29 protein-coding genes and 1 tRNA gene are annotated in these 45,139 nt (G+C 62.6%); 15 read left to right on the top strand and 15 right to left on the bottom strand.

The genetic code is table 11. From position 1 onward, the window contains the following. The first annotated feature begins 88 nt into the window (after window positions 1–88). Together VLE48_14300 and VLE48_14295 are read left to right on the top strand one after the other, a co-directional pair. Entirely contained in the window at window positions 89–817 is a 729-nt protein-coding gene (locus VLE48_14300; protein ID HSA94180.1) for a cytochrome c3 family protein, read from the top strand. A 30-nt stretch (window positions 818–847) separates the two neighbouring features. Next, window positions 848–2,956: a hypothetical protein gene (locus VLE48_14295; GenBank protein HSA94179.1), complete on the top strand. Its 2,109-nt coding sequence runs from the start codon at window positions 848–850 to the stop codon at window positions 2,954–2,956. A 173-nt stretch (window positions 2,957–3,129) separates the two neighbouring features. Here VLE48_14295 and nrfD read toward each other — a convergent pair whose 3' ends face one another. The 9 genes from nrfD to VLE48_14250 all read right to left on the bottom strand — a co-directional run bounded on the left by nrfD (window position 3,130) and on the right by VLE48_14250 (window position 13,991). Then, window positions 3,130–4,482, bottom strand: a complete 1,353-nt coding sequence (gene nrfD, locus VLE48_14290) for an NrfD/PsrC family molybdoenzyme membrane anchor subunit (GenBank protein HSA94178.1) — start codon at window positions 4,480–4,482, stop codon at window positions 3,130–3,132. Beyond that, window positions 4,475–5,170 carry a 4Fe-4S dicluster domain-containing protein gene (locus tag VLE48_14285; protein HSA94177.1) on the bottom strand — a complete coding sequence of 232 codons (696 nt, stop codon included), beginning with the start codon at window positions 5,168–5,170 and terminating at the stop codon, window positions 4,475–4,477. The genes nrfD and VLE48_14285 overlap by 8 nt, the downstream gene beginning before the upstream one ends. Before the next feature lie 11 nt (window positions 5,171–5,181). Then, the gene (locus VLE48_14280; GenBank protein ID HSA94176.1) at window positions 5,182–7,599 is read right to left on the bottom strand and encodes a molybdopterin-dependent oxidoreductase; all 2,418 of its coding nucleotides are present in this window, start codon (window positions 7,597–7,599) and stop codon (window positions 5,182–5,184) included. After that, window positions 7,596–8,675, bottom strand: coding sequence for a c-type cytochrome (locus tag VLE48_14275; protein ID HSA94175.1), 1,080 nt, complete (start codon window positions 8,673–8,675; stop codon window positions 7,596–7,598). The genes VLE48_14280 and VLE48_14275 overlap by 4 nt, the downstream gene beginning before the upstream one ends. Before the next feature lie 127 nt (window positions 8,676–8,802). Beyond that, complete coding sequence (locus tag VLE48_14270) at window positions 8,803–9,336, bottom strand: cytochrome c3 family protein (GenBank protein HSA94174.1); 534 nt, start codon at window positions 9,334–9,336, stop codon at window positions 8,803–8,805. Then, window positions 9,336–10,559 (bottom strand): c-type cytochrome, encoded by a 1,224-nt coding sequence (locus tag VLE48_14265; protein ID HSA94173.1) that lies wholly within the window; start codon window positions 10,557–10,559, stop codon window positions 9,336–9,338. The genes VLE48_14270 and VLE48_14265 overlap by 1 nt, the downstream gene beginning before the upstream one ends. Continuing rightward, window positions 10,556–11,113 carry a cytochrome c family protein gene (locus VLE48_14260; GenBank protein HSA94172.1) on the bottom strand — a complete coding sequence of 186 codons (558 nt, stop codon included), beginning with the start codon at window positions 11,111–11,113 and terminating at the stop codon, window positions 10,556–10,558. The genes VLE48_14265 and VLE48_14260 overlap by 4 nt, the downstream gene beginning before the upstream one ends. 236 nt (window positions 11,114–11,349) lie before the next feature. Then, window positions 11,350–12,726, bottom strand: a complete 1,377-nt coding sequence (locus tag VLE48_14255; GenBank protein ID HSA94171.1) for a sigma-54 dependent transcriptional regulator — start codon at window positions 12,724–12,726, stop codon at window positions 11,350–11,352. After that, window positions 12,723–13,991, bottom strand: coding sequence for an ATP-binding protein (locus VLE48_14250; GenBank protein ID HSA94170.1), 1,269 nt, complete (start codon window positions 13,989–13,991; stop codon window positions 12,723–12,725). Before VLE48_14250 ends, VLE48_14255 begins: the two co-directional genes overlap by 4 nt. A 253-nt stretch (window positions 13,992–14,244) precedes the next feature. Here VLE48_14250 and treZ point away from each other — a divergent pair, with 253 nt between their 5' ends. From treZ to treS, 5 genes are all read left to right on the top strand, one after another. Then, on the top strand, window positions 14,245–16,104 hold the full coding sequence (gene treZ / locus VLE48_14245) for a malto-oligosyltrehalose trehalohydrolase (protein HSA94169.1): 1,860 nt from the start codon (window positions 14,245–14,247) through the stop codon (window positions 16,102–16,104). A gap of 18 nt (window positions 16,105–16,122) precedes the next feature. After that, on the top strand, window positions 16,123–18,546 hold the full coding sequence (locus tag VLE48_14240; protein ID HSA94168.1) for a DUF3536 domain-containing protein: 2,424 nt from the start codon (window positions 16,123–16,125) through the stop codon (window positions 18,544–18,546). Beyond that, window positions 18,547–21,426 (top strand): malto-oligosyltrehalose synthase, encoded by a 2,880-nt coding sequence (gene treY / locus VLE48_14235; GenBank protein ID HSA94167.1) that lies wholly within the window; start codon window positions 18,547–18,549, stop codon window positions 21,424–21,426. Between the two features lie 120 nt (window positions 21,427–21,546). After that, window positions 21,547–23,577, top strand: coding sequence for an alpha-1,4-glucan--maltose-1-phosphate maltosyltransferase (locus tag VLE48_14230; GenBank protein ID HSA94166.1), 2,031 nt, complete (start codon window positions 21,547–21,549; stop codon window positions 23,575–23,577). A 13-nt stretch (window positions 23,578–23,590) separates the two neighbouring features. Beyond that, entirely contained in the window at window positions 23,591–26,953 is a 3,363-nt protein-coding gene (treS, locus tag VLE48_14225; protein HSA94165.1) for a maltose alpha-D-glucosyltransferase, read from the top strand. Between the two features lie 123 nt (window positions 26,954–27,076). On the opposite strand, the gene glgB is transcribed toward treS, so the two are convergent. After that, entirely contained in the window at window positions 27,077–29,005 is a 1,929-nt protein-coding gene (gene glgB / locus VLE48_14220; protein HSA94164.1) for a 1,4-alpha-glucan branching protein GlgB, read from the bottom strand. A gap of 465 nt (window positions 29,006–29,470) precedes the next feature. Here glgB and VLE48_14215 point away from each other — a divergent pair, with 465 nt between their 5' ends. Genes VLE48_14215 through VLE48_14200 form a run of 4 tightly spaced genes read left to right on the top strand, consistent with a single transcriptional unit; the run spans window position 29,471 to window position 36,447 of the window. Next, window positions 29,471–30,010, top strand: coding sequence for a cyclic nucleotide-binding domain-containing protein (locus VLE48_14215; protein HSA94163.1), 540 nt, complete (start codon window positions 29,471–29,473; stop codon window positions 30,008–30,010). Between the two features lie 35 nt (window positions 30,011–30,045). Continuing rightward, the gene (locus VLE48_14210) at window positions 30,046–31,362 is read left to right on the top strand and encodes an NHLP bacteriocin system secretion protein (protein HSA94162.1); all 1,317 of its coding nucleotides are present in this window, start codon (window positions 30,046–30,048) and stop codon (window positions 31,360–31,362) included. Beyond that, window positions 31,349–33,559 (top strand): NHLP family bacteriocin export ABC transporter peptidase/permease/ATPase subunit, encoded by a 2,211-nt coding sequence (locus VLE48_14205; GenBank protein ID HSA94161.1) that lies wholly within the window; start codon window positions 31,349–31,351, stop codon window positions 33,557–33,559. Before VLE48_14210 ends, VLE48_14205 begins: the two co-directional genes overlap by 14 nt. Next, window positions 33,556–36,447, top strand: a complete 2,892-nt coding sequence (locus VLE48_14200) for an NHLP bacteriocin export ABC transporter permease/ATPase subunit (GenBank protein HSA94160.1) — start codon at window positions 33,556–33,558, stop codon at window positions 36,445–36,447. Before VLE48_14205 ends, VLE48_14200 begins: the two co-directional genes overlap by 4 nt. Before the next feature lie 9 nt (window positions 36,448–36,456). Here VLE48_14200 and VLE48_14195 read toward each other — a convergent pair whose 3' ends face one another. Next, entirely contained in the window at window positions 36,457–39,030 is a 2,574-nt protein-coding gene (locus VLE48_14195) for a protein kinase (protein HSA94159.1), read from the bottom strand. Window positions 39,031–39,225: 195 nt separating this feature from the next. Here VLE48_14195 and VLE48_14190 point away from each other — a divergent pair, with 195 nt between their 5' ends. From VLE48_14190 to VLE48_14175, 4 genes are all read left to right on the top strand, one after another. Next, window positions 39,226–39,384 (top strand): hypothetical protein, encoded by a 159-nt coding sequence (locus VLE48_14190; protein ID HSA94158.1) that lies wholly within the window; start codon window positions 39,226–39,228, stop codon window positions 39,382–39,384. 335 nt (window positions 39,385–39,719) lie between these two features. Further along, window positions 39,720–39,808 (top strand) — tRNA-Leu (locus VLE48_14185). A 269-nt stretch (window positions 39,809–40,077) separates the two neighbouring features. Continuing rightward, entirely contained in the window at window positions 40,078–41,886 is a 1,809-nt protein-coding gene (locus VLE48_14180) for a DUF885 domain-containing protein (GenBank protein ID HSA94157.1), read from the top strand. Between the two features lie 68 nt (window positions 41,887–41,954). Then, window positions 41,955–42,902: an MBL fold metallo-hydrolase gene (locus VLE48_14175; protein HSA94156.1), complete on the top strand. Its 948-nt coding sequence runs from the start codon at window positions 41,955–41,957 to the stop codon at window positions 42,900–42,902. Between the two features lie 71 nt (window positions 42,903–42,973). Here the strand turns inward: VLE48_14175 and VLE48_14170 are convergent, their stop codons facing one another. The 4 genes from VLE48_14170 to VLE48_14155 all read right to left on the bottom strand — a co-directional run. Further along, a complete protein-coding gene (locus VLE48_14170; protein HSA94155.1) occupies window positions 42,974–43,174 on the bottom strand; it encodes a cold-shock protein in 201 nt (66 codons plus the stop codon). A 165-nt stretch (window positions 43,175–43,339) separates the two neighbouring features. Continuing rightward, window positions 43,340–43,651 carry a hypothetical protein gene (locus VLE48_14165; GenBank protein HSA94154.1) on the bottom strand — a complete coding sequence of 104 codons (312 nt, stop codon included), beginning with the start codon at window positions 43,649–43,651 and terminating at the stop codon, window positions 43,340–43,342. 170 nt (window positions 43,652–43,821) lie between these two features. Beyond that, a complete protein-coding gene (locus tag VLE48_14160) occupies window positions 43,822–44,310 on the bottom strand; it encodes a DinB family protein (protein HSA94153.1) in 489 nt (162 codons plus the stop codon). A 6-nt stretch (window positions 44,311–44,316) separates the two neighbouring features. Further along, the coding region (locus tag VLE48_14155) for a radical SAM protein (GenBank protein ID HSA94152.1) at window positions 44,317–45,139 on the bottom strand (823 nt) is incomplete at its 5' end.

Genomic DNA, 45,139 nt, shown 5'->3' with positions numbered 1-45,139 from the left:
GGGAGAGGCTCGTTCGCCTGACCGTCCCCAGCCTCAAAGAAACTATGCGGTTCCTCCCGGCGCCCAAACCGTCGGCAGGGAAACATGCTTGACCTGCCACCAGGAAAAGTCGGAACAAGTACAGAAGGTCCACGCGGAGTGTGAATCCTGTCATGGGGCCGGAAGTCTTCACGCCGAAGAACCGAGCCCCGAGAAGATCGCCTATCCCAGCGAAGAAGCCTGCCTGGCCTGCCATCAGTACCGTGACACAGCGCGGCTCACCTGGAAATCGAGTGAACACCGTCAGGGAAACCTGGTTTGCATTGACTGTCACTCGCTCCACGAGGAGCCGTTCCGCAAGTCGGATGTCCGCTTCCGTTACCTCGCTCCGAAATCGGCCCTGTGCCTGAAGTGCCACACCAACAAGGTGGGGCAATTCCGTATGACCTCGCACCACCCCGTGCTGGAAGGAGCGCTGGACTGCGTCGCTTGCCACAATCCCCATGAAGACCGGAAGCTCGAGGCCACGACCGGCCGCAACGAGCTATGCTATCGCTGCCATCAGGAAAAGCGCGGCCCCTGGGTTTACGAACATGAGCCGGTTGCGGAAGATTGCCTGATCTGCCACAACCCCCACGGCAGCGTCTCCCGCCGATTACTGCGACGGAACGAGCCCTATGTCTGTCTAAGTTGCCATTCCACCACCATCAACCGCCACGTCAACCAAGCCTCCACCGGCATTCCGGGGACGAATTACACACGGGCTTTCTATTCCCGGTGCACGGATTGCCATGGCGCGCAACACGGAACGCAGCAAGACGAATGGTTGCGGCGATAAAGCCCAGTGATCGCAGCCATGAGGTGGCCAATGAAATTATGCGGCGTGATTACTCTCGCAGTTGTTTGGGTCGCTTCTGTCCTTCCTCCTGCTTTGCTCGCCCAAGCACCGCCGAATTGTCCCCGGCTGCGCGGCCAGGTGACCCTCGGCCTCCAAGTCACCGATCCCGGCGGCGACGTGAACTTCTTACAACAGTATCGCAGTTTTCCCGCAGGGGACGTTTGGGGCAACCTGACCGACGTAGACCTGGTCTCGTGCCCCGATCCCGAGAAAGACCTGAAGATCGAGTTCTGGCGGCGGAACCCGTTTCGCTTGGTCGAAACTAACGTTTTCTCGCTCAGCGCCGAGGACTTTGCCTTCCGCGTGAAGTTATGGCGCTACCGCAACCGCCCCCTAGAAGTGTTCCCGGCGGCCACCGGTGTGGGCACAGCATTCGGCAGTGTCTTCAACAGCGACGTTCCACCCCAGCTCTTCTTTCACACGGACCGGACGCGTTTCGACGTTGAAGGGCGGATCAAGGGCTCTGCCTTCGGGGTTAACGGCAACATCCAAAACATTTGGGTGCGCTACGCCAACGAGCAACGCAGCGGTTGGGACCAGTTCCGTTTCGTGCTGGGCGGCTCCGACCGGGTGGGAGGGTTCGACACTGTTCGTTGGCGGCAAGAAGCTTTGGACATTTCAGCGGATGTGAACGAGCTCGAAGGGGGCGTCGTCTTTGGCAAGGCGCGCAACTACGCTTTGGCTTTTACCTTCATGGCTGACCGGTACGACAATGAGGCGCCTTTGACCACCAACTCCACCATCGCCCCCTTCGGCGGTGTCACCCCGACGGGCGCCACGCAGATCCGGACAGACGGTGACCTGGGCCAGCGCACGATCGATTTCATTCCCGACTCTGCGGTCCTGCGGCCCTCGGTGCAGTTTCTCAAAGGTTGGAAAGAGGACAAGTACTTGCTCTTCGCCGCGTATACCTTCTCGCGCCTCGACCAGAAGCAGCTCACGCCTCTCCAGGAGGCGTTTGTCGCCGGCTACCGCGGCCGAGTCCAGCGACACGTGGTGGCTGTCTCTCCGGTAATCCGCATCTCCGATCACGTTGACCTTCGAGGTGTGTTCCGCGATGAAATCCGCGACAACGACAGCAGCTTCGGTCCCGGACAGTTCTTGGATCCGGCCCGGAACCTGGCAGCACCCCGGCTGGATCGCCTTACCCGGCTCCGCTACGGAGCCGAGCTGAACTACCGCCCGCAATGGAGAAGCGCCGCCTTCACCCTCGAAGTGTCCCAGCGCCACATCGGCCGTGATCTGACTTTTGGCGTTGCTCCTGCTGAGTTCATCGCCCCGGATGTGACGTTGCTGCGAAGGGATACGGACATCACAACATTGCGCCTCCGGGGCAAGGTGAATCCCACCCGCAGTTCGGCCCTTCGCGCCGAGTACCGTTTTCAGACCGCGCAGAACACCGGGCTCCCGGTGGAGCCGGAGACCGGTCACTACTTCGACCTGGACGCCAGCTACGCCTTTTCCCGCCCTTCTGTGGACGGCGGTCTCTCCTTTCACTTTCAGGAAAACCGAGAGTCAAACGATACGCATTTTTTCACCGGCCTGGTTGGGACTACCCCGCAGGCAACGGTCCAGCAGAACTTTGTGAATAACAGCCGCTATTTCGATTTCACGTCGTGGCTCTCACCCAGAGACACCCCGCTGACCTTTACTCTTTCCTTCAACCGCATCGAGGATGACTCGAAGCAGAACTTCATCCACAGCAACCGTCGCCGGTTCGAGACTACGGCTGGGGTCCTTTTCACTCAGGTCGAGCGCACGCCCTACGAAAACATCACGAACACTGGCGCAGTGGGAATCCACTATCAAATCACGCCTCATTGGGGCGTGCAGGGGAACTACGTCGTCAATCAGTCAACTGGGAACTTCATCGGCCCCGGAACTCTTGTCTCCGTCCTGCAACCTTTCAGCCGCTTCGCCAACCGTGTCCAGACTGCCCTGGCAGGTGCGAGCTACACGGCTCCCCGGCAATTCACCGTAGGCTTTGAGTTTACGCACGACAACTACGACAATCGCGTCCAACCCATCTTGTCAGGAACCCGAAACACCTACTATGTGACAGTTCGTAAGGCGTTTTGAGGGTGAGACAGAGTTGAATCGTGCGCACTGCTCCAGGTGGCAGGCATCGGCGGGTCGGTTCCTTGTGACCTAAGAATCCTCCTCGGGCGCTGACCTTGCCACGAGCCAAGGAAAACCGGCAGTTCCTTCGGTGGCCCTTTCTCCGTGCATTCGTGCGCGGAAGCCGGCCGAGACTAGACGGAGGCTACGGTGCTTTCTTCGTCCGGCATGTATGAGCGCACACGCTCCTCGACTTCGGGCAGCGCCTGCTCGCGTCCTTCGCGTACTTCCCAGATGGAAACGATGGGGAAGAAACGCGTGAACACCATGTACAAGAACGTGAAGGTCGAGCAGAAACCAAGCGTGATGGCAAGCTCAATCCAGGTGGGCGAGTACTGACCCTTGGGCCAGGGCAGTCGTGGTTCCGAGAGGGTCGGCACCACGATGGTGAACCGCTCCAGCCACATGCCGATCTGGACCGAGATGGAGGCAATCACGGTACCCGCCACAGTCCGAGTCTGGCGCCGCGAAAGGATGCCCACCGGGATGAGGAAACAGGTCACCACCATCGTCCAGAAGGGCAACGCAAAGCGCCCGCTCAGCTTGGAGTAGAACACCACCAGGTGTACCGGGTCGTTGCCATAGAAGGTGGTGAGGAACTCGGCAAAGGTGAAGTAGAACCACAGGAGCGCCATCACCAGCAGCAGCACACCCAGGTGGTCGAAGTGCACCGGCTTGAGGTAGCCGTCGAGGAAATAGATCCGCCGGACGAGCGCCATGGCGATGATGATGGCCGCGATGCCGGAGAAGATCGCGCCCACGACGAAGTAGGGTCCGAAGATGGCGGAGTGCCACATCGGCTGCACCGTCATGGCAAACACCCAAGACACCACCGTGTGCACCGATATGGCTATGGGGATCACCAGAACGGCCATCACGGCGATGGCGCGGTTGAGGATCTTCTTTTGCCGTTCCGTTCCTTGCCACCCCAGAGCGAGGGCGCGGTAGAAACGGTGAAACTTGCCGGCGTGATCGCGCAGGATGGCGATATCCGGAATCAGGGGCAGGTAGAGGTAGATGGTGCTGGCCGTCAGGTACACGCTGATGCTGCACACGTCCCACAGCAACGGAGATCGGAAGTTCGGGTGTAGCAGGATGTTGAGCATGCGATCCGGCCGTCCGAGATCCATGATGACGCTGCCCACTCCGAAGAACAGCACCAACACGGTGATGACTTCCGCCGCACGGGTGATAGAGCGCCGCCACTCCGCGTGGCACAGCCGCAGGATGGCCGAAATCAATGTGCCCGCGTGGCTGATGCCGATGAAAAAAACGAAGTTCGTGATGTAGACGCCCCAATAGACGGGAATGTTCATACCCGTGGTGCCCAGGCCAAGGCTGAGCTGCCGCAGCCAGGCGAAGAAGGCGACCGTAGTGACACCCAACAGGGCCAGCGCCAGGTGATAGAAAGAACTCCGCGTGGCTACAATCGGCTGCAGCAGGACCGCATCCTGCATCTGGCCAAGTTCCTGTTTCTCGTTAGCCACCGCTCCACTCTCCTTCAGCGAGATAGAACACTTTAGGCTCCGTCCCCAGTTCCTCCAGCAACCGGAAGGTGCGGGAACTGCGCTCCAGCTTGGACACGACGCTGTTCGGGTCGGCAAGGTCACCGAAATACATGGCGCCCGCAGGGCACGATTCGACACAGGCGGGCACGTATTCGCCCTCGGCCAGCGGGCGGTCGGCGGCGCGCGCTTCCTCGCGGGCATGCTGCAGACGGTGATGACACAGGGTGCATTTTTCCACTACGCCCTTGGGGCGCACCGAGACATCGGGGTTGAGGGCCTGGATCAGGTCGCCGGGAAATTCCGGCTTGTACCAGTTGAAGCTGCGGCGTGTGTACGGGCAAGCGTTGGTGCAATACCGGCAGCCGATGCAGCGGGCGAAGATCTGCCGCACCGTGCCCTCGGAGTTGATGTCGGTCGCCCCCACCGGGCACACCAGGATGCAGGGCGGGTGGTCGCAGTGCAGGCAGGGCACAGGCAGCAGGCGCATGCTGAGCTGCGGGTACTCGCCGGCCAGTTCCGGCAGCATGTGAATCCAGGCGATGCTCCGGCCACGCTCTGCCTCTTCCGGCTCGACGCAGGGCACATTGTTTTCGCTCTGGCAGGCCACCACGCACGCCTGGCAGCCTGTGCACTTGGCGAGATCGATCGCCATTCCCCAACGCGGCATCCTTGTTCACCTCAAGCGCGATAAACCTTTACGAACGTGTTCCCGGTCTGCGGAAGTCCAGCAACGGGCTCGGGACCGGCTTCCATGATCGTCAGCGGGTTCACCCCACGACACTGCCATTCCGGCCCAGCGGTGTGTCCATACCCCATGGGCAGATGAACCGTCTCTGGGCGCACCCCTGCATAGAGGCGGGCCCGCGCCTGAACGCGCCCGCGGCTCGATTCCACCCAGACCAGGTCACGGTCGTTGATGCCCAGATTTCGCGCAGTATGCGGGTTGATCTCCAGCCAGCTATCCCAATGCGCGAACACATGTTCGCCTGCGATCTGCTGCAGATACGGCATGTGCGTACCCTCACCCCCTGCCAAAGGCAGCACTTCGATGGGCATCAATAGCAGTGGATATCCATCAGGCGGTTGCGGCAGCGCGGGCTGATGCGGTAGGGAAAGACGGTCGTCGCCCGGTGGCAAACCCGCCGCTTGCGCGAATTCCTTGCGCCGTGACGACCAGGCAGCAAGACGCTGGGAATAGAACTCGAAACGCCCGGAGGGGGTCCGGCAAACCCGGTTCCATTCGCCATAGTAGTAGGTGGGTTCCCACCATCCGCCACGTTCTTTCATCTGCTCCCACAGTTCATCCGCGGACGAGTACGACGGCGCCCACCACCCCGAGGCTTCCAGCAGGCGATCCCACGCCTGCTCGACCGCGGGAGCGAACACCGAGCCCGTCTGCGCCGCAAAAATCTTCTCCGCCTGCTTGTGGAGGTACTCCTCGAAGGTCGGGTAGGGCAACGCTGCGGCTGGCGGACCGCCGAGAGCCGCGGCTAGGCCCAAAACCACATCCACCGGATCGCGGCTGCCGTGTCTTGCCGCTACCGCCGGGGGCGAAACGGCGTGCAGGACGTAGGGGAACGTGGCGGGTGAAGTCGCCTCCTGCCAGCGTTCGAGCCCGGTCGCCGCCGGCAGAACCAGATCTGCCAGCGACGCGCTGTCGTTCATGAACGTAGTGAAGCTTGCGATGAAGGGAACGGATTGGAATGCTTCGCGGAACGCGTTCCCATTCGCTTCGGCAAACACCGGATCGACTTCGTGCAGCAGCAAGGCGCGGAGCGGGTAAGGCTTGCCCGAAAGGATGGCCTCCGGCAGTCGTGATACGTGGTGACCGGGACTCAGATACTCCGGCCGTGCGTCGATCCGATCGCCTGCAGAGCGAGCGGCGGAGTCTTGCTCGCCATCGCGGGTGGGACCTTCCGGCTGGATCAACACGCCGCCCAGTGCATCGATGCTGCCAACCAGGGCGTTGAGGCTATGCACGGCCATGGCTGCGTAAGGGTTTCCCGTCAGAGTTGAAGTTTGACGGTCCCCGATGGCGATGGCGGGGCGGTTCTGCCCGAATTCCCGCGCGAGGCGCACGATGATCTCCGGGGGGACGCCGGTGATTTCGGAGACTTGGTTCAACCGGTACTCGCTGGTGATCAACGAACGAAAGCCCGTATGCGTTTGGCCGCTCTTGTCCGTCCAATCTTCAAAGCCGAAGGTGCGCTCGCGCACGAAGGTGGCGTCGTACAGTCCTTCCGAGATCAGCACGTGCGCAATGCCCAGGGCCAGCGCCGCTTCGGTTCCTGGTCGGAGGGCTACCCATTGGTCGGCCTTGGCCGCGGTGGGAGAGAACCGCGACTCGATCTGGACGAACTTGCTGCGGCGCCCCGCGGAGGCATCGCGCCAGCGGCCGAAAGCACGCATGATGCTGACTGGAGCCCCCCAGCCCTCCAGCAGGTTGACCCCAAAGCTCATCACGTAGCGCGTGTTCTCGAGGTCATAAGCCACGGGCTGGGTCACACCCTGCTGGAGAAAGACGGCTGCCTGAAGTGCGTCCAGCCCGGAGGAAAGCGTCAGGTAGTTGGGCGAGCCGTAGGAAGCCAGAAACTCGCGCAGCAGCCGTCCGCGTAAACTGTCCTGCGCGCGGTCTATCAGCGCCAGGCCGCGGGGTTCCCCGGAATCGCGCAATTGGCGCAATTGCGAAGCCAGAATCGTGGTCGCTTCCTCCCACGTGATCTCTTGCCAGCGCGGGCGTTCGCGCTTGCCGACATTTTTGAGCGGCGAGGTGATCCGGTCGGGATGGTACAAAGCCTGGAGTCCTGCGACCCCCTTGGGACACAGCCCGCCGTGATTCATCGGGTTCAGGGGGTTGCCCTGGATCTTCACGGCACGCTCACCCACCATGCGCACACGCAGGCCGCACCCCGCCGGGCAGAGCCAGCAGATGCCGGGCTTCCATTGCTCGGGTCCGCTCGGCACCCGCACTTCTTCCGAACTCAAGGCCGCATTGAGTTCGCTGATGCCACGCAGCGTCACGCCGGAGGTCGCGACTCCCACTGCGCCCCCGGCGGTGAACCGCAGAAAGTTCCGGCGGTCGACGGTGAAGCTCATCGCTGACCTCCACTCGGCGCTTGCGCCGGGCCGCGGCTGAGGAACTCGATCAGGTCCACCATCTCTCCGGGGCGAAACACGGGCCACTCCTTCCGCTGCTCCTGCATGGTTTGGAACATCAACGGTCCGTGATTCCAGAGGTCGGTGGCCAGCGCGCTGGGTGACGCGGCGGCCCACCCGGTCAGATCCGGCGCAGTCCCGCCGGTGTGACACCCGGCGCAGCCTTTTTCCTGGAACAGGCGCTGCCCTCGCCTTGGTTCGCCGGCCACCTCGAAGTACCGCTCCGCGAACAGGTAGGCGATCAGGTCCGCCATCTCCTTGTTGCTGAACTGGCGCGCCCGCAGCTGTCCGGACCCCATCGAGGACCACATGGTGGGCCCGTGGTTCCACATGTCCGCGGCAAATTGTCCAAGAGTTCGCGGCAGAACGCTCTTGGCCAGATCCGGACCGAGTGTCCCGCCGCGACCGCGCAGCGCATGGCACGATGAGCAGCCCTTATGCTGGAACACCACCCGCCCGGCCTGCGGATCCGCAGAGCGCAGGTACACCTTGCGCCGGGGATTGGGCGCCAACTGGCGTACGTACGCGATCAAATCAGCTACGTCGTCTCCCTGGAACTGCGGCCAGGGCAATCCCTGTGCGCCCATGGCTTCGCGCATGGCAGGTCCGTGGTTCCACATCGTCTGGATCCAACTCACAGGATTGCGATAACTGGCCCAGCGCTCCAGGTCGGGCCCCCTACGCCCTCCCTGGCCACCCACCGCGTGGCAACGAAGGCAGCGCTTCTCCGTCAGCAGTCTGCGGCCGCGCTCTGCATCCCCCGGCACGTCCAGCGAACGCACGGAGTAGAGAAAGGCGAACAGGTTCGCCATTTCCTCCTTGTTGAAGCTCGGCGAGGGAACCTTCTCCTGACGCATCTTCTCCCACATGCTGGGAGCGTGGTTCCACATGGCCGCCAGCACTTCGGCGGCACTCAGTTGACCAACCGGCGCACGGGCCAGATCGGGCGCGCTCTTTCCTCCTTCACCCAGCACCGCATGGCAACGGCTGCAACCTTTATCGAAGAAAACCCGCATTCCCGCCTTAGGATCGCCCGGAACGAAGTAACCACCCCCCTGCGCCTGGGCGCGCCCTGCCCAGGCCAGCAGTACGAGGCACGTGGCTATCCTGCCGAACCGCATACGCCGCGATGGTTGGACCTGCTCAGCGGTGGCAGTCATTGCATTCTGTGCCCGCTCGATTGGTTTGATGGCATCGGATACAGGTCTCCATGGTGAACACACGAAACGGCCGCACCGGTGGCGCGGTGGTTTTCTCGATCGGGCCGTGACACTCACTGCATGCCAGGCGCGCAATCTGCACGTGCCGCCGGTGCGAGAAGTAGATGTCCGATTTCACCCGCGTCAGCTGGGCCCAGCTCAGCGGCTTGCCCGCGTGAACGAGGGTGCGCAGCTTTTCCTCCTCGGAACTCTGGCCCAGCGCCTCTTCGTGGCAGGTCAGGCAGACGTCCGCGTCGGGCAGGCCGGCATGGGCTTGGCCTTCCACGCCCGCATGACAATCGCTGCAGCTCAACCCGTTTTCGATGTGCTTGGCGTGGTTGAAGGCGATGGGCTGTACCCGCGGGCGGAACGTCTCCGCGCGGAAGGTCACCACACCCAGCAGGAAGAAAATGCCGAACCCCAGCACGCTGGCGGGGACCTTTGACAGGAACGTCGATGCTGTCCAATGCTTCCACACTATCGTGGCTCCTCGGGCGGGGCATTCAGGAAGGCGACCAGGTCGCTTACGTCTTTCTCTTCGATGGTGGGCCAACGCAGCCCCATCTCCTGCGTGTGGTGATACATCTTCGGTCCGTGCTGCCAGAGCGCGGTCGCCAGGGTGACGGGAGTAAAGACCTGAGCGCGACGGCGAAGCCTGGGGCCCTGGGACGTGCCCTCGGCTCGTTCTCCATGGCAACGGCTGCAGCCCCGTTCCGTGAAAAGCGTCTTGCCCAGCAGCGCTTGTCCGGCCGGCTCGAAGTAGCGGAGGCGGTACAAGAACGCGATCAGGTCGGCCATCTCCTTTCCCTCGAAGGTGGGTCGCTGGATTTTCTGCTTCTTCATGGCTTCCCACATCTCGGGGGAATGGCTCCACATGGCGCCGGCGAACTGCACGATGGTCGGAGGCAGCTTGCCGCTGGGACCGAGGTTGGGCGCACCCTTTCCTCCTTCACCTTTGACCGAGTGGCACGCGGCACAGCCTTTTTTCTGAAAGACCTCCGAACCGCGGTCCGCGTCCGCCGGCAGCAATTCATACTCGCGCCGGGGTCCGCTGCAGACTTCGCGCACGAAGGCCAGCAGGTCATTCATTTCGCGGCCTTGAAAGCGAGGCCACTCCAGCTTCAGTTCGCGCATGTTGGCTTCCATCTCCGGAGCGTGATTCCACATCGTCTGCGTCCAGGCGATGGGAGTATCCACGCCAGCCGTGACCAAATCGGGTCCGCGCCGTCCCCCTTCGCCGCGGATGGCGTGGCACCGAACGCAGCCCTTGGTCTGAAATAGCTGCCGGCCATGGCTGATGTCGCCGGGCTCATCCACGTAGCGGATTTCATAGAGGTAGGCGAAGAGGTGGGCCATCTCCTCTTCATCAAAGCCGGGGTAAACCAACTTCTCCGCTTGCATGCGCTTCCACATCGCCGGAGCATGGTTCCACATGGCCGTGACCAACTGGTTGAGGTTGGCCTTGGCTTGCTTCGTTGCCCCGAGATCCGGGCCCAGGCGGCCACCGGTTCCGTTCACGGCGTGGCAGTAGGCGCAGCCCTTCTCCTGGAAGACGTGCATGCCAAGGTGCGGATCACCGGCCAGAAAGGTGCTGAAGCGTTCTCGCGTGCGCCGCTTCTCCCAGACGAGAACCGTGATCAGGGTGCTGACTGCGACCAGAGCCAGCAGCAACCAGACAACGAACTGGCGTTTTGCAATCACTCGTGTTTGTACTTCAGCGGCACGTGCGCATGCACGCCCTGGGTCTTGCGGAGCGCAAAATCAAACGGCTGGTAGAAAGGACTCTTCGGGTTGTGGCAAGCCTTGCAGACGTTCTCATCAGGCAAGATCAGCCCGGCTGCGATCAAGGCGGTGCGCTTGTATTCCTTGTTCTGCAGGCTCATCAGACCTGGTTTCAAATAGCCCTGCCCCGCGCCGTGACACGTCTCGCAGGTGACGCCGGCGAGTTTCGGAGTCTTCTCGATATCCACAAACCCACCCGGCTTCCCGTATCCCGTCACATGACAGGGAAGGCACGCTGCGTCTCGCGTGTAGTCCTTGTTGGGATCCAGTTTCTTCTGCTTCTTTTTCTCGGCGGCGACTCCCGGCTTGAGCAGTTCGAAGGCCTTGGCCATCTTGGTTTGCTCCCAGCTCTTGGCTTCGGGCAAGTGGCAGCCGCGGCAACGGGTTGTGCCGACATACTGCGAGAACACCGACGGAGGAGAAGCCAGAAGTCCAAGGACCAACAACCCGACAGGCAATAGCGACCTTCTCATGAGCCATCCTCCCCGGTGGAGTCAAGTCGACCACATGCACTCCCTCACACTGACAGCACCCGAAACACCAAACTGGGCGCCGGGGGCATCGCGTATTTCCTCGCTTCCGATTACCTTCAAGCGAAAGGGGATGTGAGGGTTGCGCATCCTGTGCCCGGTGAACATCCCACTGGCTGCGGAGGAGCTGGCTAGTGGCAGAATCGGACGCAGTCAGAAAATCGGACAACTGAGAAGGACTACGCCCCCGCTTTGAACTCGCGTAGCTTGCGGTGGAGGGTGTCCCGCGAGATGCCCAATAGCGAGGCGGCTCGGGTGCGGTTCCCGCCGCAGACGCGCAGGGCTTGCTCGATAGCTGCCCTCTCCATGTGGTCCAGGGAGAGCACGTTGTCCGCTGCTATTTTCAACTCAGAGGCGGCGCCCTGCTGGAGGAGAGGCCGCAGGTCCTTTTCCCCGATGGTTTGAGGATCTTCGGAAGAGAGCGCAGCGGCGCTCTCCAGCACGTTCTCCAGTTCGCGGACGTTGCCGGGAAAGGAATAGCCGAGCAGGAGATCCATGGCGGCCCGCGCCAGCGTGATCTCCCTGCCGTAGCGTGTGCTCAGGCGCCGGGTGATGTGGTGCGCGAGCGCGATGACGTCTTCCATGCGGGTGCGCAGCGCAGGAATCTCGATGACCACGGTGGCAATGCGGAAATAGAGGTCTTCTCGCAGGCACTCGCTGCGCAGCGCCGCCAGGGACCGGTTGGTTGCCGCGACAACTCGTACGTCCACCTGGAGTGGTTTCGGACTTCCCACCGGGCGTAGTTCGCCCTCTTGCAGGATGCGCAGGAGCTTTACCTGAACATCCTTGGGCATCTCCCCGATCTCGTCCAGGAACACAGTGCCGCCGCTGGCGGCCGCAAACACCCCCGGCGTGTCGGCATAGGCTCCGGTGAATGCGCCCCGACGGAAACCGAACAATTCGCTCTCCACCAGTTCGTGGGGAAGCGCGCCGCAATTGACCGGGATGAACGGCCCGGCTACGCGACGACTTGCACCGTGGATGGCTCGCGCCAGCATTTCCTTGCCGGTCCCGGTCTCTCCCACAATCAACACGGCGGCATTGGTCGCCGCCGCCGCGCGCGCGCGTTCGATCACCTTCTGCATGGGCAGGGAAACGAACACGAACGCTTCGAACGGAGGGCAAGAGGTGCGCAGTCCAGCCTCCAGCCGCGCGACACGCTCCCGCAGCTCGAAAAGTTCCATCAACCGCCCCACCTTGGTACGCACCGCTTGGCGATCGAAGGGCTTGGTGATGTAGTCTTCGGCGCCCCGCTTGATGGCGTCGACGGCGGTCTCGATCGTGCCGTAGCCCGTCATGATGATTACGGCCAGATCGGGATCGCGCTGATGCAGCCGGGTCATCAGCTCCAACCCGTCCGCCAACGGCATCACCAGATCCACCATCGCTGCGCAAATCTGCGGGTTGCGTTCCTGCAGAGCCAGCGCTTCCGCGGCCGAAAAGGCCACTTCCACGCTATACCCCTCTTCACTCAGGAAGTCTCCCAGAGTGCGAGCCAGGTTGGCGTCGTCATCGACTACCAGGATGCTGCACGGCTTTGATTCGGGGCAATTCACAACGGCACCTGCTGCAAAGCGGGCACGCGGAGCGGAAGTTCGATCCTCGCGGTCGTCCCCTGTCCCAGCCTGCTGTCGAGGTGGATGGAGCCCCCATGATCCTCAATGATGTTGCGGGCGATTGCCAGGCCCAGTCCCGTACCCTTGCCGGGAGGCTTGGTGGTGAAAAACGGCTCGAATACGCGCGACAGGTCCGTCGGCGCGATGCCGCTGCCGTCATCGCTAAGTCGGATTTCGATGCCATCTTCGCCAAGCCGTTGGCAACGAATCTCGATCGTGCCCTTCGGTCCCAGCGCGTCCAGGGCGTTGGTCAATAGGATCAGGAAAACTGTTTCCAACTGGTTCGGGTCAGCCAGCACACAGCCACCGTCCACGTTTCCCCTCTCCAGCTTGACTCGGGCGCCCTTGGTCAGGAACGCGGGTCCTAGGAAGTTCACGATGGATTCCAGGGTCTGGCAGACTTCCTGGGGCTGCTTCTCCGCCGGTGCTCGCCGGCTGAAATCCAGCAGCCGGCGCACGAACTGCTGGCAGAACTTCAGGCCTTCCTCCAAACCGCCCAGATCGGCGCCGCATCCGTCCTGGTGCCGGCGCTCCCGCATCATCTGCACTCGCAACAGCATGGCCGCCAGGGGAGAGTTCAGGTGATGGGCGGTACCGGCGGCAATCCGTCCCATGCTGGTCAAGCGCTCGAACTCGATCAGCTTCTCTCGCATACGCACGCGTTCCCGGATGTCTTCCGTTACCTCCAGGAAACAGTCCTGCCTCTCGCCTTCCCGATACGCCAGCAACATGAGTTCCACCGGTATGAGCACTCCGTCCTTTGCACGGCGGATGGTTTCCAGTTCCAGAGGCGACTCCCCACTCTGTACCCGCTGCAACCATCTCTGGTGTTCTTCGCGCTTTTCCGGGCAAATCGTCGGCAGGCTTTCTCCCAACACTTCAGCCTTCGAGTATCCGTACAGGTTCGCCGCCGCGGCATTCCATTCCACCACGCGCAGCTCCGCGTCGTAGAGTGCGACGGCGCCGGGTGAGGCCTCCAACAGCCCGCGGTAATGTTCGCGCGAACGACGCAGTTCGTCCTCGCTTTGCCGCCGCTGGCGCAGCACGAACCAGGCCGCCCAGATTGCCAACAAGAGGGAGGAAACGATCCCGCGAGTAATGTAGAGGTAGTGCAGGGTCAGGTAGTCGACATCGCGGAAAAAGTGGTTATCCAGCAGTTCCCAGCCGGCAAACACCACCGCCACGATGCTGATACTGGACAGCATCAAGGTCGCCCAGAACCACCGATGATCTCCGTGCTGCTTCATGGGCAACGACACCCCAAGGACCGAGCGGATCGAACGTTTAGGCTAAGTGATTGAAATCATGGAAAGTTGCATGCAAACCTCACCCGGTCCTCGCTTAACCTCATTTACGTCCGCTTTACCCTCCCACCGCAGTGACTAGAATCACAGGGACCTGTGATACGCGGGCGTGGAACCGGGAGAGGTCGACGTGGGCACGGATACGTCAAGCAGCATGCGCGAAGCTGGTGGGCCGATGAAGTTGGGAGCCACAACACTGCCAGAAGGAAGATGCCGGTTCGTAGTGTGGGCGCCAGCGGCTCGGCGGGTTGAGCTCCACCTCGTGCCTGACGGTAAGCAGCCGGAGAAACGGCTCGTGCCTATGGAAAGCACTGGCGCGGGCTACTGGCATCTCGAGCTAGGGAGTGGTGTGCTGGGGCCGGGATCCCGGTACATGTACCGCCTGGAGGGAGGCTTGGACCGTCCCGATCCGGCGTCGCGGTTTCAGCCGGAGGGCGTGCATGGGCCGTCCCAAGTGGCGGAAACAGGCTTCGCGTGGAGCGACTTGGACTGGAAGGGTCACGCGCTGGAGGAATACGTGCTGTACGAAGCGCACGTCGGCACGTTCACGTCTGCCGGAACCTTCGATGCCATGGTTCCGCGGCTGGACGCTCTGCGCGATTTGGGCATCACGGCGCTGGAATTGATGCCGGTGGCGCAGTTTCCCGGAGAGCGGAACTGGGGGTACGACGGCGCCTATCCGTTTGCGGCGCAGAATTCCTATGGAGGGCCGGAGGGCCTGCGGCGCCTGGTGGATGCATGCCACACAAGGAAGATGGCCGTGGTGCTGGACGTGGTCTACAACCATCTAGGACCGGAAGGCAATTACCTGGCGGATTTTGGGCCGTACTTCACCGATCGGTACCGCACGCCTTGGGGGCCGGCCATCAACTTTGACGGGCCGGGCAGCGATGAAGTACGACGCTTCTTCATCGAAAACGCGCTGTATTGGATCGAAGAATGTCACGTCGATGCGCTACGGCTGGATGCCGTGCACGCCATCGTGGATCCGTCAGCGCGGCCTTTTCTCGAGGAGCTGGGGAAAAGGGTGCACGAGTGCGGTCGGCAGTTGGGCCGTCAGGTGTATTTGATGGCGGAAAGCGACCGCAACGACCCCCGCCTGGTGGAGGCCCGGGAACGAAACGGCCTGGGCCTGGACGCGCTGTGGAACGACGATTTCCACCATTCGCTGCACGCCCTGCTCACCGGTGAGCGTAAGGGTTATTACTGCGATTTCGGGCGAACGGAACAGATGGCGGCCGCCTTCCGGCAAGGGTTCGTATACACGGGGCAGTATTCGGAATACCGGAGGAGACGACACGGATCTTCGTCGGCGCACGTGCCCGCGCGTCGCATGGTGGTGTTCACGCAAAACCACGATCAGGTCGGGAACCGAATGCTGGGCGAGCGGCTGAGTTCGCTGGTTAGCTTGGACGCTCTCAAGCTGGCGGCCGGACTCGTTCTGCTGTCTCCGTACTTGCCGCTGTTGTTCATGGGCGAAGAATATGGAGAACCCGCGCCATTCCAATATTTCGTGAGCCACAGTGACACTCGGCTCATTGAGGCGGTTCGCAACGGGCGACGGGAGGAATTCGCCGCCTTCGGCTGGCAAGGCGGCGTCCCCGATCCGCAGGACCCGGCTACGTTCGAGCGTTCGCGGCTGCGGTGGGAGCTGCGCGACGCGGGACATCATGCGGCGCTGGCAGAGCTGTATCGCGAGCTGCTGGGATTGCGGCGCTCGCTGCCCGCGCTGGCGTGCGGCAGCAAGGAAGAGATGGAAGTGCACGTTCACGAAGCCGAGCACACGCTGGCCGTGCGCCGCTGGCATGGGAAAAGCGAAGCGCTGGCGGTGTTCCATTTTGCAGACGCAGCAGGTACAGTGAAGGCGGGGTTTCCGGGCGGGGAATGGGTGAGAGTACTGGATTCCTCCGACGCCCGGTGGATGGGACCCGGCAGCCGCATTCCGGAACGGGTTTCCGGAGACGTGGTCCTGCCAATCGGTCCCAAAGCGTTCGTCCTCTTTGCGCGCGTTTGAAGTAAACAGCCCTACATCATGGAACGCTACATCTGCATCCACGGCCATTTCTATCAGCCTCCGCGGGAGAACCCGTGGCTGGAGGCGATCGAGATCCAGGATTCGGCATATCCGTATCACGACTGGAACGAGCGGATCACGGCGGAAGCCTACGCGCCCTGTGCAGTCTCACGCATCCTGGATGGCGAGCAGCGGATCGTCGAGATCGTCAACAACTATTCCCGTATCAGCTTCAACGTTGGGCCTACGCTGCTCTCGTGGATGGAGGAGAAGGCTCCGGAGGTGTACCAGCGCATCCTAACGGCGGATGCCGAGAGCCAGCGACATTTTGGCGGCCACGGCTCGGCAATGGCGCAGCCCTACAACCACATGATCCTGCCGCTGGCCAACCGGCGAGACCGGCAGACGCAGATTCGGTGGGGCCTGGCCGATTTCCGGCGGCGATTTGGCCGGGAGCCCGAGGGCATGTGGCTACCCGAGACGGCCGTGGATCTGGAGACACTGGATTTGCTGGCCGAACAGGGAATCGCCTTCACGGTCCTTTCACCGCATCAAGCACAACGTGTCCGCCCTCTGGGAACCGACATCTGGCAGGAGGTCGGCCAGGGGTCGGTGGACCCTTCTCACGCCTATCGGGTCTTACTCAGTTCCGGCCGCTCCATTGCAGTTTTCTTCTACGACGGCCCGATCTCCCGCGCGGTGGCATTTGAGAAATTGTTGAGCAAGGGAGAGAACCTGGCATGGCGGCTGTTGGCAGCATTTTCCGACGAACGCACGTCGCCGCAGTTGGTACACATCGCCACGGACGGCGAAACCTATGGGCACCACCACCCTCACGGAGACATGGCGCTGGCGTATGCCTTGCACTCGGTCGAGACCAGCGGCCAGGCACGATTGACCAACTACAGCGAGTTCTTGGAACGGCATCCTCCAACCCACGAAGCTCAGATCTTCGAGAACAGCTCGTGGAGTTGCGCGCATGGTGTGGAACGGTGGCGCAGCGACTGCGGCTGCAACTCCGGTCGCACGGGATGGAACCAACAGTGGCGGGCGCCGCTGCGCGCGGCGCTGGACTGGTTGCGGGACGAGCTGGCTGAACCGTTCGAAGAGGCGGCGAGGAACCTGCTTCGCGACCCGTGGGCGGCGCGCGACGGCTACATCGAAGTGCTGCTCGATCGGTCGCGCGAGAACACGGCGCAATTTCTCGCGCGGCATAGTACGCGGGAGCTGACACCGGAGCAGAAGACCCGTGCGCTCAAGCTCCTGGAGCTGCAGCGGCACGCCATGCTGATGTACACGAGCTGCGGCTGGTTCTTCGACGAGCTCTCCGGAATCGAGACGGTCCAGGTGATGCAGTACGCAGGGCGGGCGGTGCAGCTGGCGGAAGAACTATTCGGTGACCACGTGGAAGAGCAGTTTCTGCGGCGTTTGGAATGCGCGAAGTCCAACCTTTCGGAGCACGGAGACGGCCGCCAGGTCTACGAGAAGTGGGTGAAGCCGGCCATCGTTGACCTTCAGAAGGTGGGGGCTCACTACGCGGTGAGCTCACTCTTCGAGAACTACGGAGAGAGCACCCGAACCTACTGCTACGCCGTGGAGCGACAGGACTACCGACTGTTTACGGCGGGCAAGACGCGCTTGGCATTGGGCCGTGCACGTGTCACGTCCGAAATCCATTGGGAGGCGGAGGACCTCACTTTCGGGGTGCTGCACCTGGGCGATCAGAATGTGAGCGGAGGAGTGCGCGGCTACCGGGGCGAGGAGGCCTACCGAGAACTGGTGGACGGGGCGGTGGAGGCGTTCGAGCATGGGGAAGTGCAGGAAGTGAGTCGAATCGTGGACCGGAGTTTCGGGCTGGGGACATACACCCTGAAATTGCTGTTTCGCGACGAGCAACACAAGATCCTGCGCATCATCCTGGGGCATGGGCTGCGCGACGCCGAGGCTGCATACCGCCACGTCTATGAGAACTATGCTTCGCTGATGGCGTTCGTTTCCACCCTCGGTATGGCCCAGCCACGCCGGTTCGCTCTGGCGGGTGAGTTCACGCTGAACGCGGACCTGGAATCGGCGCTGAGCAGGGAGAGGCTAGACCGCGCCCACGTCCAGGCATTGCTGGATGCGGTCCGCCGGACAGGTATCCCGCTGCACTCAGCAGCGCTGGAATTCGCGCTGCGACGAAATCTTGAAGCGATTGCGAGGCGCTTCCGCGAGCAACCCCAGGAGGTCGAACGTCTGGCGGCGCTGGACGACGCGGTTGACCTGGCTCAATCACTGCCCTTTGAGGTCAACCTGTGGCTGGCGCAGAACCTTTACTACGAAGTGATGAGGGAAACATACCCCACGCTTCGAGACAGGGCCGAAGCAGGCGACGAGGACGCGCGTCCCTGGGTGGAACGCTTCCGCGGCTTGGGGGAGCGACTGCGCATTCGCGTGGACTAGATGCCCAGCTTTCACATTCCAGTCGCGACCTACCGCGTGCAGCTCAACTTGGGCTTCCGCTTTGCGGATGCGCGCGCGTTGGTCCCTTACCTGCACGAACTTGGGATCAGCGATTTGTATGCCTCGCCCCGGTTCCAGGCGCGCAAGGGCAGCTCGCACGGCTATGAAGTTGCTGACCCGTGGCGGGTGAACTCGGAGCTGGGGACGGAGCAAGAGTTTGACGATCTTGCGGAAAGACTAAAGTCCTACCGCATGGGAATGTTGCTCGACATTGTGCCCAACCACATGGCGGCCAGTTGGGAAAATCCATGGTGGCGGGACGTCCTGGAGCATGGTCCCGGCTCCCCGTATGCAGCCTATTTCGACATTGACTGGCACCCGGCCACAACCAAAGCTGCCTATTTGCAGGAGAACCGGGTGTTGCTGCCGGTGCTGGGAGACTTGTACGGCAACGCCCTCGTCCGGGGGGAGCTGCAACTGCGACTGGAAGAGAGTGGCCTGCTGGTCACGTACGGGGGGGAGCGGCTGCCCCTGGATGCGAAGTCGTACGGACGGTTGCTGCGGGAGAGCGCTAGCGCGCTGCGCGAATCGGCGGCTTCGGAACTGGCTAGCCGGCTCGAGGACTTGGCGGCCAGGTGCGAGGCCATGCCGCCGCGCACGGCAAGAGAGGCTGAGGCGTTGCGCCAGCGCCGCGCCGCCAGCAAACAGGTGAAGGAAGAGTTGTGGCGGTTGTACACGCGGGAGAACGAGGCGCGCCGGGCGCTGGACAGCATCCTGCTCCGATATAACGGCGTGTGCGGGGATGAGCGCAGCTTCGACGCGTTGGACCGTCTCCTGGGGGAGCAAGCGTACCGGCTGGCGGACTGGCGAATTGCCGCCGAGGAGATCAACTACCGCCGCTTTTTCGACATCAACGGGCTGGTGGGGCTGCGACTGGAGGATTCACGGGTGTTCGAGGCGCGTCACGCCGCCATTCTCGACCTTGTTCGGACCGGGAAGGTGACGGGATTGAGAGTAGACCACGTGGACGGCCTCTACGATCCCCAGATCTATCTGCGCCGTCTGAGCGCCGCCGTTCGGGAAGCGACTCCAGCGGGTGGGGGCCAGCGTCTGTTCACGGTGGTCGAGAAGGTTCTGAGTGGCGGCGAGGTCCTGCCACCCGAATGGCCGGTGAACGGCACCACGGGATACGACTTTCTGAATCGTGTGAACGCGCTCTTTCTCGATGCGGAAGGGGTTTCGCAGCTCGAGACATGTTATGCGAAGTTCGTGAGTTGCTCGACGCCCTTCGCGGAAATCACCTATTCACGCAACAAACTGGTCATGGAGCGCCTATTTGCCGGCGAAGTGCAGGCCCTCGGGCATCAACTTGGCAAACTAGCCGCGCGCGACCGGCGAGCCCGCGACCTGCGCCTGGACGAACTGATGCACGCGCTGGTCGAAGTGACCGCCTGCCTGCCGGTGTACCGCACCTACATTCGAGGTTTCGAAGTGAACGAGCGAGACCGCAGCCTTCTGGAGAGCACGCTGGCGGTGGCTCGCCGCCGTATTCCGGAAGAACTTGTGAGCCCGGCCAGCTTCGAATTTCTGCGACGCGTGCTGAGGTTGGAGCCGCCGTACTACGCTGAGGACCAAAGGAAAGACTGGCTGCGCTTTGTGATGAAGTGGCAGCAATTCACGGGTGCGGTGATGGCGAAAGGATTGGAGGATACGGCCTTCTACGTGCACAACAGCCTGGTATCGCTGAACGACGTGGGCGGTGACCCGTTACGCGAAGCTCTGCCGCTCGGACTGGAGGCGTTCCACCGGTTCAACCAGCAGCGGCTGGTGCAGTGGCCGGAAACTCTCAATGCCACGTCGACGCACGACGCCAAGCGCGGTGAAGACGTTCGGGCACGGATCAACACGCTTTCCGAACTGGCCAATCGCTGGAAGCGCCTGCTGGCGCGGTGGTCCCGGTGGAACCACCAGCACAGGCGCAAAGTGGAGGGTATGCCGGTGCCTCGACCGGCCGAGGAAGTGTTGCTGTACCAAACGATGCTCGGGGCGTGGCCGTTCACGAAAGCAGAAGTGCGGGGATTTGAGGAGCGGCTGCAGGAGTACATGGTCAAGGCTGCGCGTGAGGCCAAGATGCACACCAGCTGGATTCATCCGAACGTCGCGCACGAGGAGGCGTTGCGAGGATTCGTGCGGCGGATCTTGAAAAACAACGGAAGGGACCGCTTCCTGCCCGATTTTCTGCGATTCCAAGAGCGGGTAGCATCGGCTGGCGCCTTGAACGGACTCGGGCAAGCGCTGATGAAGATCGTCTCGCCGGGCGTGCCGGACTTTTACCAAGGGACGGAACTCTGGGACCTGAACCTGGTGGATCCGGACAACCGCCGTCAGGTTGATTTTGAGCGGCGCAGGCGGATGCTGGAAGAGATCAAGCGACGGCACGCTGATGATCCACGGAGGCTGGTGCGGGAACTGCTTCGCAAGTGGACCGACGGAGGTATCAAGCTCTTCCTCCTATGGCGCGCCCTGGGCTTACGCCGGGAGCAACCGCAGCTCTTTCACAATGGCAGGTACATCCCGCTCTTGGCCAGCGCGGCGGCCAGCCGGCACGTCTGTGCGCTCATCCGTCGACACGGCAACCGATGGGTGCTAGCCGCGTCACCTCGTCTGATGGCATCTTTTGGAAAGGGCCTGAACGTCTCGGCAGCGCCGTGGGGAAAGGGTGCGCTTCTACTGCCACGGAATGCACCGCGGCGGTGGCGCAACAGCTTCACGGGCGAAGAGGTTGAAAACGTCGTGCGGCACGGCCAGGCCAGCCTGCCCCTGGCATGCCTGTTCCGCGATTTTCCGGTGGCGCTGCTGGAGAATGTGGCCAAAAGTTGATCGCGCGGGATTCATTTCCTGTCTTAGAGACGCGAGCCATCATTTATCATAAAGAACTGGGCCGCAGTCTCCTGCGTGCACCGTGGGTGGCGGGCCACTCTAGCGCAGGAGGTCAGGCGGATGAAGAAGAGCACCGGGCGAGCCCCTTCCCAACCGGCGGTACTTCCGCCGCCCTCGCGAGTCGTAATCGGGAAGGTGGATCCGGAGATCGACGGTGGCCGTTTTCCCATCAAACGTAGCGTTGGTGAGCGCGTTGACGTAGGCGCACGCATCTTTGCCGATGGCCACGACGTGATCTCCGGCGTGGTCCGCTACCGTCACCTCGAAGACGAAGACTGGTGTGAGGCCGCCCTGGAGGAACTGGCCAACGATCGCTGGCGGTCGAGCTTCCAGGTGACGGAACTGGGCGAGTACGCCTACACCGTGCAGGCATGGGTGGACCGCTTCAAGAGTTGGCGCCGCGACCTCAGGAAGAAGCTCGATGCCGGGCAGGACCTGGGCGTGGAACTGTTGGTCGGCGCGGAACTGGTGGCCAAGGCCGCTGACCGGGCAACGGGTCAGGACGCGGCGCATTTGCAGGGCGTCGCTGCCAGGTTGCGCTCGCAAGCGAAGTCGGATGCTGCAGGCGCAGCGGCCCTGGCATTGGAGGCGAGCCTGGCGGCTCTGATGGAGAAGTACTCGGACCGCGGCCTGGGCGCCACCTACGAACGTGAGCTGAGGGTCGTGGTGGACCGAGAGAAAGCCCGCTTCAGCGCCTGGTACGAGATGTTTCCGCGCTCCTGCTCGCCCACGCCCGGGCACCACGGCACATTGCGCGACTGCATTGGCATGCTTTCGTACGTAGCGGAGATGGGTTTTGACGTTCTTTACCTTCCGCCCATCCACCCTATCGGAAGCACCAACCGCAAGGGCAAGAACAACAATCCCGTTGGCTCACAGGGCGACCTGGGAAGCCCGTGGGCGATTGGCGGAGCGGAGGGAGGACACAAGACGATCCATCCCCAGTTGGGCACGATGGAGGACTTTCACGTCCTGGTGGCTGCGGCTCGTTCCCACGGCCTGGAGATCGCACTGGACATCGCTTTTCAATGCACCCCGGACCATCCTTATGTGAAAGAACACCCGGAGTGGTTCGTTCTGCGTCCCGACGGGACAGTGCAGTACGCCGAGAATCCGCCGAAAAAGTACCAGGACATCTATCCGCTCAACTTCGAGTCTGAGAGGTGGCGGGAACTGTGGGAAGAGCTGCGCAGCGTTTTGGACTTCTGGATCGAACAGGGCGTTCGCATCTTCCGCGTAGACAATCCCCACACCAAGCCATTCTCTTTCTGGGAATGGCTGATCGCGGGGATCAGACAGGAGCACCCGGAAACCATCTTTCTGGCGGAGGCGTTCACGCGGCCGGAGGTGATGTACCGGCTGGCCAAGCTGGGCTTCAACCAATCCTATACGTACTTCGCGTGGCGCAACGGCAAGTGGGAGCTAACCGAGTACCTGACGGAGTTGACGCGCAGCGAGGTCCGGGAGTACTACCGGCCGAGCTTCTGGCCGAATACACCCGACATCCTCACCGAGTACCTGCAGACCGGAGGTCGGCCAGCCTTCATGGCACGTCTGGTGCTGGCGGCCACGTTGGGCGCGAGCTATGGGATCTATGGTCCGGCGTTCGAACTGTGCGAGAACCGACCCCTGCGTTGGGGTAGTGAAGAGTATCTGGACGCGGAAAAGTACGAGATCCGTGAGTGGGATAGGGAGCGGGTCGACAGCCTCCGTTCGCTCATCACGCGCGTGAACCAGGTGCGACGGGAAAACCCGGCGCTGCGCAGCAACGAAGGACTCACGTTTCACCATGTGGACAACGAGCAGATCATCGCTTATACGAAGGCCACCGAGGACCTGAGCAATATCATCCTGGCGGTCGTGAACCTGGATCCGCACCATACGCAATCCGGCTGGCTGGAACTGCCGTTGGAACAACTGGGAATCGACGCGCACCAGCCTTTCCAGGTACACGACCTGCTGGACGACGGACGCTACATCTGGAACGGTCCACGGAATTATGTCGAACTGAATCCGCACAAGCTTCCTGCACACATCTTCCGCGTGCGGCGGCGCGTGCGCACCGAGCGGGACTTCGACTACTTCATGTGAAAAAGGAGCAGGAGTGGCGCGAAGGAAACAGAGCGCAAACGTGGAGCCAGGGGAAGCGACCTGGTACAAGGATGCGGTTGTGTACCAGCTCCACGTCCGTGCCTTTCACGACAGCGACGGAGACGGCATCGGCGACCTCCGCGGACTGACCCAGAAGCTGGATTACTTGCAGGACCTGGGCGTGACCGCGCTCTGGGTGCTGCCGTTCTATCCGTCGCCGCTGCGTGACGATGGATATGACATTGCGGACTACACCAGCGTCCACCCCAGCTATGGAACGTTGCTCGACTTCCGCAACCTCCTCCGGGAAGCTCACCGACGTGGACTGCGGGTGATTACCGAGCTCGTCCTGAATCACACGTCGGATCAGCACGCGTGGTTTCAGCGCGCACGGCGTGAACCCAAGGGAAGCGTATGGCGTAATTTCTACGTCTGGAGCGATACCCCGGACCGCTACCGCGACGCGCGCATTATTTTCAAGGATTTTGAAGCCTCCAACTGGACGTGGGATCCGGTCGCCAAGGCCTATTTCTGGCACCGCTTCTATTGCCACCAACCCGATCTCAACTTCGACAACCCGGCCGTGCATCGCGCTTTGTTCCACGTCGTGGACTTCTGGCTGGAGATGGGCGTGGACGGCATGCGTTTGGATGCCGTGCCGTACCTCTACGAGCGCGAGGGAACAAATTGCGAGAATCTGCCCGAGACGCATGCCTTCTTGAAGGCACTGCGCGCGCACGTGGACAAGGATTTTCCGGGGCGAATGCTCCTCGCGGAGGCCAACCAGTGGCCGGAGGATGCGGTGGCCTACTTCGGTGAAGGTGATGAATGCCATATGGCGTTCCACTTCCCGCTGATGCCGCGCATGTTCATGGCTATCCGCATGGAGGACCGCTATCCGATTCTGGACATTCTTCAGCAGACACCTTCCATTCCACCGCTTTGCCAATGGGCCATCTTCCTTCGCAATCACGACGAATTGACGCTGGAGATGGTGACAGACGAAGAGCGCGACTACATGTACCGGGTGTATGCCAACGATCCGCAGGCGCGAATCAACCTGGGCATCCGGCGGCGACTGGCGCCTCTGCTGGAGCGGAACCGGGCCAAGATCGAACTGATGAACGGTCTGCTGTTTTCGCTGCCCGGAACGCCGGTGGTCTACTACGGTGATGAGATCGGCATGGGAGACAACATCTACTTGGGCGACCGCAACGGGGTGCGCACGCCCATGCAGTGGACGCCGGACCGGAACGCGGGCTTTTCCCGCGCCAACTCGCAGCGCCTGTTCCTCCCGCTGATTATCGACCCCGATTTCCACTATGAATCAACCAACGTCGAGTCGTCGCAGCAGAACGCACATTCCATCCTGTGGTGGACGAAACGCCTTATTGCCTTCCGTAAGCAGCATCATGCGTTCGGCTGGGGAACGCTGGAGTTTCTTTCGCCCGAGAACCGCCGGGTGCTGGCTTTCGTCCGCAGGTTCCAGGAACAGACCATCTTGGTCGTGGCCAACCTTTCGCGGTTCGCCCAATACGTCGAGTTGGATCTTTCCGCCTATAAGGACATGGTGCCCGTAGAGCTCTCCGGGCGCACCGAGTTTCCTCCCATCGGGGAGCTGCCCTACCTGCTGACTCTGGGAGGGTACGCTTTTCACTGGTTCGCGCTGGAGCCGCGGCGCGTGGCTGAGGTTGAGAGCGTGACCGGAGAGATTGCGTCGGCGCCGACGGTGGCCTTCGCGGGAGGGTGGCAGAACCTTTTGCGCAAGGGCGGAAGCCGGTCCCTGGAGCGGGCACTGCCCCGCTTCCTGGTCTCGCGGCGCTGGTTCGGAAGCAAGGCCCGCCGCGTTAAGTCCGCCACCGTCGCCGACGGTGTGCCGCTGCAGCATGACGGAGGTGTGACGTACATTGCCATCGTGAACGTGGAGTATACGGAAGGGGATCCAGAGAACTACTCGGTGCCCCTGAGCTTCGCTGCCGGTGAGCAGGCGGAGCGAATCGAGGAGAGCCACGCGCACTCCATTGTTGCCCGCACCTCAGGACCCGACGGCAAGGGCGTGATCTACGGCGCCATGCGCGATCCAGGGTTTTGTGCGGCCTTGCTGGAAACCATCGCCAGGCGACGCCGGCTGCGCGGTCAGGGGGGTGAGGTGGTAGGCAGGCCGACCCGCGCCTTCCGGAGCCTGCGGGGCGAGACCTCTGATGTCCTGCCTCCTTCGCTGTTGCGAACCGAGCAAAGCAACTCCTCGGTGCTCTTCGGCGATCGGATGATCTTGAAGGTCTTCCGGAAGTTGCAGGACGGCGTGAACCCCGACCTGGAAATCGGCGCTTTTCTTACGGAAAAGACTGGATTTCGACAGATCGCTCCCGTGGCTGGGGCCCTGGAGTACCAGCGCAAAGGGGCGGCTCCGATCACGCTCGGAATCCTGCAAGGATTCGTGGTCAACCAGGGAGATGCATGGCAGTACAGTCTGGATGCGCTCTCGCGCTTCTACGAGCGGGTGACGGCGCTGCCGACCGAGTCGCGGCCAGAAACCATGACCCCGGTTTCGCCGCTCACCCTGGCAAGTCAGGATCTGCCCGAGCAGGCTGGAGCGTTGATCGGAACCTACCTGGAGTCGGCGCGGCTGTTGGGCCAGCGCACCGCCGAAATGCACTTGGCCCTGGCTTCGGATTCGCAGGATTCCGCCTTCGTGCCCGAAGCGTTCACTCCTTTCTACCAGCGTTCGCTCTACCAATCGATGCGCAACCTGGCATCCAACTCGTTCCAGATGTTGCGCCAGCGCATTCCCACACTGCCGGAAGCGGTGCGGTCCGACGCCCAGGCGGTTGTCGGGCAGGAGGCGGCGATTCTGGGGAAGTTCCGCGCTATCACCGAGGGGAAGATTAGCGCGATGCGCACACGCATTCACGGCGACTACCACCTCGGCCAGGTGCTCCACACTGGCGACGATTTTGTGATCATCGATTTCGAGGGTGAGCCTGCGCGTTCCATTGGAGAGCGGCGGATCAAGCGTTCACCGTTGCGGGACGTAGCCGGAATGCTGCGCTCATTTCACTACGCCGCGTACGCGGCCTTGCTGGGCCCGAGCGCGGGCCGCGCCGTTCGCCCTGAGGACCTTCCCGCGCTGGAACCGTGGGCGTTCTATTGGTACGCCTATTGCTCAGCGGTCTTCCTGCGCGCCTATCTGCAAACCGCGGCCGAAGGAGTCTGGATGCCCCGCAATCGAGGGGAACTGCAGCTTCTGCTCGAGGCTTACTTGTTGGAAAAGGCCATCTACGAGCTGGGATATGAGCTGAATAATCGACCCGATTGGCTGCAGATTCCGGTGCACGGCGTCCTCGATTTGCTCAAGGGCAGCTCGGAATCCAGATAGCAAGGCCTTTGCAAGTCGTGACGTCCTCCCGGGGCACGGGACAGGATCAAACCGTGGTGCGGTGCTGCGGAAATTGTCTTTGCCGGCGCCTCTGTTCCTGGGCGAGGTGCCCAGCCGCAGCTTCTACCCTTCGTGCAGAAAGAGTACGGCGGCCAATGGAGGCAGGCTGACCGCAACCGAGAACGGGCGTCCGTGGCAGGGGACGTCCGACGCTGTGACGCCGCCCCAATTTCCCCATCCGCTGCCAGCGTATGCGGTAGCGTCGGTATTCAGCACTTCTTTCCAGAAGCCGCTGAAGGGCACGCCGATGCGATAGCCCACGCGCGGTACGGGCGTGAAATTGAGCGCCACCAGGATGGTACGCTCCCCGGAACGTGCGCACCGCAAGTAAGTGAGGACCGACTGGTCCGAATCGCCGGCATCAACCCATTCGAAGCCGTTCGGAGCGCAGTCCAGTTCGTGCAGCGCAAGCTCGCTGCGATAGAGGCGGTTCAGGTCCTCGACCAGCTTTTGGACGCCGCGATGGCTGCCGTACTCGGTCAGGTGCCAATCCAGGCTGCTGTCATGGTTCCATTCGTGCCACTGGGCAATCTCGCTGCCCATGAATAACAGCTTCTTCCCCGGCTGAGAGTACATGTAGGCGAAGAGCAGGCGCAGGTTGGCGAAGCGCTGCCAATCGTCACCCGCCATCTTGGCGATCAGCGAACCTTTGCCGTGCACCACTTCGTCGTGAGAAAGCGGCAGAACGAAGTTTTCCGTGAAGGCATACAGCATGCGGAAAGTGAGGTGGCTGTGGCGGTACTTGCGATGGATGGGGTCGAAGGCCATGTACTGCAAGGTGTCGTGCATCCAGCCCATGTCCCACTTGAGTCCGAATCCCAGTCCTCCGACGTAAATGGGCCGTGACACCATGGGCCACGACGTGGATTCTTCGGCGATGACCTGAACATCGGGATGCTCGCGATACACGTCCTCGTTGCAGCGGCGCAGGAACTGAATGGCGCCCAGGTTTTCACGCCCGCCGTATTGGTTGGTCACCCACTCGCCTGCCTTGCGCGAGTAGTCCAGGTAGAGCATGGAAGCCACCGCGTCCACGCGCAGGCCGTCGGCGTGATACCGGTCCAGCCAGTAGAAGGCGTTGCTCAGCAGGAAGCTGCGCACTTCGTGGCGGTCGTAATTGAAGATGTAGCTGCCCCAATCAGGGTGGTAGCCCTGTCGCGGGTCGGCGTGCTCGTAAAGATGGGTGCCGTCGAAGTAGGCGAGGCCGTGCTCGTCGGAAGGAAAGTGCGCAGGTACCCAGTCGAGGATCACGGCGATGCCGCGCTGATGCAGATGGTCCACCAGGTACATGAAGTCCTGGGGCGTGCCATAGCGGCTGGTAGGCGCGAAGTAGCCGGTCACCTGGTAGCCCCAGGATCCGTAGAATGGATGCTCCATGACCGGCATGAGTTCAACGTGCGTGAATCCCATGTTCTCGACATAACTCGCCAGCCGCGGAGCTATCTCGCGATAGGAAAGTGAGCGGTTTCCCTCCTCAGGCACGCGCGCCCATGAACCAAGATGCACTTCGTAGATGGAGACGGGACTTTGCAGCGAGTTGCTGCGATGGCGCTGCTTCATCCAATCGCTATCATCCCAGCGGTAGTCGAGATTCCATACCACCGACGCGGTCTTGGGGGGGAGCTCCGACATGACCGCGAAGGGGTCCGCCTTGCTCACCGAGTAGCCAGCGTTACGGGACACAATGCGGAACTTGTACACCTCTCCTTTACCCGCGCCCGCAACGAAGCCTTCCCAGATGCCCGACCGCCCACGCTGATGCAACGGGTGGGCCTGTGCGTTCCAGCCGTTGAAAGTGCCGAGCACGGAGACGCGCTCGGCGTTGGGCGCCCACACGGAAAAACAGGTGCCCGCAGTTCCATCCGCCTGAATGACGTGGGCTCCCAGTTTTTCGTAGAGGCGTGTGTGCGAGCCCTCGTTGAACAAGTGGAGGTCGTCGTCGCCCAGAAGGGAAACGTCATGGCGCAACGCGAACTCGGTTTTCGCAGGCATGGATGGGAAACCCAGATGACAAAAACAGAGCGGCTGTTCTTCAAACGCGATGGAAGCGTGGCCGGCCCAAAACTGGTGTATCGGCTACGAGCTTGGCCCGCCTAGATTCTACGACGTCCTCAGGGTCGGGCTCAAGGTTCACGAGGGAGATGTTGCGGTTGCCGCGTTCGACATCCGCCACATAGTTACGGTCAAGGCCGACGTGCTCGGCGAGTTGGACCTGCGTCCAGCCGCGCTTTTGCAGTAACTGGCGGACGAAAATCTACGGCGAGAGGCTTCGACCGTATCTCGGAAGACTCTGCACCTTTTGCAGAGCTGGACCGGAACATAGTAGGCTTGCCCGCGACACTGGCACGGATAATCGGCGTCCCTTAGAAAGTCAACTCATATCATTTCATTTGGACGGCGCAGGTTTCATTCCCCAAGGGCGGGCAGGAGCCCGGCCTAGAGCTTTCGGAGGGCGGCATGCGCAAGGCGCTTTTTCTCCTTGGGATTCTCAACGACAGCGACATTGACTGGCTCATCGCCCACGGCTCAAAGCGGGAGCTGACGACGAGCGAAGTCCTGATCCAAGAAGGCAAGGCGATCGGAAACATGTTCATCGTGCTGGACGGTTCGTTTGCCGTCTCTGTAGGCGAGGCACAGCGGGAGGTCGCACGGCTCAAGAGCGGTGAAGTGGTCGGCGAGGTGTCGTTCGTGGATTCGCGGCCACCCTCCGCGTCCGTGACTGCGCTCGAGCCCTCCCATGTACTCGCCGTACCGCTGGCCGGAATCACCGGCAAACTGGAAAGCGATCTCCCCTTCGCCGCCCGGTTCTACCGGGCTATTGCGGTGTTCCTGGCTGACCGGTTGCGGCACTCCATCGGGCAGCTGGGCTATGGGAAAGAACCGTCGCCCGGTACCGAGGAAGTGGAAACCGACGAAATGGACCCCGAGGTCCTGGATAGGCTCACCCTGGCGGGAGCGCGTTTTGACTGGCTGCAGCGGCGGCTGCGCGACATCTGACACCCTCACTGAGAGGATGACGCGGAGGACTGGCCATGCTCGGTAGTAAGTCGGACATCTATCGCAAGAGGGCGCTAGAGAACATTTCTTCCCCCGAGAAGATCGACGAACTGATGGTGGTCGTGCGCCCGCAGGACTGGATGCTGCTGTGGTCAGCCGCAGCGCTGCTGGTGGTGGTTCTGATCTGGAGCGTCGTCGGCCGAATCCCCACGACCGTCACCGGCCGCGGTGTTTTCGTCATCCCGCGGCGGGTGCTGGACTGCCCGGCGCCCGCTTCGGGGAGGCTCGAATTACTCGGCATACGCGTGGGCGATGTGGTGCGCCCGGGCCAAGTGATCGGGCACATCGACCAGGGCGAAATCTGGCGCCGCGTGCAGGAGAACCGCTCGCTGCTGGTCGAACTGCAGGCGCAACATCGGGCCAAATCGGTTCTTCAGTCCGAGCAGATGAGATTGCATCGTGAGCAGTACGACCTGGCCAGGAAGACATTGCAGTTGCAGGCCCGTAACTTCCAGACGGAGTTGGGTGAAGCGGAAAGGATGGAGTCCTTTTTGAAGAAGAGACTCGAGAGTCTGCGACATGTGAAGGACCTGGGGCTGATTGCGGAAACCGCCGGGGACCTGGTGGACGCAGAGAAGGACTACGCCAACAACCAGGGGAAGATCAGCCTGATGTATGCGCGCCTGCAACAGGTGCAGGACGAACTGAAACAGACAGAGACCAGCGACAAGGGGTTTGCGCGGGAGATCATGGAAGCCACCACGCAGCGTCAGGTGCAAATGCGCCAACTGGAAGGGCGCATCGCGGAGGACGAGGCCGAACTGCGGAAGAGCAGCGAGGTTCGGTGCGACCACGGAGGCCGCGTGGTCGAAGTAGCAGGTACTCCCGGCCAGTACATGATTGCCGGCACCCCGGTCGCACGCATGGATACAAGCGGGGACAGCGCGTCGCTGGTCGGGTTGCTGTATTTCTCGGTGGGTGACGGAAAGAAGATCCGGCCCGGGATGCCCGTGCAAATCACACCTGACACCGTGGAGCGTCAGCGCTTTGGCGGCATCGTGGGGTCGGTCAACGTAGTCTCGCCGTTTCCGGTCAGCCGTGAGGGTGCGGTCAGCCTGATCGGTAGCGTAGAAGTGGCGCAGAAAATCATGCCTCCCGGCGCCTACATCCAGGTGACCGCCGATCTGGAAGGAGATTCCAGCACCTACAGCGGCTACCGGTGGTCCGCCTCCAAAGGCCCAGAACTGAAGCTCTCCCCAGGGACGACGAACTCGGTACGGGTAGCGGTGGAGGAGCGTGCGCCTATCACCTACCTGCTGCCCTTCCTGAGGTCCGTAAGTGGAACCTACTAGCCAACCGCCGCAATACCGCGAAGGACGGGTCCGCACACCGACCGTGCTTCAGATGGAGGCGGTGGAGTGCGGGGCAGCATCGCTGGCCATCATTCTCGGCTACTTCGGGCGCATCGTGCCCCTGGCTCAGTTGCGGCAGGACTGCGGCGTCTCGCGCGACGGCAGCAAGGCCTCCAACGTCGTCGCGGCCGCACGCCGCTACGGCCTGAACGCCAAGGGGTACAAGAAGGAACTCTCATCCCTGCACGAACTCCGCTATCCCTATGTTGTCTTCTGGAACTTCAACCACTTCCTGGTGGTTGAGGGCTACAAGAACGGTCAGTTTCTTCTGAACGATCCTGAAACCGGACCGCGTTCCGTCAGTGAACAGGAATTCGACGAGTCCTATACCGGGGTGGTTCTGGCCATGGAGCCGGGACCGCAATTCGAGCGCGGTGGCCGCAAGCCCAGCGTCGTGGAAGGCTTGCGAACCCGGCTGGACGGATCGCGCACCAGTTTGCTGTTCTGCATCCTGGCGGGCTTCCTGCTGGTCCTGCCTGGAATCACAGTGCCTGCCTTGACCCAGGTCTTCATCGACGACGTGCTGATCCGCCGGCTGCAAGACTGGCTGCGACCCATTGTCTTGGCGTTGCTGGTGGCCGCAGCGCTCCAGTTTGTTCTTTCTCTGATGCAGCAGAGAGTTCTGCGACGGCTCCGCATGAAGCTCTCCGTGGCCATGTCCAGTCGATTCCTCTGGCACCTGTTGCAGCTTCCGGTCTCCTACTACGCGCAGCGGTTCAGCGGCGAGATCAGCAGCCGCCTGTACCTGAACGATAAGGTGGCCGATGCGCTCTCGGGTCGCTTGGCAACCACCGCGGTCGGTCTGGGCATGACGGTGTTCTACGCCGCGGTGATGCTGCAGTTCGATGCCGTCCTGACGGTCATTGCCCTGGCCCTGGCGGTTGTGAACGTGATGGCGCTGCAGGCCATTGCCCGTCGCCGCAAAGACACGAACCTGAAGCTCGCGCATGACCTCGGCATGACGCATGCGGTAGCCATCTCGGGCTTGCAGGGCATCCGCACGCTGAAGGCCTCCGCGCTAGAGAACGATTTCTTCGCCCGCTGGTCGGGCCACTATGCCAAGACCGTGAACACTTCCCAGCGGATGGCGCTCGCCAATCACTACCTCGGCCTGCTGCCCGGCTTTCTGGCCTTCCTGATGACCACGCTCATCTTGGTAGTGGGTGGGTACCGTGTGCTGGGCGGGACGCTCACCATCGGCATGCTGATCGCCTTCCAGGCCCTGACTGCCAGCTTTTTGCTGCCGGTGAACAACCTGATGGGCTTCGGTGCCGTCATGCAAGAGCTGGAAGGCGACCTGAGCCGGCTCGACGACGTGCTGGAGAACTCCAAGGAGCGTGCCACCCGGTTGTCGGTTCCGTGGGTCGCCAGTCGGCATCCGGTACGATTGGCAGGGTACGTCGACGTCCGTAACCTCACCTTTGGATACAACCGCGCCGCCCCGCCGCTGATCGAAGACCTTTCCTTTCGCCTCCAACCCGGGCAGCGGGTGGCACTGATCGGCTCGACGGGGTCGGGCAAGTCCACCATCAGCAAGCTGGTGGCAGGTCTCTATGAGCCCTGGAGCGGTGAAATCCTCTTCGACGGCGAGGAACGCTCGACTCTGCCGAGGGAGCTACTCACCAATTCCATCGCCATGGTGGAGCAGGATATCGTGCTGTTCGCTGGCACGGTGCGCGAGAATCTGACGCTGTGGGACGCCAGTGTCCCCGAGGAACAGATCGACCAGGCTTGCTGGGATGCGGTCATCGACGAGGCCATCGCCTTCCTGCCCGGTGGCTATAACAGCCAGCTTCTGGAGCGCGCGGCCAACATGAGCGGCGGCCAGGTGCAACGACTGGAGATCGCGCGCGCCCTCGTGAACCGCCCCTCGATCCTGGTGATGGACGAAGCCACCAGTGCGCTCGACGCGGAAACCGAGAAGCTCGTGGATCGAAACATCCGTCGCCGGGGTTGCACGTGCATCATCGTGGCCCACCGGCTCAGCACCATCCGTGATTGCGACGAGATCATCGTGCTCGACCGGGGCAAGGTCACACAGCGCGGCACCCACGAGCAGTTGTGGGCTGAGGAAGGGCACTACCGGACGCTCCTGGCCAGCGAGGGCGAGGCGCTTACGGAGGCGACGCCATCTTGAACTTCGGCGACAGACTGGCCGCGGATTCGATCCCGGTGGAGGGTAACGAGCCCATCCTTCTCGACCATGCCGACACTCTATGGCTGGTCGAGTCTGGCCTCGTAGCTGTGTACGCGGCGAACGAGCATGGCAAAGGCGAGCGTCGCCTCTTGTTCACCGTGGCTGGCGGGCAACTACTGGTACCGGCCGCGACCGGCAACCGCGAGACCGACATGCGTTTGGTCGCGGTTGCCCTTGAGCCGGTTCGCTTGCTGCCTGGCTCGCGCCGCGAACTGGCCCACGCGCTTGCCGGAGGAGACCACCAGGCGCTCTCGCTACTCGAGCGCTGGATCCGCAACCTGGGTAGCGCCATCGAAGCTGAAGGCGATTCGCCTGTCACCGTCAACGTCGACGGCGCTCAATCGGTCGCCCTGCGGCCGGGGGAGCGCATAGGGCCGCAACCGGCCCAGGTCGTCTGGATCAAGGTTGAACGCGGAGCTGTCTGCTTCCTTGGCGTACCAGAACTGCTTCTGACCTCGGCGCATGGGATTTACCCGCTGGGCGGAGGCACATGGCTCCAAGCCACCGAGGAAACCTCCCTTGTGCTTCAGCCGTCGGGTGCCATTCAGGATGAGAATGCGTGCCTTAGCGGCTTGGATCTCCTAGGGACCTACTTCATGCGCTCCCTGGAAATGGGCGATAAGGGGCGCAAGATAGCGGAGGAAGAGAGATTCCTGCGTCGCCAGTGGCTCGATGCGCAGGCGACACGAAGCGCTGTCGCCCGGCTCGCGGCGCTGGTCTCCCCGGTTCGCGAGGAACCGACCGTCTCCGACGGCACGCCCCTGGTAGCTGCGGTGCGCGCCGTGGCCGGTGCCTTGGGGATGGAAGTTCGGGTCCCCGAGGGTTCGGGCAAGGGAGACCGGGACGATCTGCAGCGGGTCTTGCGCGCTTCGGGTATCCGCAGCCGACGGACGACGTTACCCCCAGACTGGTGGACGAAGGACGCGGGTCCGTTGCTGGGATATCTCAGTCCCGAGCAGCGCCCCGTCGCCCTGTTGCGGGATCGGCGCGGGCGAGGGTACGAAATCCGCGACTTCGCCGAGATGCGCCGCATTCCTGTGGATCGCGAGACCGCACAGACGCTCGTGCCGGTCGCCCACACTTTGTATCCCAGCCTTCCCGCCCGCGCCGATTTGCGGGCTGCGGTTCGCTTCGCCCTTCGCGGCCAGGCCCACGAGGCGTGGGTGGTGATGCTTTCGGGCCTTGCCGCCACGCTGGTGGGCATGGCGGTGCCGCTGCTCACAGCGGTCCTCATCGATATGGCCATTCCGGATGCCGACCGTCGGGTGATGCTCCAGGTGGCCTTCGGGCTCGTCGCTGCCACTCTCGGTGCCACGATCTTCCGCGCGGCCCAGACATTGAACAGCTTGCGGCTCGAAGTGGCCGGCGCCTCTACGCTGCAGGCGGCCGTATGGGATCGACTGATGCGCGTCCCGACATCGTTCTTCCGCCAGTTCACCACCGGCGATCTGCACGCGCGCGCCAACGCCGTATCGGAAATCCAGCGGAACCTGAGCGGCAGCACCCTGAACGCGTTGTTCACGGGGTTTGCCTCTCTGTTGAACCTGGGACTGATGTTCTACTTCAACTCCACGCTGGCTGTTCTGGGATTGGCAATCACGCTGGTGGCACTGTTCCTGACCAGCACCTGCGCCTATCGGGCCTCGGCCCTCATTCCGCGGCTGCAGAAGGAGGAGGGCGAGCTGACCGGACTGGTGGTGCAGCTCATCAACGCGGTGCCGAAACTGCGCGTGGCTGGCGCCGAGCAGCGGGCGTTTGCCCGTTGGGCCAGGGAGTACGGCGAAAAACAGAAGCTGGTGGACCGGCTGCGCGGGCTTCAGGACACGGTTGCGATCTCGAATGGCGTGCTTCCGGCGGTATCGCTAGCGGTGGTGTTTCCCCTCGCGGCCGATGCCGTGCGGCGAGCGCAGGAAGGTCTGGCGGACGGCATGGCGTTGGGTTCCTTCCTGGCCTTCAGCGCCGCCTTCGGCATGGTGCTGGCCGGCGTCGTCACCGTGGGCGAAACGAGCCAGTCGCTGGTGACTGTGACCAGCCTGTGGCGCCGCGCCCGCTCCATTCTGGATGCTGAGACTGAACAGAGCTCCTCCGATGCCGACCCCGGCGTGCTCACCGGACGTTTTTCCATCGATCACGTCACGTTTCGTTACCGGGCCGACGGCCCGCTGACGCTCGATGATGTCTCGATCGAAGCCGGGGCTGGCGAGTGCATTGCGCTCGTAGGACCTTCCGGCAGCGGGAAATCCAGCATCTTGAACCTATTGCTCGGTTTTGAGGCGCCACTGATCGGCACTGTATATCTGGACGGGCAAGACTTGAGCGGCCTGAACTGCGAGGCTGTGCGCCGGCAGATGGGCGTGGTGCTGCAAGAGAATCGTCTCATCGCCGGCCCCATCTTTTACAACATCGCCGGCAGCAGTGTCTGCACGATGGAAGAAGCGTGGGAAGCGGCCCGCCATGCTGCCTTTGCCGAGGACATCGAGCAGATGCCCATGGGCATGTTCACCATGGTTTCCGAAGGGGGAAGCAACCTGTCTGGCGGGCAGCGGCAGCGCTTGCTCCTGGCGAGGGCGCTGGTCTCCAAACCGCGCATCCTCATCCTGGATGAAGCCACCAGCGCCCTCGATAACCGCACCCAAGCCATCGTGAGCGAAAATCTGAAGCGCCTGCGAATCACTCGCCTCCTGGTAGCGCACCGGCTGAGTACGGTGCGTCACGCCGACAGCATCTACGTGATCCAGGGGGGACGCGTCTTGCAAAAGGGAACCTTCAACGAACTGGCATCGCAGCCCGGCCTTTTTGCGCAGCTCATGGCGCGGCAGATGGCCTAGGCCCTCGACTTATTTCAGTCCGTCGACGAGATAGAGATCCGAAAGGATCCGCATGTAGCCGTAGACATAGGCGCTTCCGGACCGGCTCGAGCGGAAGCCATAGAGGCCGAGGACGCCGGAAGGATCTCCGGGTTTGAGTTCCTTCCACAATTCTCGTCGGCCGGTCGCAGTGTCCACCAGGAATACCTTCGAGGGAACCTGGTTGGCCTGGAAAACAATCAGCCTTCCGTCTGCGCTCCAACCAGCTTCTTCCTCGTTTTCCAGAATGCCGAGCACCGGTTTTGGTTCGCCGCCATCGACGGGAAATAGCAACACCTTGATGTCGTCACTTCGCTTGCTGCTCGAATAGGCGAGGAGATGCATGCCGTCAGGAGAAAGAATCCTGCCGGAATAGCCCTCAGGGGTGATGGGGCGCGGCTTGCCGCCCTCGACCGCCTGGATGTAGCTCCGCCGCCGCCCCCCGGGTTCAATGCCGGAGAAAACAACCTGCTTGCCGTCAGGAGACCATCCGGCCCGCAGATGGTCGATCTCGTCCGATGTCACGGGCTGCGTCTCGCCGGGACCTCGCGGAATCCGCACAAGCTGGGAGGGTACAGCCAGGGTTCGCGCCAACAGCCACTTTCCGTCGGGCGAGATCCGGTCCGCACGGCCGGGTCCTAGCCGCACCGCCGGGGAGCCATCCATGTCGCGCTTGTACATGACCGGCTCGCCCCGGACCGCTTCGCCGCTCTCGGCAAAAACGAACCAGCTTCCATCCTCGCTGATGTCCTCGACAATGGACCAGTCGAACCAGGAGAGGTCGCGCTCATGCGTTTCGCCGCTCCGGAGGCCGAGGACCCCTAGGCGCGTCAGGTCGTGCGAGAGCAGCACCCGGCCGTCCCGCGCCACGTCGTGCAACGTCAGGTTAGCGGCCTCGCGCAGGATCAGGCGCTCCTGGCCGCCACGCGTGACCGCGTACAGCGCACGCACGCTGCCGCTGCGCGTGCCCGTGAACCACAGCTCTCTGCCATCCGGCGACCACGCCAATCCTTGAATCGTGCTCCAGCCCCCGGACAGAGATGTCTTTTTCCCGGAAAGATCCACGAAATTCACCGCTCCTGCGTCTGATCGCGGTGGATGCTCCAAAAAGGCGACGCCGTCATTCTTGGGAGAGACGCGGGGATGGCTGATGAGTCCGGTTGTCTCGACCAGCACTTTCCCTACGGGATATTCAAGGCGTTCGTGACCGTCTGCGTAGCGCACGATGGTCAACTGCTGCCCATCCGGGGACCAATCCGCCCACTCCACGTCTTGCAGACTCTCACGCGGTGCTCCCCCCGACAGAGGCACGGTCGCCAGAGTACCTACACACCCCAGCAGACCGATCCACCGGCAGCCCAGCGTGACTGCCAGGTCTCCCTTGGAGGAAATCGCCAGAAGGTTCCCCCGAGGCAGCGCCAATGGACTGGATTCCGGACTCTCCGGCCGGGTGGAGTAGACCTGAGCCGATTCCCCGTCCCAGCGGGCGCTATAGACCACAGTCTGCCCATCGGCCGAAAAGCGCGCTTGGTGAATCGTCCCGCGACGGAATGTGAGCTGCTGAAACGCAGGGGGCGCCGCCTTGCCGAGTTGCAGGCCCGCCCAGACTGCAAGCGCGACTGCCGCGAGCGTTGCACTCAAGAGCGCCCAGCGGCGCCAGCGGATTCGCACTTCAGGACGAGGCGCAACCGCTGTGCTGATGTCGGTCAGTCCCGAGAGCTCCCGCAGGTAGAATCCAACGTCCCGTGCCGACTGGAACCGCAGATTGGGATCCTTTTCCAGGCAGTGGCGGACGACCTTCTCCAGAGCCGGCGAGATGCTACGGTTCGTCTCGACGAGTTCGGGCGGGTCCTCTTTCAGGATGGCGCTCATAGTCTCTACGGCGCTGTCGTGACGGAAGGCGCGTTTGCCAGAAAGCATCTCGTACAGGACGGTACCGAAGCTGAAGATGTCCGAGCGGTGGTCGGCTGGCTGGCCGCGGACCTGTTCGGGGGACATGTAGCCGACTGTTCCCATGACACTGCCAGGCCGGGTGCCGCTTTCCAGGGTAGGGGCGCTGGTGTCCGAGCCCGCGCCTTCCCACTCCACCAGCTTGGCCAAGCCGAAATCCAGGATCTTGACCCGATCCTCTTTTGTAATGAATAGGTTATCCGGCTTGAGATCGCGATGGACGATGCCCTTGTTATGAGCCGCTGCCAAGCCGCTCGCCATCTGCATGGCGTAGTCGATCGCCTTGCGTGCGGGCAAGGGACCGGAATTCAGCCTTTCGCGAAGCGTCTGACCTTCGAGAAGTTCCGAAACCACGTAGGGCGAGCCGCTGGGGTCCGTCCCCAACTGGAACACGGTCAGGATATGGGGATGATTGAGAGCGGCGGCCGCGCGGGCCTCCTGCTCGAATCGCCGCAGACGATCGGGATCACGGCTTAGATGGGCGGGAAGCACCTTGACGGCGACCTCGCGGTCCAGGCTGTGGTCGCGCGCCCGATAAACCTCGCCCATGCCGCCCGCCCCCAACGGAGCCAACACCTCGTATACGCCGAACCTGGTACCCGCTGCGACCGGCATGGGAAGTGGTCGAATTTTATGTCGCTGCAAGTTAAGGGTCAACCAAACCTGCAACGCGGAATCTCCTTGTTTCTGGCTCCCGTCAGGCGTAGGCTGTGTGCATCCTCCCACGAGACGCGTTGCTTTATCTTGGCGTTGGCCGTCGCCCCGCTGGTTACAGCTATCCTAAGTGATAGGAATAAGGAGATTGATGCCATGACGACAGAAAAGGACAAGCAGGCCGGCGAACCCGACCCGAAGAAGAATCACGAGAAAGAAGTGGATTCCAAGAAGGGACCTGGAAGCGAGTTGTCCGACTCCGACCTCGACAAGGTGTCCGGCGCGGGCGATCTTCCCGGCGGCGGTCGCGGTTAGCAACCGGTCGGAGAGAGTCTCCACGACGATCTCCTCTCGTCTGGGCGGATCCTATGGTCCGCTCGCCTGCGAGCGGCTAGGCCAGCCCTTGCGTCTTTGACTGTCTTGTGTGTCCACGGCGTGACGGGTGGTAGCTTCGCGCCCCACTTGACGGCTTCGGTTTGGGCTGAGGAAGCCGATCGAACCCTGTCGCAAAGCGATTCTCCCTTCAAGCCTCGTCTACTTGAAAACTCGCCGCTTCAGTTCATGGCCCTCCTCGGCATGCGATGGGCACTGGACAGGCGCCCAACCAGGCGCTTCCTGCCGCTGTGCTAACCTCTTGTAGCCAAAGCTGTGCCGGGATGGCGGAACTGGCAGACGCAGCGGACTCAAAATCCGCCGGGCCGCAAGGCCCTTGCGGGTTCAACTCCCGCTCCCGGCACCAGAAACCCTTGGGAGTGGACCAAGACGCTGGTTCACGCGGGTAGAGTGACCGGCGGTAGGTGAAGCTCCCCGTAATCAAGAGACGCTTACCGAACTGGAGATAGGGCGTCCAAGTAGTTGATTCCCAAGGGAACCTCCGAGAGGAAACTCCCGTACTGCAGCATGCGTCCAAACAAGGAGCGTGGCGGGGTGCTACGCGCAGGGCCGCGATGCCCGGCAAACGGGTCGTCTCACGCTCATCTCCCACCTGATCCCAAGGAGCTCAAACTCATGCGTTCTGTCTTTGTCCTGATCCTGGCGCTTTGCCTGCTGCCGCTCACGGTGGTAGCCGCCCCACACGATGCCAAGGCCGATCTCGAGGCACGGCGCAAGTCGCTCAACAGCATGATTCAGGAGCAGTGGGAGTACACGCTGCGCACCAATCCGGAGTTCGCTTCCATCCTGGGCGACAAGCGCTACAACGACAAGGTTACCGATTTCTCGCTCAAGGCCATCGAAGACGACCTGGCCGAGTCGAAGAAATTTCTCGACCGCTTCGAAACCGTCGACACCACCGGTTTCCCGGTGCAGGAGGCCCTGAACAAGCAACTCATGGTGCGCGACCTTCGCCACCGGCTGGCGGACGCCAAGTGGAAAGAGTGGGAGATGCCGGTCACGCAAATCTCGGGCATCCACCTGGAAGCGGCGCAACTGGTGCAATTGCTGCCGTTCGACACCGTGAAGGATTACGAAGACTATGTCGCCCGCTTGCGGCAGTTTCCCAAGTCCATGGACCAGACGATGGAGCACATGCGCGCCGGCATGCGCGACCACCTGATGCCGCCGAAATTCCTGCTGGAGAAAGTGGTGGCGCAGGCGGAGAACCTGGCCAATCAGAAGCCGGAAGACAGTCCCTTCGCGCAGCCCCTGGCCAGGTTTCCCAAGGACTTCTCCCAGGCCGACCAGACTCGCCTGCGGGCTGAATTTTTGGACGTGATCGGGAACACGGTGCAGCCGGCCTACGTCCGTTTCGCGAAGTTCGTGAAAGAGGAATACGCGCCGCGCGGGCGCACCGATCCCGGCATGTGGTCGCTGCCGGACGGGGCCGCGCGCTACGCCAACCGGGCGAAGCGCAGCACCACCACCGATCTGACGCCGGAGGAGATCCACCAGATCGGCTTGCGCGAGGTGGCCCGCATCGAGCAGGAGCAGCTCGCCATCGCCAAAAAGCTCGGTTACTCGGATCTGAAGAGTTTTCGCGAGCACGTAAAGAATGACCGCGACCTGTATGCCAAGTCGCGCCAGCAGATTCTCGACCTATACCAGAAATACACCGACCAGATGCAGGCCAAGCTGCCGCAGCTCTTCGGACGGCTGCCCAAGGCGGGGTTGAAGATCATGCCGGTGGAAGAGTTTCGCGAAAAGGAAGCGGCAGGCGCGCAGTATCAGCAAGGCACGCCCGATGGCTCGCGTCCTGGGCTGGTGCAGGTGAACACCGGCGAGCCGGAGAAGCGCACTACCATCAGCATCGAATCCACGGCCTACCACGAGGGCCTGCCGGGCCATCACCTGCAGATTGCCATCGGGCAGGAGCTGACGGAACTGCCGGCCTTCCGCCAGCAGGCCTTCTACGGCGCGTTCGCCGAAGGCTGGGCGCTGTACTCGGAGCGTCTGGGCAAGGACGTGGGCTTCTACCAGGATCCCTACAACGACTTCGGCCGCCTGGAAGACGAGATGCTGCGCGCCATCCGCCTGGTGGTGGACACCGGCTTCCACTACAAGAAGTGGACGCGCGACCAGGTGGTGCAGTTCTTCCACGACCACTCCGCCATCGACGAAGTGAACGTGCAGAGCGAGACCGACCGCTACATCGTGTGGCCGGGCCAGGCGCTCAGCTACAAGATAGGGCAACTGACCATCCTGAAGCTGCGCGAAGAGGCCAAGAAAGAACTGGGCCCGAAGTTCGATATCCGCAAGTTCCACGACGCGGTTCTGGGCTCGAGCGCGCTCCCCATGGATGTGCTGGAGTCGGCGATCCACCACTGGATCGCGCAGGAGAAGTCGGCTGCCGGGGTGAAGTCCGCGGGCGCGCCCAAGTAGCCTGGAATGCGAATCAGCCGAGGGGCGGCCGAGCGCCGCCCCTTTTCTGGTTCATAATAGCGGCCGCTATGAGGAAGACGACGGCCCGCCTCGCGGTGATTTTCCTGGCCACGTTGTCGGCGCTTTCCGCCGCCCAAACCGAACCCTTGCGTCCGGAGTGGTGCCGCCAGCTCCCGCGCCCGCAGTACAAGTCCCTGGAGCGCATGAAGGCCGCCGACGGCTGGTTCGAGGTCTATCGCATCCGCCCGGGCGTTTTCGCCATTTACGAGCCCAAGCAGTTCGAGGAAGTCATCTCGTATCTCATCGTGGGTTCCAAGCGCGCCCTGCTGTTCGACACCGGGCTGGGCGTGGGCCGCATCTCCCACGTCGCGCGCAAGCTGACCAAGCTGCCGGTCACGGTGCTCAACTCGCACACCCACTTCGACCACACGGGCGGGAACGCCGAATTCCGCGACATCCTGGGGATGGACACCGCCTACACGCGGCGCAGCGCGGAAGGAGGGCTGGACCCGTTCGCGCGCGACCTGCTTGCGCCGGAGCGCCTGTGTGGCCAGCCGCCCAAGGGTGTGCGAGGCCCGGTGCCGACCCGCGCCTTCCACATTACGCGGTTCATTCATGACGGCGAGCAAATCGACCTGGGTGGCCGGACGCTCGAGGTGGTAGCCACGCCCGGCCATACGCCGGACTCGCTCTGCCTGCTCGACCGCAAGAACCGGCTGCTGCTTACCGGCGACACGTTCTATCTGGGGCCCATCTACCTGTTCACGGAGGAGACGGACTTCGCGGCGTACGCGAAGTCGGTGGAGCGCCTGGCGGCGCTGGTGCCGTCCCTCGATGGGGTGCTGACCGCGCACAATGTCCCCAAGGCGGAGCCCAGGCAGCTTACGAAGCTGGCCGAGGCGGTGCGCATGGTCCGTTCCGGCAAGGCGCCGGCGAAGACGGTGGAGGGAAGACGCGAATACGACTTCGGCGACTTTTCGCTCTTGCTGGGATCCGATCCGGCCCGCAGCAAATAGGGCGCAGAAAATCGGGCGCGGAAAATGCGAAAGGCGGCCCCAAGGCCGCCTTCGCTGTTACGGCTGAGAAATTAGAGAGGTTGGACGTTCTCTGCCTGCCAGCCCTTCGGTCCCTTCACAACGCTGAACTGCACGGCTTGGCCTTCCTGCAGGCTACGGAAACCGTTCGCCTGGATGGCCGAAAAGTGCACGAAGACATCCTCGCCACTCTGCCGGCTGATGAAGCCATAGCCTTTCGCGTCGTTAAACCACTTCACTGTTCCTTGTTCCATTGTGTTCTTACACCACTTCCTTGATTGGATTTACGCTGAGTTCAACCGGAGGATACTGCAGAGGCAGGACCTGCTTAGCAGAGCCGCTTCACAACCGTTTCGAATTCGACGTTAAATGAAGTATACACGGCATCGCCGCTTTTGACCAGCACATTCTCCCTCGGCTCAGGCCTCTACCAGGAGGATGTCCGGGGCAGGCACCGCCGCCAGCAGCGGAGCACCGTAGCGTGGCTGGCGGATGACCTGGACCCCGGGCCGTCGCCGCTTCATCTCCGCCGTCAGTTGCGCCGAGTCGCTTGCGAAGGACCCGCACAGGATCACCAGGGTGATGCGCTCGTCGGCCAGTGCCTCCAGGCCGCGGACGGCGCCGTAGGCCAGCAGCACATTGAGATGGGCCTTCTTCAGCGCAATCTGGCGCGATGCCACTGAAAGCAAGCCGTCGTCGTCGACACAAAGAATCCTGGTGTTCTCGCGCATTGGGGCACCTTCCTCGGAGAGTCTCTCAATCGCGAAGGCGCCAGGGGTGGCTAGACGGGGAACGAAGCGCGGCGTGTCTTCGAAACCAAGGAATCCAGTATACGCCCGGTTCGGTTCCGCCGCCCGATGCGCTTGCCGGCTACCAAGAAACGTGCCGCTCAGACTCGTGCTCAGGCGTTCTCCCACGCTCCCAACAGCCGCCGCAGCAGGACGAGCTGTCCCAGGTGGTAGGCATTGTGATCGGCCACCAGCAGGGCCTCCCGCAGGATGGTCTGGCCATCTCCCCGGGGGATACGCGCGAAAAGGTCGGTCTTGGGATTGCGTACCAGCGCCTGCATGGCTTTGAGGTCCCTGCGAAACGCGGCCACAGAACGGTCCCACGCGGCAGCACTGGGCGGCGCGGCCGTGTTGGGCCAGTATCCTTCAGGAAACTTGGGCGAAACGTGCTTCCGGTTGCGGCTGAACTCCAGGATGTCCCACTGCGCGATGCGCAGGTGCTCCAACAACTGCCACGCCGTGTGTGGCGCGCCCTTGGCCTTTCGGCCGCGCAGGCGGGCAGGAAAGCGGGCGACGGTGTCGTCGAAGCTCAGGTGCGCGCCACCCCCGCGCAGCACGTAGAGCAGGTGATCGCGCAAGGCGGCGTCGGGATTCTTCTTCATCGTCGGCTACGTTCGCAACAGGGAAACCAGGTCGGCGATTCTCCGCCCGCGTGGCAGGAACGGATGTGCGGTGATCTGTCCCTGAAACTCCGGCGCCCAGCGGCCGGGAATCTGCGTGCGGCATTTCGGACAGGCGCCGTCGGACGTCAGGTGGTAGCCGAGGATCATGTAGCCGTAGCGCTCGATGAGGGTTGTGCCGCACTGGTGGCAGCGGGTGTTCTCCCACTCGCCCACCTGGCCCGGCAGATTCCCGGGATAGATGTAGCGCAGGCCGGCGGCGCGGCCGATCTCGGCGGCGCGGAGCAGCGTCTCTGCCGACGTGTTGTCCGGCCCGGTCATCTTGTAGTCCTGGTGGAACGCGGTGCAGTGCCAGGGGATGAAGGGGGACACGCCGGCGACGAACTCCGTCAGGCGCTTCAATTCATCATCGGTGTCATTGAAGCCGGGGATGACCAGAGTCACGATCTCCAGCCAGAAGCCCATCTGGTAGAGGCGCTTGATCGAGTCGAGGATGGGTTCGAGGCGCCCACCCAACTGCCGGTAGTGTGGGTCGTCAAAACTCTTGAGGTCCACTTTGTAGAGATCGATCCATGGCCGGATGTATTCCAGGACCTCGGGTGTGCCGTTGCCATTGGAGACGAAACCTGTTTTCAGGCCCGCGGCGCGCGCCTTCTTGAATATGGCGACGGCCCACTCGGCGGTGATGAGCGGCTCGTTGTAAGTGCTGACCAGGACCTTGCCGCCCTGGCGAAGAGCGTCTTCGACCATCTGGTCTGGGGTCATGCCGAGCGGTGGCGACACTGCCGTGGGGTCGCGCAATGCCTGCGAC

It is taken from the genome of Terriglobales bacterium, assembly GCA_035454605.1.
GTDB lineage: Bacteria > Acidobacteriota > Terriglobia > Terriglobales > Acidobacteriaceae > DATMAB01.
This window is presented reverse-complemented; position numbering and strand designations above follow the sequence as displayed.

Coding starts and splice junctions, on each gene's coding strand:
- VLE48_14295 (HSA94179.1), top strand. CDS start 848: ATGAAATTATGCGGCGTGATTACTCTCGCAGTTGTTTGGGTCGCTTCT.
- VLE48_14285 (HSA94177.1), bottom strand. CDS start 5,170: ATGCCGCGTTGGGGAATGGCGATCGATCTCGCCAAGTGCACAGGCTGC.
- VLE48_14280 (HSA94176.1), bottom strand. CDS start 7,599: ATGAGCTTCACCGTCGACCGCCGGAACTTTCTGCGGTTCACCGCCGGG.
- VLE48_14275 (HSA94175.1), bottom strand. CDS start 8,675: ATGCGGGTTTTCTTCGATAAAGGTTGCAGCCGTTGCCATGCGGTGCTG.
- VLE48_14260 (HSA94172.1), bottom strand. CDS start 11,113: ATGAGAAGGTCGCTATTGCCTGTCGGGTTGTTGGTCCTTGGACTTCTG.
- VLE48_14250 (HSA94170.1), bottom strand. CDS start 13,991: ATGCTGTCCAGTATCAGCATCGTGGCGGTGGTGTTTGCCGGCTGGGAA.
- treZ (HSA94169.1), top strand. CDS start 14,245: ATGCGCGAAGCTGGTGGGCCGATGAAGTTGGGAGCCACAACACTGCCA.
- VLE48_14240 (HSA94168.1), top strand. CDS start 16,123: ATGGAACGCTACATCTGCATCCACGGCCATTTCTATCAGCCTCCGCGG.
- treY (HSA94167.1), top strand. CDS start 18,547: ATGCCCAGCTTTCACATTCCAGTCGCGACCTACCGCGTGCAGCTCAAC.
- VLE48_14230 (HSA94166.1), top strand. CDS start 21,547: ATGAAGAAGAGCACCGGGCGAGCCCCTTCCCAACCGGCGGTACTTCCG.
- glgB (HSA94164.1), bottom strand. CDS start 29,005: ATGCCTGCGAAAACCGAGTTCGCGTTGCGCCATGACGTTTCCCTTCTG.
- VLE48_14215 (HSA94163.1), top strand. CDS start 29,471: ATGCGCAAGGCGCTTTTTCTCCTTGGGATTCTCAACGACAGCGACATT.
- VLE48_14210 (HSA94162.1), top strand. CDS start 30,046: ATGCTCGGTAGTAAGTCGGACATCTATCGCAAGAGGGCGCTAGAGAAC.
- VLE48_14195 (HSA94159.1), bottom strand. CDS start 39,030: ATGCCGGTCGCAGCGGGTACCAGGTTCGGCGTATACGAGGTGTTGGCT.
- VLE48_14190 (HSA94158.1), top strand. CDS start 39,226: ATGACGACAGAAAAGGACAAGCAGGCCGGCGAACCCGACCCGAAGAAG.
- VLE48_14180 (HSA94157.1), top strand. CDS start 40,078: ATGCGTTCTGTCTTTGTCCTGATCCTGGCGCTTTGCCTGCTGCCGCTC.
- VLE48_14175 (HSA94156.1), top strand. CDS start 41,955: ATGAGGAAGACGACGGCCCGCCTCGCGGTGATTTTCCTGGCCACGTTG.
- VLE48_14170 (HSA94155.1), bottom strand. CDS start 43,174: ATGGAACAAGGAACAGTGAAGTGGTTTAACGACGCGAAAGGCTATGGC.
- VLE48_14165 (HSA94154.1), bottom strand. CDS start 43,651: ATGCGCGAGAACACCAGGATTCTTTGTGTCGACGACGACGGCTTGCTT.
- VLE48_14160 (HSA94153.1), bottom strand. CDS start 44,310: ATGAAGAAGAATCCCGACGCCGCCTTGCGCGATCACCTGCTCTACGTG.